General features: G+C 55.3%; 43 protein-coding genes and 2 tRNA genes (2 of these 45 only partly in view). 24 read left to right on the top strand and 21 right to left on the bottom strand.

Annotation, left to right across the window (positions count from 1 at the left end):
• The 3 genes in view from AC1EKS_RS06060 to AC1EKS_RS06050 are tightly spaced (at most 2 nt apart) and all read right to left on the bottom strand, a layout consistent with a single transcriptional unit that may run on beyond the window.
• On the bottom strand, positions 1 to 184 hold the start of the coding sequence (locus AC1EKS_RS06060; RefSeq protein WP_481009206.1) for an ABC transporter permease. 965 nt of this gene lie to the left of the window's left edge; 184 of the gene's 1,149 nt are visible here — the first part of the coding sequence; it begins with the start codon at positions 182 to 184; its stop codon lies beyond the left edge, outside the window.
• Complete coding sequence (locus tag AC1EKS_RS06055) at positions 171 to 1,430, bottom strand: ABC transporter permease (RefSeq protein WP_481009205.1); 1,260 nt, start codon at positions 1,428 to 1,430, stop codon at positions 171 to 173. Before AC1EKS_RS06055 ends, AC1EKS_RS06060 begins: the two co-directional genes overlap by 14 nt.
• 2 nt (positions 1,431 to 1,432) lie before the next feature.
• The gene (locus tag AC1EKS_RS06050; RefSeq protein ID WP_481009204.1) at positions 1,433 to 2,371 is read right to left on the bottom strand and encodes an ABC transporter ATP-binding protein; all 939 of its coding nucleotides are present in this window, start codon (positions 2,369 to 2,371) and stop codon (positions 1,433 to 1,435) included.
• Positions 2,372 to 2,592: 221 nt separating this feature from the next.
• Between AC1EKS_RS06050 and ybaK the strand changes: the two genes are divergently transcribed.
• Both ybaK and AC1EKS_RS06040 read left to right on the top strand, forming a co-directional pair.
• A complete protein-coding gene (gene ybaK, locus AC1EKS_RS06045; protein WP_215522781.1) occupies positions 2,593 to 3,078 on the top strand; it encodes a Cys-tRNA(Pro) deacylase in 486 nt (161 codons plus the stop codon).
• Positions 3,079 to 3,260: 182 nt separating this feature from the next.
• The gene (locus AC1EKS_RS06040) at positions 3,261 to 4,526 is read left to right on the top strand and encodes an Nramp family divalent metal transporter (protein ID WP_481009269.1); all 1,266 of its coding nucleotides are present in this window, start codon (positions 3,261 to 3,263) and stop codon (positions 4,524 to 4,526) included.
• A gap of 159 nt (positions 4,527 to 4,685) precedes the next feature.
• On the opposite strand, the gene glgB is transcribed toward AC1EKS_RS06040, so the two are convergent.
• The 3 genes from glgB to AC1EKS_RS06025 all read right to left on the bottom strand — a co-directional run bounded on the left by glgB (position 4,686) and on the right by AC1EKS_RS06025 (position 10,272).
• A complete protein-coding gene (glgB, locus tag AC1EKS_RS06035) occupies positions 4,686 to 6,869 on the bottom strand; it encodes a 1,4-alpha-glucan branching protein GlgB (protein WP_481009203.1) in 2,184 nt (727 codons plus the stop codon).
• 516 nt (positions 6,870 to 7,385) lie between these two features.
• Positions 7,386 to 8,855 (bottom strand): NAD-dependent succinate-semialdehyde dehydrogenase, encoded by a 1,470-nt coding sequence (locus AC1EKS_RS06030; protein ID WP_481009690.1) that lies wholly within the window; start codon positions 8,853 to 8,855, stop codon positions 7,386 to 7,388.
• A 160-nt stretch (positions 8,856 to 9,015) separates the two neighbouring features.
• Positions 9,016 to 10,272, bottom strand: a complete 1,257-nt coding sequence (locus AC1EKS_RS06025) for a Glu/Leu/Phe/Val family dehydrogenase (protein ID WP_481009689.1) — start codon at positions 10,270 to 10,272, stop codon at positions 9,016 to 9,018.
• Between the two features lie 201 nt (positions 10,273 to 10,473).
• On the opposite strand from AC1EKS_RS06025, the gene AC1EKS_RS06020 reads away from it, so the two are divergent.
• On the top strand, positions 10,474 to 11,985 hold the full coding sequence (locus AC1EKS_RS06020; RefSeq protein WP_481010312.1) for a PucR family transcriptional regulator: 1,512 nt from the start codon (positions 10,474 to 10,476) through the stop codon (positions 11,983 to 11,985).
• 153 nt (positions 11,986 to 12,138) lie between these two features.
• Here the strand turns inward: AC1EKS_RS06020 and AC1EKS_RS06015 are convergent, their stop codons facing one another.
• The 10 genes from AC1EKS_RS06015 to glgX form a co-directional block, all read right to left on the bottom strand.
• Positions 12,139 to 12,888, bottom strand: a complete 750-nt coding sequence (locus tag AC1EKS_RS06015; protein ID WP_481009687.1) for a hypothetical protein — start codon at positions 12,886 to 12,888, stop codon at positions 12,139 to 12,141.
• A gap of 66 nt (positions 12,889 to 12,954) precedes the next feature.
• On the bottom strand, positions 12,955 to 18,138 hold the full coding sequence (locus tag AC1EKS_RS06010) for a SpaA isopeptide-forming pilin-related protein (RefSeq protein ID WP_481009686.1): 5,184 nt from the start codon (positions 18,136 to 18,138) through the stop codon (positions 12,955 to 12,957).
• Between the two features lie 117 nt (positions 18,139 to 18,255).
• Positions 18,256 to 19,590, bottom strand: coding sequence for a phosphotransferase (locus AC1EKS_RS06005; RefSeq protein WP_481009685.1), 1,335 nt, complete (start codon positions 19,588 to 19,590; stop codon positions 18,256 to 18,258).
• Positions 19,580 to 21,487: a maltose alpha-D-glucosyltransferase gene (gene treS, locus AC1EKS_RS06000; RefSeq protein WP_481009684.1), complete on the bottom strand. Its 1,908-nt coding sequence runs from the start codon at positions 21,485 to 21,487 to the stop codon at positions 19,580 to 19,582. Before treS ends, AC1EKS_RS06005 begins: the two co-directional genes overlap by 11 nt.
• A gap of 26 nt (positions 21,488 to 21,513) precedes the next feature.
• Positions 21,514 to 23,862 carry an alpha-1,4-glucan--maltose-1-phosphate maltosyltransferase gene (locus tag AC1EKS_RS05995; RefSeq protein ID WP_481009683.1) on the bottom strand — a complete coding sequence of 783 codons (2,349 nt, stop codon included), beginning with the start codon at positions 23,860 to 23,862 and terminating at the stop codon, positions 21,514 to 21,516.
• Positions 23,863 to 23,997: 135 nt separating this feature from the next.
• Positions 23,998 to 24,663: a SanA/YdcF family protein gene (locus AC1EKS_RS05990; protein WP_481009682.1), complete on the bottom strand. Its 666-nt coding sequence runs from the start codon at positions 24,661 to 24,663 to the stop codon at positions 23,998 to 24,000.
• A 4-nt stretch (positions 24,664 to 24,667) separates the two neighbouring features.
• Positions 24,668 to 25,771, bottom strand: coding sequence for a tryptophan--tRNA ligase (gene trpS, locus AC1EKS_RS05985; protein ID WP_481009681.1), 1,104 nt, complete (start codon positions 25,769 to 25,771; stop codon positions 24,668 to 24,670).
• A 336-nt stretch (positions 25,772 to 26,107) separates the two neighbouring features.
• Positions 26,108 to 27,232: a restriction endonuclease subunit S gene (locus tag AC1EKS_RS05980; RefSeq protein ID WP_481010311.1), complete on the bottom strand. Its 1,125-nt coding sequence runs from the start codon at positions 27,230 to 27,232 to the stop codon at positions 26,108 to 26,110.
• A 394-nt stretch (positions 27,233 to 27,626) separates the two neighbouring features.
• The gene (relB, locus tag AC1EKS_RS05975; RefSeq protein WP_481009679.1) at positions 27,627 to 27,875 is read right to left on the bottom strand and encodes a type II toxin-antitoxin system RelB family antitoxin; all 249 of its coding nucleotides are present in this window, start codon (positions 27,873 to 27,875) and stop codon (positions 27,627 to 27,629) included.
• 249 nt (positions 27,876 to 28,124) lie between these two features.
• A complete protein-coding gene (glgX, locus tag AC1EKS_RS05970) occupies positions 28,125 to 30,377 on the bottom strand; it encodes a glycogen debranching protein GlgX (protein WP_481009678.1) in 2,253 nt (750 codons plus the stop codon).
• A gap of 140 nt (positions 30,378 to 30,517) precedes the next feature.
• Here glgX and AC1EKS_RS05965 point away from each other — a divergent pair, with 140 nt between their 5' ends.
• The 6 genes from AC1EKS_RS05965 to AC1EKS_RS05940 all read left to right on the top strand — a co-directional run bounded on the left by AC1EKS_RS05965 (position 30,518) and on the right by AC1EKS_RS05940 (position 35,370).
• Complete coding sequence (locus AC1EKS_RS05965) at positions 30,518 to 31,306, top strand: electron transfer flavoprotein subunit beta/FixA family protein (RefSeq protein WP_481009677.1); 789 nt, start codon at positions 30,518 to 30,520, stop codon at positions 31,304 to 31,306.
• A gap of 9 nt (positions 31,307 to 31,315) precedes the next feature.
• The gene (locus AC1EKS_RS05960) at positions 31,316 to 32,299 is read left to right on the top strand and encodes an electron transfer flavoprotein subunit alpha/FixB family protein (RefSeq protein WP_481009676.1); all 984 of its coding nucleotides are present in this window, start codon (positions 31,316 to 31,318) and stop codon (positions 32,297 to 32,299) included.
• Positions 32,299 to 33,546, top strand: coding sequence for a cysteine desulfurase family protein (locus tag AC1EKS_RS05955; RefSeq protein WP_481009675.1), 1,248 nt, complete (start codon positions 32,299 to 32,301; stop codon positions 33,544 to 33,546). The genes AC1EKS_RS05960 and AC1EKS_RS05955 overlap by 1 nt, the downstream gene beginning before the upstream one ends.
• Complete coding sequence (mnmA, locus tag AC1EKS_RS05950) at positions 33,547 to 34,653, top strand: tRNA 2-thiouridine(34) synthase MnmA (protein ID WP_481009674.1); 1,107 nt, start codon at positions 33,547 to 33,549, stop codon at positions 34,651 to 34,653.
• A 53-nt stretch (positions 34,654 to 34,706) separates the two neighbouring features.
• Positions 34,707 to 34,791: transfer RNA gene (locus AC1EKS_RS05945), tRNA-Leu, on the top strand.
• Between the two features lie 102 nt (positions 34,792 to 34,893).
• The gene (locus AC1EKS_RS05940; RefSeq protein ID WP_481009673.1) at positions 34,894 to 35,370 is read left to right on the top strand and encodes a peroxiredoxin; all 477 of its coding nucleotides are present in this window, start codon (positions 34,894 to 34,896) and stop codon (positions 35,368 to 35,370) included.
• Here the strand turns inward: AC1EKS_RS05940 and AC1EKS_RS05935 are convergent.
• A tRNA-Lys gene (locus AC1EKS_RS05935) sits at positions 35,371 to 35,447 on the bottom strand.
• 125 nt (positions 35,448 to 35,572) lie between these two features.
• On the opposite strand from AC1EKS_RS05935, the gene dnaE reads away from it, so the two are divergent.
• Positions 35,573 to 39,121 carry a DNA polymerase III subunit alpha gene (gene dnaE / locus AC1EKS_RS05930; RefSeq protein WP_481009405.1) on the top strand — a complete coding sequence of 1,183 codons (3,549 nt, stop codon included), beginning with the start codon at positions 35,573 to 35,575 and terminating at the stop codon, positions 39,119 to 39,121.
• Between the two features lie 302 nt (positions 39,122 to 39,423).
• Here dnaE and AC1EKS_RS05925 read toward each other — a convergent pair whose 3' ends face one another.
• Complete coding sequence (locus AC1EKS_RS05925) at positions 39,424 to 39,669, bottom strand: RNA-binding S4 domain-containing protein (protein WP_481009404.1); 246 nt, start codon at positions 39,667 to 39,669, stop codon at positions 39,424 to 39,426.
• 61 nt (positions 39,670 to 39,730) lie between these two features.
• Here AC1EKS_RS05925 and AC1EKS_RS05920 point away from each other — a divergent pair, with 61 nt between their 5' ends.
• From AC1EKS_RS05920 to AC1EKS_RS05880, 9 genes are all read left to right on the top strand, one after another.
• A complete protein-coding gene (locus tag AC1EKS_RS05920) occupies positions 39,731 to 40,642 on the top strand; it encodes a flagellar biosynthesis protein FlhF (RefSeq protein ID WP_481009403.1) in 912 nt (303 codons plus the stop codon).
• A 78-nt stretch (positions 40,643 to 40,720) separates the two neighbouring features.
• Entirely contained in the window at positions 40,721 to 42,046 is a 1,326-nt protein-coding gene (gene hisD, locus AC1EKS_RS05915) for a histidinol dehydrogenase (protein ID WP_481009402.1), read from the top strand.
• Positions 42,047 to 42,065: 19 nt separating this feature from the next.
• Positions 42,066 to 43,316: a dicarboxylate/amino acid:cation symporter gene (locus AC1EKS_RS05910; RefSeq protein ID WP_481009401.1), complete on the top strand. Its 1,251-nt coding sequence runs from the start codon at positions 42,066 to 42,068 to the stop codon at positions 43,314 to 43,316.
• 132 nt (positions 43,317 to 43,448) lie between these two features.
• On the top strand, positions 43,449 to 44,573 hold the full coding sequence (locus tag AC1EKS_RS05905) for a histidinol-phosphate transaminase (RefSeq protein ID WP_481009400.1): 1,125 nt from the start codon (positions 43,449 to 43,451) through the stop codon (positions 44,571 to 44,573).
• Positions 44,570 to 45,169, top strand: coding sequence for an imidazoleglycerol-phosphate dehydratase HisB (gene hisB, locus AC1EKS_RS05900; protein WP_481009399.1), 600 nt, complete (start codon positions 44,570 to 44,572; stop codon positions 45,167 to 45,169). The genes AC1EKS_RS05905 and hisB overlap by 4 nt, the downstream gene beginning before the upstream one ends.
• Complete coding sequence (locus AC1EKS_RS05895; protein ID WP_481009398.1) at positions 45,166 to 45,933, top strand: hypothetical protein; 768 nt, start codon at positions 45,166 to 45,168, stop codon at positions 45,931 to 45,933. Before hisB ends, AC1EKS_RS05895 begins: the two co-directional genes overlap by 4 nt.
• Positions 45,926 to 46,564: an imidazole glycerol phosphate synthase subunit HisH gene (hisH, locus tag AC1EKS_RS05890; RefSeq protein WP_481009397.1), complete on the top strand. Its 639-nt coding sequence runs from the start codon at positions 45,926 to 45,928 to the stop codon at positions 46,562 to 46,564. The genes AC1EKS_RS05895 and hisH overlap by 8 nt, the downstream gene beginning before the upstream one ends.
• Before the next feature lie 9 nt (positions 46,565 to 46,573).
• Entirely contained in the window at positions 46,574 to 47,299 is a 726-nt protein-coding gene (priA, locus tag AC1EKS_RS05885) for a bifunctional 1-(5-phosphoribosyl)-5-((5-phosphoribosylamino)methylideneamino)imidazole-4-carboxamide isomerase/phosphoribosylanthranilate isomerase PriA (RefSeq protein WP_481009396.1), read from the top strand.
• Positions 47,286 to 48,089 carry an SseB family protein gene (locus tag AC1EKS_RS05880; RefSeq protein WP_481009395.1) on the top strand — a complete coding sequence of 268 codons (804 nt, stop codon included), beginning with the start codon at positions 47,286 to 47,288 and terminating at the stop codon, positions 48,087 to 48,089. The genes priA and AC1EKS_RS05880 overlap by 14 nt, the downstream gene beginning before the upstream one ends.
• A 25-nt stretch (positions 48,090 to 48,114) precedes the next feature.
• Here the strand turns inward: AC1EKS_RS05880 and AC1EKS_RS05875 are convergent, their stop codons facing one another.
• From AC1EKS_RS05875 to AC1EKS_RS05865, 3 genes are read right to left on the bottom strand one after another with little or no spacing between them, the layout of a single operon-like run.
• Complete coding sequence (locus AC1EKS_RS05875; RefSeq protein WP_481009394.1) at positions 48,115 to 49,104, bottom strand: metal ABC transporter permease; 990 nt, start codon at positions 49,102 to 49,104, stop codon at positions 48,115 to 48,117.
• Complete coding sequence (locus tag AC1EKS_RS05870; protein ID WP_481009393.1) at positions 49,101 to 49,838, bottom strand: metal ABC transporter ATP-binding protein; 738 nt, start codon at positions 49,836 to 49,838, stop codon at positions 49,101 to 49,103. Before AC1EKS_RS05870 ends, AC1EKS_RS05875 begins: the two co-directional genes overlap by 4 nt.
• A complete protein-coding gene (locus AC1EKS_RS05865) occupies positions 49,829 to 50,782 on the bottom strand; it encodes a metal ABC transporter substrate-binding protein (protein ID WP_481009392.1) in 954 nt (317 codons plus the stop codon). The genes AC1EKS_RS05870 and AC1EKS_RS05865 overlap by 10 nt, the downstream gene beginning before the upstream one ends.
• A 232-nt stretch (positions 50,783 to 51,014) precedes the next feature.
• On the opposite strand from AC1EKS_RS05865, the gene AC1EKS_RS05860 reads away from it, so the two are divergent.
• The 5 genes in view from AC1EKS_RS05860 to dnaG are tightly spaced (at most 49 nt apart) and all read left to right on the top strand, a layout consistent with a single transcriptional unit that may run on beyond the window.
• On the top strand, positions 51,015 to 52,409 hold the full coding sequence (locus AC1EKS_RS05860) for a glycine--tRNA ligase (protein WP_481009391.1): 1,395 nt from the start codon (positions 51,015 to 51,017) through the stop codon (positions 52,407 to 52,409).
• Between the two features lie 13 nt (positions 52,410 to 52,422).
• A complete protein-coding gene (locus AC1EKS_RS05855; protein ID WP_481009390.1) occupies positions 52,423 to 53,772 on the top strand; it encodes a YibE/F family protein in 1,350 nt (449 codons plus the stop codon).
• Complete coding sequence (gene dusB, locus AC1EKS_RS05850) at positions 53,762 to 54,976, top strand: tRNA dihydrouridine synthase DusB (protein ID WP_481009389.1); 1,215 nt, start codon at positions 53,762 to 53,764, stop codon at positions 54,974 to 54,976. Before AC1EKS_RS05855 ends, dusB begins: the two co-directional genes overlap by 11 nt.
• A 35-nt stretch (positions 54,977 to 55,011) precedes the next feature.
• Positions 55,012 to 56,265 (top strand): deoxyguanosinetriphosphate triphosphohydrolase, encoded by a 1,254-nt coding sequence (locus AC1EKS_RS05845; RefSeq protein ID WP_481009388.1) that lies wholly within the window; start codon positions 55,012 to 55,014, stop codon positions 56,263 to 56,265.
• Positions 56,266 to 56,314: 49 nt separating this feature from the next.
• Positions 56,315 to 57,671: the 5' portion of a DNA primase gene (dnaG, locus tag AC1EKS_RS05840; protein ID WP_481009387.1), read on the top strand. It continues 665 nt past the right edge of the window; 1,357 of the gene's 2,022 nt are visible here — the first part of the coding sequence; it begins with the start codon at positions 56,315 to 56,317; its stop codon lies beyond the right edge, outside the window.

Raw genomic sequence — 57,671 nt, 5'->3', positions numbered from 1 at the left:
TTAGGGCAGTGTCATTGCCGCGGTTGATAACTAAAACTGTAGGTTTTGAAGCGGTGAAATCACCGGAGGAGCTGGGGGTCGTCTGGAAAGCGGTCAGTCCCATGACCACCATGATGGTGGTAAAGAGAATAACAAAAGCAATATTGCGCAGTAATACCTGCAGGAAACCTTTAAAGACTGTCATAGCGCTGCTTCCTTAAGTACAGCAGGGAGGCACCCAGGAGCACTGCCGAAATAATCAGCAGCAAGATGACATCTTGCCAAAATCCCGCGAACCCGGGGTGATAGTAGAGGTTATAGAAACCATCGGTGATTAGTGCGGTGGGATTTAGCTTATTTACCAGGGGAGCTTTTTGGTCTACCACGTAGCGCATGGCTCCGCCCATCATGCCCGCTAGCATCGCCCCCAGCATGGTTACTGCAATCAAGACGCCGACTTTCATGTTTTCGCCGCCGGGCACGAGCGCGGAAATCGCTACCCCAAAGGACAACCCGACCAGGGCTCCGAGGGAAGTTAATAGGAAGGTTAATGCCCAATTGGAGCCAAAATCGATATCGAATAGGAAGTAGCAGACCGCTACTAGCAGGATCAGCCCCACCATTTGCAGTAGGTAACTGGAAATAATTCCGGAGATAATCAGCTTGGCTTTGCTAGTCGGTGCCACCGCTGTCCGTCTGCCGATTACCCCCAAAGGTGGCTGGGCATTGTTCATCACCGTCATGGAGAACAGCCCCCCGTAAAGGGCAGCCATAGCCAGCAGGGAGAAGAACTCTGCCATCAGCAAGTCCATAGATTTGGGGCTGCGGTCACGCAAAGTAAAACCGCTTTTAGCGAGTTTGTCTTGAACCGAGGCCGCCACTTGGGCGGGATCAAAGGCAGGAGGCTGGCCGGGCTGAACATTTTGAAAGCCAGGCGGGGAGTGAGCGCGAACTTTTGCCGCAATCTCGCGCTCGGTGAGATTACTGATCATATCGGCGCGTTGGGTAACCTCGTCTAGGATTGTCTTGAGAATGGTCTGATCCATCCCATTGGTGGTCACCGTCAGATTTGCTTTGGCATCCTTGGTAATGCCGGCCTCCGGGGTGCCGGTTATCTCTACTATCCCCGATACCTCCTCGTCGTTTAGGAGTTTCCTGCCAGCTTCTAAGGTCTTGACCTCGTGAACTTTTAAAACCGGCTTGTCGGTGCCGGCAACCTGGGAACTGCTGCCTTTAGCTAGATCATCGAAGGCGAGTTTAAAAACGCTGCCCTGGTAGGCGGGGGAGTTAACTACCGCTACCGGCACGGTATCGAAGGCTTCTTTGTTCACAATGTCGCCTAGTGCCACCTTGAACAGTAACCCCAACAGAATCGGGAAAGCCAGCGTCCAAAACACTAGGGTGCGGTTGGATAGCAGCAACTTGATGTTGTAGCCGATCAGGTGTCCCATGGCTAATCTCGCAGTTCTTTGCCGGTTAGCTGCAGGAAAACGTCATTTAGGGTGGGACGTTCGGAGTAAATAGACTCATAAGCTAGGCCGGCCTGGCTCAATTGGCCGATGAGGGTGGAAACATGGTTTTGTCCGTGCCGATAAACTAGCTGCACCGTGCGATTTCTGGTGGTCACGGACTGAATCTGGGGACTGGATTCCAGTTTTTCTTTAAGTTCTGGCGGGAGTTCAATCCCTTGTAAGGTAACTTTTTCTTCAATATCAGAGAGCTGTTTTAGCTGGTTAATGGTGCCTTGAGCGATGATTTCACCCTTGTCAAGAATGATTATGCGGTCGCAGATCTGTTCCACTTCCTCCATATAGTGAGTGGTGTAGACCACGGTCGCGCCGCGGTCACGCAAAGTGACGATACCGTCCAAGATGTTATTGCGGCTTTGAGGATCGACTGCCACCGTCGGCTCATCCAGGAAAATCAGATCTGGTTGATGGGCGATACCGCAAGCTAGGTTCAAGCGACGCAACAGGCCTCCGGACAGTTGCTTAGGCCGAAACTTTAGGTAGTCCTGCAAGCCCACCAACTTGACGGCCGCTTTAATTTTTTTCGCGCGTTCGGCTTTGTCGGAAATATAGAGTCCGCAAAAATACTCCAGATTTTGGGCTACGGTTAGCTCATCGAATACGGCTACATCTTGAAAGACCACCCCTAGGCGCCGTTTAATGTCAAAAGCATCGGGACGCATTTCTTCACCGAAGATTTTCACGCTCCCGCTGCCAAAACGCAGCAGGGACAGCATGCAGTTGATAGCGGTTGATTTACCGGAGCCATTGGGGCCGAGCAGCCCCAGGATTTCGCCTTGACGCACCTGGAAAGTTAACTTATTGAGGGCGCGCAACTGCTGGTAATCCTTGGTTAGACCCTCTACTTCGATTACGTCGCTCACGATGGTTCTCTCGTTCTTAAAGTGGCTATCGGTGTAGCAATTTTATCAAGGCTAATCCCTTAGCTACCAGTAAACAGGGGGTGTTAATCAAGAATTAACCAAACTATACAGCAGCTTTTAGAAATACCTCCGAGATAGAGGAAAGAAGAATTTTTCAATCGTAGTTTTACGGGGTCGGTTAAACTGGCAGAAAAAGCGCATGCAGAAGAACAGGTGAGCTTATGGGGAAGAAACACGTGAAAACTAACGCCATGCGCGCCCTCGAAAATGCGGGTATAGAAGCGCAAATGACGCAGGTTTCTTCTAAAGGGGAGTTTTTGGATGCCCTCACGGTAGCGCAGGCGCTGGGAGTGGATCCGAATCTGGTATATAAAACTCTAGTTTTAGAGGGCGGTCCGGGCGAACATTTCGTGGCGGTAGTACCAGCTACGCACGAGTTAGATTTGAAGGCTGTCGCCAGGTGCCTTGGGATAAAGCATGTGGCAATGTTGCCCCTAAAACAGTTAACCCCGCTCACTGGTTACTTGAAAGGGGCCTGTTCGCCTTTGGGAATGAAGAAAGACTTCCCAACTGTAATCGATGAATCCGCTTTTGGGCAAGAAAAAATCTATGTGTCTGCAGGTAAACGCGGGTATCAGATTCTAGTTGCTGCTGAGGATCTAGCGCGGGTTATCGGGGCCCAGCGCGGGGAAATCTCTCGCCCCTGAATTGCGTCCTCCGCACAATTTAAAAGACTTAGTGCGCAGTTTTTATTTTTAAAAAAATCAAGGTAAAGTTTCGGGTGTCCGAAACTTTGATAACGGGCGCCCGAAAATAAGGCGCTAAAGGGGGGAGAAAAGTCTTGATAGATGAAGTAGCTCCCTCGATTGCGAAAGGTAAAACTGCGCAGATGGCAAAACAAGTAACCCCAGATTCTCAGAACGCTCCCGATGGCAAGGCGGCGGCGAAGAAAGGGCTGTTGCCGCTACTAGGCCCGGCTTTCGTAGCGGCAGTTGCCTATGTGGATCCCGGGAATGTGGCCGCTAATATCACCGCCGGCGCCCGCTACGGTTACCTACTGGTGTGGGTATTGGTGCTGGCTAACCTGATGGCAGTGGTTATCCAATATCAAAGCGCCAAATTGGGGTTAGTTACCGGGAAATCTTTGCCAGAAATCTTGGGGGATAGGCTTCCGAAAGCCAAACGTATCGCTTTTTGGATCCAAGCGGAAATCATCGCGGCTGCCACCGATCTAGCCGAGATCGTGGGGGGCGCGATTGCCCTGCAACTACTTTTTGGTCTGCCGCTTTTGACAGGGGGCTTCATCGTCGGTTGTGTATCTTTGGCGCTGCTGATTTTTCAGAATGAACGCCGGCAAAGACAGTTCGAAACCATAGTAATCGGCCTGCTGGTGATTATTACCGTGGGATTCCTGTCGGGCCTGGTGATAAGTCCGCCTGATCCTGCGGGGGTGCTGGGAGGATTGCTGCCGCGCTTTGCGGGTACCGATACCGTCTTGATTGCGGCTTCCATGCTGGGAGCAACGGTTATGCCCCACGCCATTTACCTGCATTCTTCGCTGGTTAACCATCGGTTTCCGGAGCGGGGTTCCCATGATGTTCCCCACCTGTTACGGGTCTCCAAACATGACGTGGTCTATGCGCTAGTAGTTGCGGGCGCAGTAAACATTGCGTTATTGCTGCTGGCGGCCTCGGCGCTATCGGGAAAGAGCGGGACTGACACTATCGAGGGTGCGCACGCTGCCATCCAAAGCGCCCTGGGTAACGGAATCGGAATAATTTTCGCGATTGGTCTGCTAGCCTCCGGTTTAGCCTCTACTTCGGTAGGCGCGTATGCAGGTTCGGAAATCATGGGCGGGCTACTCCATATTCGGGTACCGCTATTTACCCGGCGCCTAGTCACCTTGATTCCAGCATTACTGATCCTGTGGCTTTACCCCAACCCCACCTGGGCGTTAGTTATTTCCCAGGTGGCATTATCCTTCGGGATCCCCTTGGCATTAGTGCCGCTGGCGGCCTATACCCGCAAACGCGAACTGATGGGTCGCTACACCGATGGGCGGGGTATGCGTTGGATAATGGGCGTCATCGCGGGTTTGATTATTGCCTTGAACCTGCTGCTAGTAGTACTTACTTTCATGGGAGTTGACGTCTAGTCGCCTGGATGTCCAACCCGAGAAGGCGGGTGAAAGCTAACTGCGTCCTCGAGATTTAATCACGGTGCGCTAACCCCAGAAATAGGGAAACGCCCTCGAGAACCAAATCGCTCTCGAGGGCGCACCCGGGAAAAACCTAAAGTTTAGGTTTTACCGATGCTAGTCCTGCTTGGGACGCAGCCAGAGGGCGCCCAGAGGAGGCACCCGCAGCTCTACCGAGTAGGGGCGACCATTCCACTCCATTTCTTCTGCGGTTACCTGCCCTAGGTTGGTGACTCCTGAGCCACCATACTTGGCATCATCGGTGTTGAGAATTTCTTCCCATTCACCGCCATCGGGCAGACCCACTCGATATCCTTCGTGGGGGTTACCGGCAAAGTTGCAGATACAAACCATCTTGTGTTCTTCACCGTGGTCATCGCGGTACTTGCGTACATAGGAGATCACGTTGTGTTCGGAATCGTTAGACTCGATCCACTCAAACCCGGTATGGTCATCATCCCAAAGTGCCGGTTCCGTGGTGTAGATATGGTTCATATCGCGTACCGCGGACTGTACTCCCTGGTTACGGGCGTCATCTAGTAAGAACCAATCCAGGGAACGATTCGCATCCCATTCGGCGCCCTGCGCGAACTCGCCGCCCATGAACAGTAGCTGCTTGCCTGGGTGTGACCATTGGTAGGCGTAGAGGCAGCGTACTCCCGCCAACTGTCGCCAGTAGTCACCGGGTTGCTTGGCCAGAATCGATCCTTTGCCGTAGACGACCTCGTCATGAGAGAGGGGCAAAATATAGTGCTCTGAGAACGCATACACCAGGGAGAAGGTAAGTTCACCGTGGTGCCAGGACCGGTTGACGGGATCTTCACGCAGGTAACGCAAAGTGTCGTTCATCCAACCCATATTCCACTTCAAACCAAAGCCCAATCCTCCGGCATCGGTAGGAGCAGTTACCCCTGGCCACGCCGTGGACTCTTCGGCAATCATGCAGATACCGGGGTGCAGGCGGTAACAGGTGGCGTTGGCTTCCTGTAGGAAAGAAATTGCTTCCAGGTTCTCGCGTCCGCCATATTGGTTAGGATGCCACTGGCCTTCCTCGCGCGAGTAATCCAGGTAGAGCATGGAGGCCACCGCGTCGACCCGCAAACCATCAATATGGAACTCTTCCAGCCAGTAGAGGGCGTTGGCCACCAGGAAGTTGCGCACCTCATTGCGGCCAAAGTTGAAGATCAAGGTACCCCAATCGGGTTGTTCTCCGCGGGTGGGATCCGGGTGTTCATAGAGTTTGGTGCCGTCAAAATCGGCCAGTGCAAACTGGTCTTTGGGGAAATGCCCGGGAACCCAGTCGAGGATTACCCCGATTCCTGCCTGGTGTAGCTTGTCTACCAGGTAGCGGAAATCATCCGGGGTTCCGTAGCGGGCAGAAGGCGCATAGTAGCCACTTTGCTGATAGCCCCAGGAACCGTAGAAGGGATGTTCAGAAACCGGCATCATTTCTACGTGGGTAAAGCCCATATCTTTCACATAGGCAACTAGATCCTCGGCCAAATCCCGGTAGTGAGTGTCATAAGACCAAGACCCGATATGCATCTCATAGACCGACATGGGGGAATTGTGAGGATCAGTTTTTGCCCGCTTCTCCATCCATTCGTGATCTTCCCATTCGTGATGTTCGTCGGTAACTACCGAGGCGGTCAACGGGGGGATCTCGCAGGCGCGCGCCATGGGGTCGGCCTTTTGCCGCCAGTTTCCATCTGGCCCTAAAATCTCGAACTTATAGCGGGCCCCGATTTCTACGTTGGGAACAAATAACTCCCAAATCCCGGAAGATCCCAGGGAACGCATCGAGGCAGTTTCGCCTTCCCAATAGTTAAAGTCACCGACCACCCGCACTGCTTGGGCGTTCGGTGCCCACACCGCGAAGGATGCGCCTTTGGTCTGTCCCATTTCGGTCTCGTAGGTGCGCAGATGCGCTCCCAGAACTTCCCAAAGTTTCTCGTGCCGCCCCTCCGCAATTAGGTAAAGGTCGAACTCACCCACGGTGGGGAGATAACGGTAGCCGTCATCAAGCTCTACGGTTTCCTCACCATAGGTGGTGCGCACGCGGTAATCGGGGATTTCGGTGCCATCTAGCACCGCTACCCAAATACCGTCTTGTTCGTGAGTTGCCGGGAATGTACCGGCGGGGGTAACTATCTCGACCGAGTCTGCCAAGTGGGCGACGGTGCGGATAGTTACGGAGTCCTCTCCCACGTGGGTGCCGAGCACGGAATGGGGGTCAAAATACCGCCCATGGGCAACGTTGGCGAGGACATCTGGATCTACGGGTACAGGTTTTAAACTCATGCATCTAGCGTGTCACGAATCGCCCAAAAATTCTTTGGAATGCCGTCCCGATTTCCAAATTTTTCCGCCCCGAGTTCCAACAGCGTGTATGGCTCAAAGCTACGCGCGGGGGATAGTGTCCGCGCACAGGGGCGGATTTTGCCTCGCGCCCCGAAATCCGGAAAATGCTCTGGCATTTTCACGGATTTAGTGCCCGAAGCCTACCCCTCGGCATAAATCCGCCCCTGCACGCTAAGTGCGTGCCTCTCGGGTATCTCGTACCAGCCGTATTACTAGCGCGGGGGAGAAGTTTTATCCGAGTGGGTGCGGTGGGCATAAGAATTCGGAAAACGCCGCTACGTTTTCCGAATTCTTGGGCGGGAGGAAAAACTTCTCCCCCGCGCTTAACTCGGAGTGCTTTTACCGAGCCAGCCCCGAAATCGGGAATCAGATCACCAATTCCCCGCGCGGGAGGAAAAATCTATCCCCCGCGCGTACCGATTATCCGTACACACAGGTGGATATTACCCGGTGGGGTTACCAATCGAGGCTGAAGTATTGCACCTCTTGGAACTCCCTAATCCCTTCGCGGGCACCCTCACGGCCGATAGCGGATTGTTTCACTCCGCCAAAGGGGGCGGCGGGATCGGAAACCAGGCCGCGGTTCACTCCTACCATGCCGGCCTCAATCTTTTCTGCTAGGTGTAGCGCCCAGTTCAGATCGCCGTAAACATAGGAAGCCAGCCCCATTTCGGTGCCGTTTACCATTTCGAGAAGTTCGTCCTCGCAAGAATATTCCTTAATGGGGGCAAGGGGGCCGAAAATCTCGTTTTGCAGTAGGGGAGAGTCGGCGCGCGGTACCTCGATAACTGTGGGCGCTACGAAATACCCGGCCAAATCATCTGGCAGGGGCGCTTTAGCCAGCACTTTTGCCCCTTGCTCTAAGGCTGATTCAAGTAACTGGTTCATCCCCTTCATGGCTTTTTCGTTGACCACCGGGCCGATTTCGGTTTCCGGATCCAGTCCCGCCCCTACTTTCAAAGCCGCTACCCGCTGGCAAAGTTTTTGCGTGAACTCTTCTTTAATATCTTTATGCAGGTAGATGCGGTTAGCGGCGGTGCAGGCTTGACCGCCGTTACGGAACTTAGCGATCATTAGCCCCTCGATAGCAGCGTCTACATCGGCGGTGGCTCCAACTACGAGGGCGGCGTTACCCCCTAGTTCCATGGCGGTGTTTACTACCCGGGGAGCGGCGAGACCCAGTAGCGAGCGCCCAACTGGGGTAGAACCCGTGAAAGACACTAGCCGCACCCGAGGATCGGCTAGCCAGGTCTCAGAAATATCCGCAGAATGGCGGGAGGGCACCAGGTTGACCACTCCTTTAGGTACTCCGGCCTCTTTTAAGATCCGCATTACTGCCAGGGCGGTTAAAGGAGTTTCGGAGGCCGGTTTTAGCACTACCGCATTCCCGGCGGCGAGGGCGGGCGCGATTTTTCGGGTAGCCATAGCGGCGGGGAAATTCCAGGGAGTGATCAGCGCGCATACTCCGACTGGGCGGGCAGTTACCAGGGTGCGTGAGCCTCCTGCGGGCGGGATCGAAAAGTCGCCGTCAGAGCGGACGGCCTCTTCGGAGAACCAACGGAAAAATTCGGCGGCATAGGAGGCTTCAGATAGGGAATCCGCATAGGCTTTACCATTTTCCCAGCTCATCAAGTTGGCGAGTTCCGGGGCAGACGCCACCATCAGTTCCCAGGCACGGCGTAGGATTTCGCCGCGTTCGCGCGGGGAGCGCGCTGCCCACCCCGGTTGGGCGCTGGCCGCAGCATCGAGGGCCGCGCGTGCATCGGCGGCGGTGCCAGAGCTAACTTCGGTAATCGGGGTGGTGGTGGCCGGATCTATCACCGGGAAAGTTTCCCCGCTAGCAGCTGGTCTGCCGGAGTTATTAATCCAAATGGCTTTCGCCGGTTCTAAATTTTCTACGTACTGTTTCAATGCTGGGCTGTCCATAACTGCCTCATTCGGTTTTAAATATTGTTTGTTCTGCGTCTTTGCGCTTAGCCTTGATTCCGATCACCGGTGGTGGCGGAAAAAATCTCCCCCGAGCGGTAGATCCGCTCGGGGGAGAAAAGTGTCACCTCATCGGGCAGATTTTCTGCCTAGGTGTCGATCACGGGTAGAGGCCGCGCCGTTTGTGAGCCTGCAAGACCCGCTCCACCGCCAATACGGTAGCAGCGACGCGCAAGGTCACGCCCTTTTCTTCGGCGTAAGCCTCAACGTCTTTCCAGGCGGCGCTAATCCGCTCTTCCTCTTCCTTTTGTACCCGCTCTAGCGGCCAGAAGAAGTTGTCACGTCCTTGTACCCATTCGTAGTAGGAGACGATCACGCCACCGGAGTTAGCCAAAATATCGGGAACAATCATTACTCCCTTTTCGTTCAAAATCTTGTCGGCGGCAGAATCGGTAGGGCCGTTCGCGCCTTCTACAATGATCTTGGCTTTCACATCGGGAGCGTTGTCCTTGGTGAGTACGCCTTCAATCGCGGCGGGCACCACTACGTCAACGTCGAGTAGCAGCAGCTCGGCGGCATCGAGCGGTTCTGCACCGGGGAAGCCCACGACCTTGCCCTTTTCGTCAACGTATTCGCCCAGAGCCTTAGTGTCGATACCGTCAGCATTGTAAATGGCGCCGAAAATATCGGAGATGGCTACTACTTTGCCGCCCCGACGCTGCGCGATTTCCGCAGCTCCGCGCCCTACTTTACCGAAACCTTGAACCGCCAAGGTGGCCTCTTCAAACTTGATGCCCTTTTTCTTCAGAGCCGCTTCCACCATGATTACTACGCCCAGGGAGGTAGCTTCGGCGCGCCCGAGCGATCCGCCCAGGGAAACCGGTTTACCGGTACAAATACCGGGGACGGTATAGCCTTGGAACTGCGAATAGGTGTCCATGATCCAGGCCATGGTCTGTTCGTTGGTTCCCACATCGGGGGCAGGCACATCCTTTTCCGGGCCGATGATCGGCAGAATCTCGGAAATGTAGCGGCGGGTGACCCGCTCTAGTTCAGCTTGGGAATACTTGCTGGGGTCAATAGTGACCCCGCCTTTAGCACCGCCGTAGGGCAGATTCACCAGGGCGCATTTCCAGGTCATCCACATAGACAGGGCGCGAACCTCATCGATATCTACGTGTTCGTTGTAGCGGATGCCGCCTTTTGCCGGCCCGCGCGTCAAGTTGTGTTGTACCCGGTAGCCGTGCAGCACTTCATGGGTACCGTCATCGCGACGAATCGGAATGGAAACGCTCATTTCGCGCCGCGGCGAGGCGAGCATATCGTAGTCGCCTTCGGAGAACCCCAGGATTTTCTGGGCTTCCCGCAGCTGATTCTTCGCGTCCTCATAGGGATTCGGTTTGTAATCCTCGGACATATATTTTGATCTCCTTTAAGGTTTTCAACTGGGGGGCTGACCTTATCTTCCTGGATAACAGGAAACGCTAGCGGATTTTCTCCGCGGGCTCAGGCGGTCAGCGCCCCACCTACCTCCGTTTTTGGGCGGCGGTAGTTTCAGTCTATCTAGGACGTAAGTCAGGGGTAAATGTGCAAAATGCATTAATTTTGGAATTAGAATGTGCATAATGTACATATGATTACTGTGCAGGCGCTTCTGGGGCGGCCACATTTGCATATCCAATCCCTGTGGTGTCCTAATCCTCTGGCCAAGCTGCGCTGGGTGGCGACCTCGGAACAAATAAATCCCGCTGCTTTTTTAGAGGGAAACGAGCTGTTGCTGACCACTTCCGCGGGGAATCCGGAGGGGGAAACAGGCTGGCTGGAGTATGCTCAGCGCCTAGTGGCCGGAGGGATTACTACCCTGGGGTTCGGCTTGGGATTCAGCCATGACAAGGTACCCCCGTTTTTAGTGCAGGCAGCCCGGGAAAGCGGTCTTAACCTGATTGAGGTGGCCGCCGACCAGTCTTTCGTGGCGCTTTCCCAGGAAGTGGCGCGGATGATCGAGGCCGAAGCCACCTCGGGCAAATATAAACTTACGGCTTTGCAACAGCGGCTGATTCGCGCGTCCGCACAGCCACGAGGAGCAGAAATAATCACCGGAGAGTTGGCGCAGGGGATCGGCGCCCTAGTTATGGTGAGGGATACGGCGGACAGGACGATAGCGAAGGCAGTAGCCCCTTCGGTAACTGCGGATTTAGAGGACTTAGCGGCGGAGTCTTGGGAAGGATTTTCCGCCAATACTGAGCGGCTTTCCTTTGAAACCGAGGAAGGATACTGTCTTTTCACTCCGATCAACGCCCTCGGGGAGGAAACCGCCTGGTTGCAAGCCTGTTGGAGCGTCTTCCCGCAGCCTTGGCAGCAGCAAGCGCTTTCCCAGGCCTCCCTGTTAATCGCTTCGGCCTTGGCTAACTCTCGGTTCGTTGCCTCCTATCAGGGGCGCCTGTTGCAGCGGGCATTTGAGCTCTTACTTTCTGAAGAGCTGGGGGCAGCAAAGATTTTGACCGAAATGGCGTTTCCCCTCTCGCGCGCCTTAAGCGGGAGATATGTGCCGGTAGTAGTGACGGGGGAAGAGGGAGATCTGCGGGCTTTCACTGCCAGGGTAGAGCGGGCAGTGACAAAAACTCTGCCTCCGCCGCTGTGGCGTTTTCACGCTTCCCAGCTGGAGATGGCGATTCCGCTGGCGGCGTTGCCGCTGACTTTGTCCAACTTTTCCCGGAAAGAGTTTTCGGCTTTGCGGGCGGGGGTGGGGCAGGACTATCCGATCTCGCGGTTTAGTGCCGGCTTGCCTGGGGCGCGGCAAGCCTTGCGGCATACCGGAAATACTCAGCAGGTAGCCCGCTGGGAGGAGATTTCTCGTTCGGGACTGCTGCAGGTGATAGGCAGGGAAACTGCGGCTGCTTTTTCTGGGCAGTTTCTGCGACCTCTGCGGGGAGAGGCGGAACTAGTGGAACTGCTGGAACAGTATGTTGCCACTAAAGGTAACCGGCAGCAGATGGCGCAAAACCTGGGACTGCACCGTAATACGGTGGCGAAGCGGCTGGACAAATTGCAAAGCAAACTAGGGATTAACCTGGCAGAAGCCGGAGCCCAAGCCTCCGCCTGGGTAGCCCTCCAAGGACGCGAGCCTTAGCGGTTCGGGCTGGTCTCTTTAAGAAGTATTTTCTTTGTGCGAGGGAAAACGGAGTTAGCTGGCGCAGCGCTTTCGGAGGGTGCCCGCGACGAGCGGGGGCAGGTATCTCCTAAAAAATTACCTACAAAGCAGATATCGGGTTGAGAAACGGTATTAACTGGTGGCGTCCACGGATTTCATTAGATGCTTGGCGACTGCCCGGACGATGGGTCTTATAGTTTGTCGTTTTGCGTCATCAATCCCATTTCTGTCGTAATAGCCACCATCTACGCCAATAATATCTATCAATTCTTCCCCAGCACGAACTTCACCATTAACAGAACAATCATTGCTATTTATCTTGCTGGTAACAGCACTCCAGTCAGAATAGAAAAATAATGCCGTATCGCCATGACTGTCGCCTAGTTGATAAAAATTATCGGGATCGGTCTCTCCTTCCCTTAAAAGATTGCTATACAGCACAGAGGCCTCTGATGGGCATTTTTCAGTCATAATTCTATCTATGGAAACTTGATAGTAAACATCTCCCATTTTCCACTGGTACTCTTCACTATTATCTGTGCCTTCCATAGCTGGCAGTTTATCCGATCCTTTAATGATCAGTTTTGCCTGCTCGGGTAGGGTGATATCCATATCTAATATGTCGCTATGAATGGTTTTAAAAGTTAGGCCGGCATCGCCTATTTCACTATCCAAGCTGTTTTCGCTACTGGTGGTTGTGGTTTCGGAGGCGGAGGGTGCGGGGCTTTTTGCGGCGTTATTTTTATTGCCGCAAGCACTCAGGCTGGCAGCGCAACCGCAGGCTAGAGCAACTGCCGCTAGAGTACTAGCTAATTTTTCTTTTAGCCGGTAGCTTTTCCTGCTCCCAAAACTAGAGCTAGCTAAATTTGATCTCCTAAACATTGCGTCCTCCTTAGGACAGATTTCGATGGGGTTATTGGAGATGCAAGGTTAACCGGGCGGAGAATCCTAGCGGTCTTGGCGCAGTTTACGAGCCGTGAGCACCCCGGCACCGGCGAGTGCCAAGAGCGCGGAGATCAAAGCCAAGCTGGCTCCGTTCGCCCCGGTCACCCGCAAAGAAGAGGGTGCCGGTCCCGCCGCAGAGCTAGACGCAGCAGAAGATCCACCCGTCATATAGGCACCGGAAGGTGCTTCGGTAGCTCCACTGTTTTGGCCAGCTGACGGCTTCGTAGTAGCCCCACCGTTGTTACCCGGGTTGGGTTTAGTGGTGGGCTCAGTTCCGGGGGTACTCGGCTCGTCAGTGGGATCCGGAGCCGCCGGGTTAACGAATGGGGTCGCAGCGTTTTGCGACCATTTGCCGTCCGCTCCCTTATTAAAGGAAAGCGTTTGCGCGGCTGCCAGTTGCAGACCTTTGGTGGTAGTTAGCTGCTCTAACTGATACTGCAAGGTTACGTCGCTAACTTTCACTCGGTAGGCACCGGTAGCAGCATCTAGGTCAGTGGGTACCCCGAAGGTGGTGGTGCCACTGACAAAATCCGTGACCTTAAAGGCGGCCGCGGTATTGGGCTTCCCATCTTTGCCCAGGGGAGTGATCTGGAAAGAAGTCCCGGCTACTGCCTTATTTTGGGAATCAACCACTTTCCAAGTGAGTTCCCCGCCAACTGGATGCGTCGGGTTATCAGTGGGATCAGTGGTCGGCTTAGTTCCGGGGGTAGTCGGATCAGTGGTGGGCTCCTCCGTGGGATCCGTTGTCGGTTCCGTAGTCGGATCAGTGGTCGGCTCCTCCGTAGGATCTGTAGTCGGATCCGTAGTCGGCTCGGTAGCCTGCTTGCTATTGCTAATCACTAGCGCCCCGTCAGTTAGGTCAACCCCGGTATCGTCTATCGAAACCTGGGCTTTCCCATTTTCAAAACTGATGCTGTAGGTTCGGGCATCTTTTTCGTAGCCTGCCGGAGCAGCGGTCTGCTGCAACTTATAGGTCTTAGCCTGATTCAACGTCGCTTGGAAAGAAGCATCTGCCGCATTCTCAGTGACCGGAACGGTTTCGGTGCCATCCTTGAGCGAGAAGTTGCCGCCCGCAAGGGGCTTAGCATCCCCATCTACCAGTTTCCAAGTGAACTGGGCGGTCTTAATCACCGGAATGTTTTCAAACTTGAGGCCGCTGCCTACCACGATTTGGCTGTAGCTGTCGTTACCCTGCTTCTTGAAAGTTACCACCTGGGCGCCAGTCTTAGGAGCAAAATCAGCGCCGAAGCCTGTCTGTTCCACCTGGTACTTACGGGAACCATCCGGGACTATTACCCGGTACTGTCCCTCGCCCTTATTTAGATCAAGACTGACCGCAGTGGTGGCATCAGCTACGGTGAAAGCGTTAGCCTCATCTAAGGTCTGACCATCAGCATTAAAGGGAGTGACCTTAAAGGTAGTTCCCGGTACATACTGGGAGGAATCCGCGGAAGAAACTACTTCCCAACGGATCTCTGCCTTGGTGGGTAGCTTAACGTTCTTAATTACCAGACCGGCAGCGGGCAAATCTTTCCCGTTTATCTGCGGTTTATAAGTGTCACCGTTGGCAACGAAAGTGAGCTTATAGCTGGCCTTATCGGCCTCATATCCACTGGGAGCCGTAGTTTCGGTCAAAGTGTAGGTCTTCTTCGGATCCAGATTCGAGACGCTATATACCCCGGGATCTGCAGCGTCCTGGGAGATGACGGTCAGGGGAGTATCCCCACCATTGAGAGTAAAGGTAGCCCCATTAAGGTTTTTGCCGTCACTGCCAGTCAGTTTCCAAGCAAAAGAGGTCGTTGCTGGAGGTTTAGGTAGCGCTACGTTAGTGAAGGTAACGTCGCTAGTTTCCTTACCGGCTACTACCGCGGCCCAAATGCCGCCAGCCTTATCTTTTTCTACGAAACTAATTTCATAGGAGGTGACGTCACCGAGCTTGTAACCTTCAGGGGCTGCAGTCTGGGTGAGGGTACACGCTCCCTTAGTGGGATCTAAAGAAACGCTATAGGTGCCCGAGGCGCTACCTGCAGCAGGAATCGCTACCTGTTGGGAGCCGCAAACCAGTTTGAAGCTGCCGCCGGGCAGAACGTTCTTACCGGCATCTTGGAGTTTCCAGTTGAAAGTTACCGGCTGGGGAGGCAGCGGGGTTTTGGTATTTTGCACTACGAAAGCATCGCCCGCTACCGCTTTACCGTCAACTATCGCCTGGTATCCCTGCGAGGTCTTTGCAAAAGTAACCGTGTGGGTGGTTTGCTGCGGTAGGTCGTAACCCGAGGGAGCAGCAGTTTGAGTAAGTACGTAGCTCTTTGCCGGGTCCAGATCAGCGGCGGTGAAAGTTCCAGAGGAAGAATCCGGGACGGCAACTGCTGCGCCGTCTTTTTCAGTCAAAGTGAACTGGCCACCACTTAGAGCATTACCCTGGGGATCTTGCAGCTGCCAAGTGAAAGCCGCTTTTTCTGGCTGCGGATCCGGGGGAGTGACAGTGTCTTCGCACTTAGTAACCGCTTTCACTACAGTATCGGCACTCAGCTTTGCCTGAGTGATCTCGGCATCGGTGGTCGCGGTGCCGTTAAGTTCCCAATGGTCCACCGTGCAGGTCTTACCAGAAACCTCAGGTAGGGTTACTGCCGGTAGGGCCCCGATTACCGTATTCGGGGGCAGGTAGCGAGTAGTGGTGTAAGCCTGGGGGAGGGTACCGCCCTCGCCAGCTACCTGGTACTTTAAGGAATAACCCGGCGCCCAAAGCAATCCGTCCTGGGTGTAAATCTGACCGTTAACCGGGAAAATAAAGGCATCTGCCGCGTTCTTATCGCCGTGATAGGCGAACAGGCTGGGGGTTACCCCCGATTGCAAGTAGTAGTTCCCAGTCTTGGGAACCGAGACTGCCAGATTATTGTAAAGAGTGCTGGTGAGTGCAGAAGAAAGTACAGTTTCACCTTCGGCGGTTACCAGCGAGAAGGGCACCGACTGTTTATTCTGGGTGAGTTTATCCACCGCAGTGGTAAGCCCCAGAGTTTGCGGATTACCGGAGCCATCCGCCTTGCCATCGGCAAAACGTAGATTCAGTACTTGCCCCTTGCCAGTGTTGGTATCGAGCGGCATATTCTGCCCCTGAAGCAGACCGTAACCCCCACGGTCGGTGCTGCCATCAGTGCGGGGAGAACCAGCGGGCGAGGTGACATGGATATTAGCGCCCGCGTCCAAGTTAGCGGTAACGGTGCTACCCCCGCCGCTGCTCTTGAAGCCCAGGCCTACGCCGGAGCTGGCTTGCCCGCCGATCAAATCCAGATCAGGGCTGCCCGAAAGAGTGATTTTAGCTGGAACTTTAGTCTGGTATCCAGAGCCGATAGCCGCCCCGAAACCGTAACCCAATTTTTGAGTTTTTAGCGGTACCGGCTGCACGGCGGCCTGTATGGTAGGAGATCCAGAAATAGTGACCTGGAAAGGTTCGGATACGTAAGTGTCGATGAAACCGGCACTGCCGATTACCGCGCCATCCCGGCGTCCAAACACCTTGGCAGTCACGTTGGCTTGACCGCTAATAGTGACCTGCCCGGAACGGTTAGCGGCAGCGCCAATAGCTCCGTTAACCGCGCTGTGCTTTTCAGCGGAATCCGTAGCGGTTTCGGCGTTCACCCGCGCATTTCCAGAAATAACCACCTGGTTTTGTTCTGCCCCGCGGATCGTATCTTCGTTCAAACGGGAGTTACCGGTAAACAACGCATCAGAGGGCAGGCCACCTGCCCCGATAGCGGGAGATTCACTTACTACCCCCAGAGCATTAACCTGGGCACTATCCGAAATAGTGACTTGAGAGGTTCCGGAGGCATAACCCCCGCCAACCGCCGCACCGCGACCATTAGAATAGGCGGTTACCTGCGCTTTTCCGGAGATTTTTACGTCTAGGTTGGCACTGTCAGGGCCAGACCCGATAGCCGCGATATCCCCGGCCTTATCAAGGGTGGAGTCAGCGGTACCCACATTCACTGTGCCGCCACTGATTGCCACTTCACAGCCCGGCGCCAGTGGCCAGCCGAGATTAGCGAAGTTTTCGTTCCAGTTGCCCACCCCGCGGCAACCAATATTCATCGCACTATTGCCAGTATCAGCAGCAGCTGGGCTGACCTGGACGTTGCCGCCAGAGATATTTACCCGCGCATACGGCTGGGTGAAACTATCCTTTACCTGGCCCTCGGAATCCTGCATGGGGGTAGTGAAACTGGCAGCTCCCAGAGCGGTGTGGTTACCGGTGGCATTAATCTGTCCGCCGCTAACGTTAATGTTTACCGCGGCGTTTTTTTGTGCCCAATCGGATCCGGCAGAAGCAGGCATTTTAACCGCGCCGCGACCAGTACCAATGAAAGCCCCGCCATAGGCGCCGCTGCCAACCTTTGACAGGTTGAGGGTGCCGCCCTTGACATTAATAGTGCCCCCGGCGCTCCAAGGAGTTTCATCGTAGTTGTTGAGCCAGCTGGGATTAGTATTCGGGTTGACCTCGTAGAAGGCACCACCCGAGCCAATCAGGGCCGCGCTTTGAGATGAGCCCTGCAGGTTCAAAGTGCCGCCTGCAAGGTTGATGGTGCCGAAAGCTGAGAAATGCTGGGTGCCAATCAGGGCAGCTTGGGAAAGAGGAGAACCCGGGTTAGACAGATTCAAGGTGCCGGAACCATTCTGTCCGATATTTAGGGTGGTATCCGCTTTTACCTGCACTAACGGCAGGGGAACCGGTGATTCTTTGGTGGCGCTTTCCGAGGATGCACCCTGGCGGGTGAAAGTGTTTTCCCCGGTAAAGGCGAGGCGGTTATTTGCGTTATTGTCCGCAGCAGTGACCATCGCCAGTTCCGGGTGAGCGGAGTTGTCAATGTTCAGGTTGTTGAGCGTAAGGGTGTGTCCTGCCTGGACCTGGAAAGATAGCCCGTTAAAAGTCTTGCCTGTCGCGCCAGTTACGGTTACGTTGGCGCCCACCGTATAGGGGTGTCCCGGGGCGGCGGCGGGCAAAGCGGAATCACTGAGATCGATGTCTTCGGTGATAACCGTGCCGAGCTGTTTCCAGGATTTGATGGCCTTACCATTGGCAGCGTTAGCGACACCCACCGCTAAAGCCGGCCCGATCAGGGCAATCATATATCCAATCAGGGAGAGGGCGAGGACGAGCGCCGTGGGGCGCTTCGCTAAGGGATTGCGCATGAATACTCCTGCTGATTTCCTTAATGTCACAAAGATTACAATTCTGTAACAACCCTAGCAGAAATTGGGGTAAAAATGCTAGTGGAATCGCCCGGAAAAAATGGGTATTTATGCAGGTTAATGCGACTGTGGCAGAAGTAGCATTAACGCTTCCAAGGGGATCTTTACCCAGTCGGGACGCTGTTCCGCTTCGTAGCGAACTTCATAGAGGGCTTTTTCCACTTCAAAAGCCCGCAACACTACCAGCGCGGGGGTGGGGAGTTGTTCTTCACCAAAGTATCCAGCCAGGAACGCTAGGCGGGCCTGGTTTAGCCAATCCCCATCGGCGCCGCCTTCTACCCGGGCATAGTCAAAAGAACGTAACATTCCGGCGATATCCCGTTCTACCTGGTCAGGAGCGGTACGTTCTTCCAGCGGGCGCAAAGGCTCGCCCTCGAAATCGATAACATACCAATCTCCGGAGCTATAGAGACACTGCCCCAGATGATAGTCTCCGTGTACTCGCTGGGTCGGGGGCAATCCTCCCAGACCGGTTAGTGCCTGGGCGAGCCGATTAACTTCCTCCTCGATTTGCGGATGCTCCCGCAGCCGGGGATAGGCCGCTTCCGCCTGCTGATACTGGTTGCGCAGGCGGGTGGCCAGCATAGTGCCCGAAGCGGGATCTTCCCCGGACCCAAAAGCCTCTAAAAGATGGCGGTGCATATCCGCGGTGAACTCCCCTAACCGGCGGGCTGGACCAGCGGGGTCTTCGCCGCTGCGTGCTAGGGAGCAAACCAGTTTAAAACCGTCTTGGGCTTCATCCAAACGGATCGCGGCGCTAGCGGTAGTGACCTCTTGGGGCTCGCCGTCTTGATCCCACAGATTCAGTTGGGAGTAGCCGCGGGGCTGGGGGACTCCCTGCCAACCGGTGCGAGCCAGAGCTAACGGTACGGTGACCTCGGGGTTCGATCCGGTAACCAACACTCGGAAAAATTTAATAATCGTGGGGTATTTTCCGCCCAGTAACACCGAAGAATTGGATTGTTCCCCAGTTAAGACTTTGCTCTCTAAACTGGCCGCTAGCAGGTTAGACAGTAAGTCTTCAGCTTCGGGGAGCAGCGGTAGGGTTCCCGCCTGGTGGGTCGACTTAATCCAATATTCAATGTATGCCGGACAGTAGGGACCATCTATCAGGTAGCCGGAGTTTTCGGGCGGAGCGGTGCGTCCGGCCACCCCGGCGCCCGTCCACTGCCTCACCAAGGCCAGAGGGAGGTGATACCAGACTCCCTGCGCCTCTAAAATCAGCAGCCGGAACTGGGGATCATCGAGTTCGCGGTAATCTAAAACCCGCACCTGGGAGCGTTCCAAGTGGGAGGGAAACCAGCGCCGCAGGGTGAGGTAGTCCCAGACGGTGTCGATAATAGCGTCTCTGCCAGGCCATTTAAGCTGGCTATTAGGGGACTCAGCGGTCATCTTTTTTCTCCTTTAACGCCGAGAAATCTAAGGCTGGGTAAGTGTCAGAGGTAGTATTGGCATCTTTATCAGTCTGCGTAGAGGCTACCGGGGAAGCAGAATGGATAATCACCGGCAAAGAAGTAGTGGTAGTCGGGGGCTCTTCTTCCCGGTCATGGAGGTCTTGCGCCTGGTCCGGGGCAAAAAGTTCTAACCAGTAAAAACCATGGCGGTTCATAGTCACGGTGACAGTTTCATCCGTGCCCACCGCAGGGAACCAACCGCCATCGAAAGCTTCCCGCAGGCTCCAACTGGCCATGCCCGGCAGCGATAGCCGCGCCGCCACCGCGCCCTCTCCCAGGTTGTAGACACAAAGCACCGTAGAGTTTTGGTCGCGACGGATAAACGCCAATACCGAATCTTGATCCGTCCCTACCTGCGACAGCGAGCCTTGCCCAAAACAGGTGAGGCGGCGGCGGAGATGAATAGCGCGGCGCAGCCAATGCAGCAAGGAAGTGGGACGCCCCAGAGATTCTTGCACATTAATAGTGCGATTATCCCAGCCGGGAGCATCAATCAAAGGCACCAGGAAAGACTCTAGGGGGGCGGAGGAAAAACCGGCGGTGGTGGACGTGTCCCACTGCATGGGGGTACGCACCCCGAAACGGTCAGGCAGCCAAATATTATCGCCCATCCCGATTTCGTCCCCGTAATAGAGAAAGGGGGATCCGGGCATCGATAGTAAGAGGGCGTGGGCGAGTTCTATTTTGCGGCGCGAGCCTCCCAAAAGTGGCGCCAGGCGGCGGCGGATCCCCACATTTGCCCGCATCCGCGACTCGGGTGCATACCAGGAATACATGTCTTCCCGTTCCTGGTCAGTAACCATTTCTAGGGTGAGTTCGTCGTGGTTGCGCAAGAAAGTTCCCCATTGCGCACCCGCCGGCAGTCCCGGGAGTTCCGCCAGGATTTGCCGCAGTCCCTTCGAGGATCCGGTACGCAAAGCCGCAAACAGTTTCGGCATTAGGGGGAAGTGGAAGCAGATATGGCACTCCGGGTCGGTCTCGCTGCCGAAATAATCAATTACATCAAGAGGAGGCTGATTGGCTTCTGCCACCATTAAAGTTCCCGGGAACTCCGCGTCCACCATTTTGCGCAGTTCACTCACAAACCAGTGGGTTTTCGGAAGGTTTTCGCAGTTAGTACCGTTTTCTTCAAACAGGTAGGGGATGGCGTCGAGGCGGAAGCCATCTACTCCCGTGCGGCACCAGTAACGCACCACGTTCTTTACTGCCTCTTGCACCTGGGGATTCTCAAAATTTAAATCCGGTTGGTGAGAGAAGAAACGATGCCAATAGTACTGCCCACGTACCTCGTCATAGGTCCAGTTCGAGGTTTCGGTGTCTATAAAAATGATCCGCGCGTCCCGATACTCTTGGTCACTGTCGCGCCAAACGTAGAAGTCCCCGTATTCGCCCTCCGGATCTTTGCGGGAAGCCTCGAACCAGGGATGCTGGTCGGAGGTGTGGTTGACTACGATATCGACCAGGATTCGAATTCCGCGTTCGTGGGCGGCCTCCACCAGGGTGGTGAAGTCCTCCATGGTGCCGAAAGCCGGATTCACATCGGTATAGGCACTGATATCGTAGCCACCATCGCGCATTGGAGACGGGTAAAAAGGTGGTAGCCACAGGCAGTCCACTCCTAGCCAAGCCAGGTAATCCAGACGGGAAATGAGTCCCTGGAAATCCCCGACCCCGTCCCCGTTAGAATCGGAAAACGCCTGGATTAGCACCTCGTAGAAAACGGCGCTGCGATACCAGGAGGGAGACTCCGCGGGGGAAGTAACCGCCTGGGAAGTGGGAGGTGGGAGCAACAAGTTACCCCGGTTTTCGGGTTCCTCGGTTTTTACCTCGCTCAACAAAGACTCCTCTGGGGCGTTTTAGTTTATGCGGATTCTACGGACATAATATGGGCCGGTCGCTCATAGGGGTTGAGCTCGAAATAGTTAGCCGGCCCCCAATCGTAGACTTTTCCATCTAGTTCGTCTCGTACTTTAAAGAAGGACGAGGAAGAACCACTGATCTTGAGCGCCGATAGATCCAAGTGAATCGCCCCGATCGCGGTTTCGTGGGGATCCAGGTTGACCACCACGATTACGGTGTCAGCCACCCCGGTGGGAGATTCCCAAGCATCCAGGTGACGGGAGAAGCAAACTACTCCCGGATGGGTGGTTTCATGAATCTTCAGGTTCCGCAAACGCTGCAAGGCGGGGTGGCGGCGGCGAATCTCGTTCAAAGTAGTCAGCAAGCCCATCATTTCTTGCGCGGTTTTCCCAGAGTAATCGCGCGGCTTGTACTCGTACTTCTCGTTATCGATCTGCTCTTCAAAACCGGGGCGTTGCACATTTTCTACCAGCTCGTAGCCGTTATAGATCCCCCAGTTAGGGGAGCCAGTAGCGGCTAAAACTGCCCGCATTTTGAAAGCTCGTTTCCCGCCATCGACCATGATTTGGGTAAGAATATCGTGGGTAGTAGGCCAGAAAGAAGGTCGCATATAGGGGCTGGATTCCCAAGCAACCTCTTGGAAGTATTCTTCAATCTCTTTGCGGGTATTGCGCCAGGTGAAATAGGTGTAGGACTGGTGGAATCCCACCTGCGCCAAGGTGCGCATCATCGCGGGGCGGGTAAACGCCTCGGATAAGAAAAGCACCTCGGGATGTTTGTGATGGAACTCCGCTAAAATCTCTTGCCAGAACTGCACCGGCTTGGTGTGGGGATTATCCACCCGGAAAATAGTTACTCCGTGGTCGATCCACTTTTGAATCACGTCCCGCACCGCGTTATAAAGACCGCGGTAGTCCTGATCGAAAATCAGAGGATAAATATCTTGATATTTCTTGGGAGGATTCTCCGCATAGGCAATCGTCCCGTCGGGGCGATGCTTAAACCATTCAGGATGCTCCTTCACCCAAGGGTGATCCGGGGAGCACTGCAGCGCCAAATCCAGCGCTACCTCCAACCCCAGTCCCTTGGCCTTCTTTACAAAGTAATCAAAATCATCGAAATCGCCCAGATCAGGGTGAATAGCGTCATGGCCGCCAGCGGGGCTGCCAATACCGTAAGGTGAGCCCGGATCGTCCGGGGTGGCTTCCAAAGTGTTATTGCGCCCTTTTCGGAAAGTAGTTCCAATCGGATGAATCGGAGTTAAGTAGGCAACGTCAAAGCCCATACCAGCAATGCGGGGCAGGTCAGAGGCGGCAGTGCGCAGGGTTCCAGAATGCCAATGGCCTTCTTGGTCTTGATAGGCGCCGATAGAGCGGGGGAAAATCTCGTACCAGGATCCGTAGAGTGCCCGCTCCCGGTCAACCCGCAAAGGATAGGTGCGGGAAGATTCCAGCAGATCCCGCAGGGGATGAGCCCGGAAAATTCCCCGAATCGAGGAATGTAGACCCACCGAAAGGCGCTCTTGAGGTGGACGAGTCTGATCGCGCATCGCTTTAGCAGCATCCAAGAGGCGAGCGATGCTCTTTTCATCCGGTGCCTGCTGGGTGGGATTATTTATGGCTTCCCCGCGAGCGGCGCGCTCAAAAAGCCGGGCTCCCAACTCGAACTCCATCTCCACGTCCTGGTCAGCCTGCACCTTGATAGAGGCTTCTTTAGCCCAGGTCTGATAAGGATCGCAGAAAGTGTCGACTCTAAAGCTCCAATCCCCAACCGAAGTCGGCTTTATCCAGGCTTCCAGGCGATCAAGTCCCGGGGCGACATCGTACATCCGCGACCGCATAGTTTCTTTTCCTTGCGGATCCAGCAATACCGCTTCTGCCCCTAAAGCATCGTGCCCTTCGCGGAACACGCTAGCGCGCACCGGGAACGACTCATTTTCGACCGCCTTCGCTGGCCAGAGTCCGTCCTCGAAAACCGGTTCCACTTCGGTGACTGGAATGCGCGCTAGGCGAGCCTCGGGGGAAACCAGATTTAAAGGCTTAGCCGCAGCTGTCTTGCGGGCAGAAACGGATTTACTGGCAGAAGTTGTTTTCTTAGCTGCCGTAGTTTTTGGAGCAGCGGTCGCCGCGCGGCTAACCCGCTTTCTAGGGGTGCTAGTGGTGCTAGCTTTTTTAGTCCGGCTAGCAGCAGCCGTCGTGGTCTTTTTAGCAGGAGAGCTCTTACTAGCAGTGGCAGTAGCTTTTCGCGAAGCCGCGGCAGAACCGGTGGCGGAACTAGAAGCGGTATCCTTCTGACCAGCTGAGCTAGTAGTAGAGCGAGTTTTGCGGGAACGAGGCGTATCGCTGGCCATGGTGTCTCCTTAATAGATGGACTGATTCCCTTCCAGCCTAACAAGCGGTGTGGCACCGCGCGTCGATTCCAGTCCCAGCAAGCAGTAAAAGTTAGACACAATAAGAAGCAGTTACCGGCAAACGCAGAAAATGCTTTAACCGTCAGTAGCCGAGGCCGGGCCATCTAAGGAAATTTTGGGTCCCAGGTAGGTCGGTTTTTGCCCACTAACTACCCAAGCAACATCCTTGGTGCGCGCCAGATATTCGCGGAGGTTGCGAGCGGTTTGCCCCGAATACGCATTTCCAGCGGCACCCACACCCCAAACCTCGATACCTCGGCTTTGACAATCGTAGAGGGCGCGGGGCAAATGATAAGGCTGAGTTACTACAATCGCGCGCTGCACCGAAAAAATCGCTTCCGCGCGGTAGGCCGAATCATAGGTAGAAAAACCGGCATGATCAGCATAGATCACCCGGGCGCTAACCCCATGGGTTAGTAGCCACTGCCGCATCGCCTTGATCTCGTCGTACTGTATCTGCCCATGATCGCCAGTAATCAAGATTTTCTTCGCCGCCCCCGCCTGATACAGATTCAAAGCGGTTTGCAGGCGATGGGTAAGCATCGGCGAGGGCGAACCATTCGGGTTTACCCCCGCCCCCAAAACCATGATTACCTGAGCGTTCTTATCTTTAGCTTCAGATAAAGAAATAACCTGGTCTTTTGTTCGCTGCCACACATAAATGTTGGTTCCCACCACGACAATTACGGCGATAACCACCAGGGTAATCAGTAGCCGAATCAGGCCTCCCAAAGCACGCATGAGTCTAGTAAACCATGTTCATCGCCTGGCGCACCTCCGCCAGGGTCTGGTCGGCAACCTCGTTAGCGCGCTGGTTGCCGCGCGCTAATACCTGCCACAAATAGTCCGGGTCCGCCAACAGTTCGGCGCGCCGCGCCCTAATCGGAGATAAAACCGCATCCAAAGCCTCCGTGAGCACCTGCTTTAGTTTTCCAGCCCCCTGATCCCCGATCTCCTCGGCAATAACGCGCGGATCCTGCCCGCTAGCCAGGCCCGCCAGCCGCAAAAGATTCGAAACCTCCGGACGGTTCTCCGGATCATAAGTAATCTGGCGCTCGGCATCAGTCTTGGCACGTTTAATCAGCTTCGCAGTTTCATCGCTGCTCATCCCCAACTCGACCGCGTTCCCCCGCGACTTCGACATTTTTTCGCCATCCAGCCCCAAAATCAGGGCGCCATCACCCGAAAGCAGCCCCTCCGGGCGAGGAAACACCCGGTGCTTCAGCGAAGACTTCCGCCGGTAAACCCGCTCGAAACGATCCGAAATCACCCGCGCCTGCTCCAAGTGGGGGAGCTGATCCTTACCCACCGGCACCAGGTTCGCTTTACAGAACAAAATATCCGCTGCCTGATGTACCGGGTAAGTCAGTAACAACCCCGACATAGGCCGCTCTGAAGCCACCAGCTCCGCCTTCACCGTCGGATTGCGGTGTAGCTCCGCTTCGGTTACCAGGGAAAGGAAAGGCAGCATTAGTTGATTTTCTGCCGGCACCGAGGAATGCGTGAAAATCGTGGTCTGCTCCGGATCCAGGCCGCAAGCAATATAATCAGCCAGCATACCCAGGACGCGCTCGCGGATCGGTCCAGTACCCTCGCGGTCAGTGATTACCTGGTAGTCAGCAATCAGAATCCAGGTTTCCACCCCGCGCTTTTGGATCTCTACCCGATTCTTAATCGTCCCAAAATAATGTCCCAAGTGGAGGGTACCGGTGGGGCGATCACCGGAGAGTACCCGGAACTTGGAAGGATCCTTATCGATCGCTGCCTCAATCTCTTTAGATTTCAGCTCCGCACGCTTCAAAGAAGCTGCATCGGTTGAATTTTCTAGTCTCTCGCCGCTATCGCTCATGGTTCCCAGTCTACGGTGCCGGTGATATTCCCGGAAAACCGGGTGCAATCCTGCAGCTTTTCTTGTTGTTAGGTGCGTAGGGGCGAGATTTTTCCTCCTGCCCAAGAATTCGGAAAACGTGGCCACGTTTTCCGAATTCTTATGCCCACCGCGCCCACTCGGATAAAATCTCGCCCCTACGCTTCCCCGATACATAGAAGCTGCTTCGAGTGGTTGCACGCGGGTTTTCGGGAATGAAGTTAAATAACAGAGTGTGTCGGCTGTTAGTTGTGTGGGCAGTTGATTTTCTGTTGCCTTGAATTCGGGGCGATAATTCCCTGCTCTACTTTTGCGCGGTTACTTTGCGGGGGTGAAGGTTAGGAGTCGGTCGCGGTAATACTCGTACTGTTTACGCCGAGCCGCAATCTCTGCCGGTAAACCAGAAGAAAGATCGTTCACTAAAGCATCGAACTTATCCAGAATCGCCACAATGCGTTCCTGCTCAGCCAAAGACGGCACGGGAATGTCATGCTTCTTAATCCTTGTCATATTCAAAAACTGCTGTGTTCCCTGCGCCTTATCTTTCAAAACCTCATAATCATTGCAGAGCACATGAAATAAAAATTTTGGCTTAATCTGTTTCAAATCAGCTTCTAGGGCACAACAGTTCTGATTTGTAGTTGCCTCAACAGTGGTTATTCCGCTTTTCGCGACAGTCGCCCCGGCCATTGCTATTAGAACCGTTCCGGCTGGAATTAGCTTTGCTGAGCAATTGTCTAACCCAGATTCAGTTAAGGAGCCTTCCACTTCTCCAATTGTTTTGAAATTTAAATCTGTCGACCGAATCCACGGAATATTTCCACCGAAATAACCAGGAACACTACGTTTCGGAGTACCCCCAGAAGAAACCTTTGTACAAACATCGTTCAGCGGTAGGAGCTTGACATTGTCTTTCCCTAAACGGCTGGTGAGATTCTCCAAGCTGAGAAGCGAGGCGCGGTAGTATTCGTACTGCTTGCGGCGAGCTTCTAGCTCCGCTCCTAGCTCCGCTTCTAGCTTGGTGAAAGAATCTAGAATCCGTACGATCTCATCTTGTACTTCCAGCGGCGGCACCGGAATCTTTAACTTGGCTATATCTTTTGGATAGACGTGGGGAACTCCGCTTCCCTTTTTTAGGGAATGCAAAAAATCCTGTTTATTCTTTAACCAGTGGTAGAGAAACCGGCTCTTTAGCTGAGGGTTAGTGGTGATGCTAAAGGCATCTGAAACAAAAATTGGCGAATCCCAATACTGAACAAAGCCAGCGTAAGCGCCCGAACCTGCAACCGTTAGCAGCTCGCCAGTTCGGTTGGATTCGTTATGCCAATAATCGGGGCCTCTACCACCTGCTATCACCGGAATATCTCCAGGAATAGCAGTTTTCTTAGATATGTACTTTCCCCGCTCTAGTGTCGCAACATCGGATATTAACTTCTGTTCCACGTCGTTGGGGCAGTGGTGGGAGATTAGGTCTTCTATGTGGCTCATGCGGGTACCTCGGTGTTTGGGGTGCTGCTGGCGCGTTTGGGGCTTGGTGTTTGCGCTGTTGCAGCTTGCAAGGTGAACCTCCCGATAATCGCAGCCTCGTCCTCCATCGTACAAAGTTAGTAACCATCTAGCGATAAACTTGCCGCCACTGATCTACTTCACTGACAGACATTTACAGGTTTGCGCGGGGGAGAGATTTTATCCGAGTGGGCGCGGTGGGCATAAGAATTTGGAAAACGTCGCGACGTTTTCCGAATTCTTGGGCGGGAGGAAAAATCTCGCCCCCGCGGTATACACATCGGTGGAGATTTCTCTATGTTTAACGGATTATTCCATTTTGATGAACAAGTTATTTTCGCAAGTAGAGATGATTTTCTAACTGGTCAATCGATACAGTTTCTAACCGTCCTGCTCGGTAGTCCTCAACTTTTTTGAGGAGCCCATACTGGTATTCGAGTTTCGGTATCGATTCCTCGACTGCTTTCGTGAAGAAGTAGGCGCGGCTGTGTCCCGTATTCTTAGACAGATTGTCGTATCGCTTCACTAAATCCACCGGTAACCGAACCACTATTGGCACAGAGTCAACTACTTTGACCATGTTAATTCTCCCTGGTTCGGCACTTGTAAACCTTTTAAACAATGTACTACGAAAATACATTTAGTAGCGCGGGGAAAAGTTTTATCCGAGTGAGCGCGGGGGAGAGATTTTATCCGAGTGGGCGCGGTGGGCATAAGAATTTGGAAAACGTCGCTACGTTTTCCAAATTCTTGGGCGGGAGGAAAAATCTCTCTCCCGCGCACACGGCAAATTCCGTGCGATTTACATTTCTACAGCTAGAACTGTGGATTAATCCCCACTGGAATCGGCCAGGAAAAGTTTGATAGACAAAGGCTCCAGGAGAATGTCGTCACCGGCGAGATTCAGCGGGGGTGCTTCCTCTTCCTCTACATCGGTAACTGCAGAATCCCAGATCTCGTGGTAGGCGGTTCCTCGACCCGGAGCTAGCCGCACGTGTTTCGGAGACAGCGTCCCGTTGAACACCGCCAGTAGATCCTTATCCATGTAGGGACGCCCCGAGCGCAGCATTTGGAAAACTCGGCTGGCCGGATCATGCCACGCCCGATCACCTATTAATAGCCCCACCTGGTTATACCAGGAAACATCGGGGAGGGTATCTCCCGGATACCGATGACCGGTCAAGTAGTTTGCTGGCCGGAAAACCGGGTGTTCGCGTCGCAAAGTAATCAACTTGCGCACCGCGACATACATGTCTTTTTGCCAATCCACTAGTTCCCAGTTCACCCAGGTAGTTTCATTGTCTTGACAGTAAGCGTTATTGTTGCCGCCTTGAGTGCGCCCAAACTCGTCACCCGCCAAAATCATGGGGGTGCCGGAAGAAATAAACATGGTAGTGAACATGTTAAGTACCGAACGTACCCGGGCAGCCAGTAGTTCTGCCAGGGGAGAATCCCCATTTATGCCCGATTCCATATCGTGACTGAGCTGGAAAGCACGCCCTTCACTACCATGATTCCAAGACAGGTTATGGGGGGAGCCGTCCCGGTTGTTCTCTAGGTTTTCCTCGTTATGTTTATGGTCGTAGCTGACCAAATCCCCCAGAGTAAAACCGTCGTGAGCGGTTACAAAGTTAATCGAACAGCGAGGAGGACGCACCGCCGGCACGTCTCCCACCCCATACATATCCTGGGAACCAGAAAGCCGGGAAGCCAGTTCAAAGGGGGGAGCCCCCCGTGATTCCCCGCGTGACTGGGCACGCCCATCGGCCACCCAAAAGCCGCGCACCGCATCCCGGTAACGGTCATTCCAGGTAGAGAAAGGTAGCGGGAAATCGCTGGTGCGCCAACCATCCGGTCCCATATCCCAAGGCTCCGCGATCATCTTGGTGTGCCGCAAAACCGGGTCGTCCAGGCAGGCTTGGAAGAAAGGATGGAAACGAGTGAAATGTTCCTCGCCCCGCCCACAGGTAACCCCCAGGTCAAAGCGGAAACCGTCAACTCCGACATCGCCAGCCCAATACCGCAAAGAATCCAGAATCATTTGGATTACTCTGGGGTGACCAGTGTCTAAAGTATTGCCGCAACCGGAATAATCGATACTGGCTCCCTGGGGATCCAGACGATAATACATGGCGTTATCGAGGGCGCGCCAAGATAGCGCCTGCCCGTCGCCTCCGCCCTCACAAGTATGGTTATAAACCACATCTAGTAGCAGTTCGATCCCATTTTGGTGCAGGATCGAAACCATGCCGCGGAACTCATCTAGGACTGCCATCGGCCCCAGGTTGCGGGCATTCCTGGTGGCATAGGAAGGTTCGGGAGCGAAATAAGACAGGGTGGAGTACCCCCAATAGTTACTTAAGCCTCGCTCATTCAGGAAAGCTTCTGAAAGTTTCGCGTGTACTGGCAGTAGTTCTACGGCGGTGACACCCAAGTCTTTCAGGTAAGCGATAGTGGCCGGGTGTGCCAGTCCCGCGTAGGTTCCGCGTAGTTCTTCCGGTACTCCCGGTAACTGTTTAGTGAGCCCTTTGACGTGCGCTTCGTAAATAACGGTGTTTTCCCAGGGGGTAGCGGGCCCGGGAACCACATCAAACTCTTTTCCAGTCACTACTCCGCGTACGGTATAGGGCGCTGAGTTGGTCGGATCTAGCTGGAAAGGATGCTCCGGGTAAAGCTGGTCATCGGTTTTATGGGCGTAAGTTTGACTGGAAAGCTGCACGTTTCCGCTAATGGCGCGAGCATAGGGGTCGAGGGCGAGTTTGTAGGGGTTGAAAACGTGGCCGCGTTCCGGATTCCACGGTCCCCAGGCGCGAAAACCATAGTAGGTGCCGGCGAGAACCCCGGCAACATGCCCATGCCAGATACCGTCTACTGGGCCTAGCAGCCGGTAGCGAGTTTCGGGAGCGGTAGGTTCAGCGGAAGTGAAAAAACAGATCTCTACCGCAGAGGCATTCGGGGCGACTACCGCGATATCCACCCCATTGCCTTGCAGATAAACCCCCAGGCGATTAGGGTCGGCGGCGCCGCCATGCACAAAGGGGCTGGACGGCCTAAAATAGTCGTCTAATGTTTTTCTTGACACGTCTGTCATCTTATCTGGTGCTACCAAATAGAGCCATTCGTTTAGCTAGACGGGGTTGGTTGAACATTTAATTTCCTCCCTTAGCTAAGGGGTAGGGCTTCTCACTTTTTCACCATCAAACCTTATGGCAAGGTAGAACCATGAGGATTGTCGTAACTGTAAAGCATGTACCCAACCCGCAGTCTGAGCGGCGGATCGAAAACGGTCACCTGGTGCGCGGGGAAGAAGATACCCTGAATGACCTGGATGAGAACGCCATCGAAGCGGCGCTCAGCGCGAAAGCGGCGGTACCGGAAGCCGAAATTATTGCCCTCACGATGGGGCCAGAGGGGGCGAAGAAAGCCCTGCTGCGCGCCCTCCAGATGGGAGCAGATCAGGCTTATCACCTGTGTGATCCGGCCTTGGCTGGCTCGGATGTGACCGTGACTGCCCGGGTGCTGGCGCGAGCTATCGAAAAGATTGGGGACGTTGATTTGGTGGTTTGCGGAAGTTCCTCTCTGGACGGGATGACTTCCATGCTGCCGGGAGCCCTGGCCGCCACTTTGAATCTGCCGGTGATTAGCGATGCCTCTGAAGTTAGTTTCAGCGGCGAGGCCGTGGCAGCCACCTGTTATCAAGAAGGAACCGCCTTGAGCTTGCGTGCGAAATATCCCCTGGTGGTTTCGGTAAATGATGAGGCCAATCGGCCGCACTATCCCGGGTTTAAAGAAATGTTGGCGGCGAAGAAGAAACCGATAGAGCAGTGGGATCTGGCGCAGCTAGAGCTGAGTGCCGAAGAAGTAGGGGCCGCTGATTCCGGAACCGAAGTGCTAGATGCTCAGTTTTATCAGCAAACCAAGAACCAGGGAACCATCGTCACCGATTCCGCGAACGCCGGCGAAGCGCTAGCGAAGTACCTGGTCGAATCGGGATTTGCGCAGGAAAAGTAGGAGTAAATCGTGAGTGAAAAAATAGAAAAAGACGTCCTAGTTTTTGCCCACCCGGATGCGGCTCGTCCCCAGCATCTATCGGTGGCAGCGGCGCGCCTGATTACCTTGGCGCGGGAAATCACCAGCGGTAGAGTGGTGGCGCTCGCGCCCTCCTCTATCACCCCTCAACACTTTTCCCAGGTCGGGGTAGAGGCAGTACGCTTTTTTGACCCGGCAGAAACCGGAACTTGGCAGGTAGGGGCGGTTCTAGCTGACCTGGTGGTTTCCGCGGCGAAAAGCGGCGACTTCGGGGCAGTGTTGCTGCCCTCGACCTCTTGGGGGCGTGATGGCGCCGCCCAAAGCGCGATTATCCTGGGCTCTGGAGCCAGTGTCGACGTGACCAGCCTAAAGGTGGCTGACGGAAAACTGATTGCCGGTAAATCGGTGCTCGATGGTACTTGGGAAACCAGTTACTATATTCGCCGCGGCATCCCGGTAGTAGCCATGCGCACCACTTCGCTTTCGGCGGTACCGGTTGCGGAAGCCGGCGAAGTAGAAACTGAAAACCTGCAGGTAGAGTTGCGCGAATCTACTAAACGAATCCAGGTGGTCTCTCAGGAAGATACGGGATCTTCACATGCGGGACTAACTGAAGCACCCGTAGTGGTTTGCGCGGGTCGCGGCGTTAACGGCGATTTTGGGCCTGCCGAAGAACTGGCCGAGGTATTGGGCGGATCCGTAGGGGCTACCCGCGTGGCCTGTGAACAGGGCTGGATTGACCGCGCTGCCCAAATCGGACAATCCGGGATCTCTATTGCCCCGAATCTCTATATCGGGCTGGGCCTTTCCGGGGATCAACACCACGTTTGCGGGATTCGCGGCGCCAAGAAAATCGTGGCGATCTGTGATGATCCCGAGGCACGCATTTTTGAAATGGCAGACTTCGGGGTAGTTGGGGACCTATTCACGGTAGTTCCGGACGCCCTGTCCCGAATCAAGCCGCTGGACGCATAGTGGACCTGGCCTACCTCGATAACGCTGCCTCCGAGCCGCTACGCCCCGAGGCGCTAACGGCTATGAATGAGGCCGCCGCTACCCTTGCCGGAATCGGAGCCAATCCTTCTTCGGCACACGCGGCGGGGCGCAAAGCAGCGGCGCTGCTAGAAACCGCGCGCGCGAGGGTAGCGAAGGCACTGGGGGCAGAACCGGCGGAAGTTATTTTCACCGGAGGGGGTACCGATTCTTGTGCCCTCGCCTTGCGCGGCCTGGCGCGGGCAGCGCGCCGCCAGGATTCTCGCCGCACCCAAATAGTGGTTAGCCAGGTAGAACATGATGCGGTCAGGCTTAATGCCACTGACTTGGAGGATGCGGGATTCCAGGTGCAAGTCCTGCCAGTCGATGCCGGTGGGGTAGTTGATCTTGAAGCCGTAGCCACCCTTGACACCTCCCAAATCGCGGCAGTATCAGTGATGAGCGTATGCAACGAGAACGGGGTCCTGCAGCCAGTTGCTGAGCTTTGCCGCCGGCTGCGGGAAAAAGAAGCAGCAGATACGCGGGAGGCTCCGGGCGCTAAGACTGCAGCTGGGAAAGGTGCCGGGAGCAGCTTCGATAGCCAGTTTGCTATCCACACTGACGCGATAGCCGCTGCCGGACGCCAAGAAATAAATTTCGCAGAATCCCCGGTAGATGCGATTTCGCTGGCCTGTCACAAAGTGGGCGGACCGGCAGCCCTCGGGGTGCTGCTGGCGCGCAGAGAGGTAAAAATCGCTAGTGACCGGCGCGGAGGCGGCCAAGAACGGGCCCTGCGAGGGGGCACCCAAGATGTGATCGCCGCCGTAGGGGCAGCGGCAGCCTTTGAAGCAGCCCAGCAAGAACTAGCAGAAACTACCCGGCGTCACCAGAATTTACGGGAAAAACTGCTGCAAGGCGCGCTAAAGATTCCGGGAGTAAAACTCGCCAGCAACGCCCTCGCAGTACCCGGGATTGTCCAGTTTGCGCTGGAAGGCGCAGAGGCCGAAGGGCTACTGTTTGCCCTGGATCAAGCGGGAATCTGTGCTTCCGCCGGATCCGCTTGCCACACCGGGGTAGCCCGTCCCTCCCCAGTCCTCTTGGCGCAAGGCTATAGCGAGCAGGACGCCCTCGGATCTTTACGGATCTCTTTCGGCTGGTCCACGCGGGAACAGGACGTAGACCGGCTATTACAGGCACTACCGTCAGCGCTGGATGCCTCCCGGAAACTAGCAGAGCGAGAGAGGAAATAAATGAAAGTATTAGCTGCCCTCTCCGGAGGCGTTGATTCCGCAGTCGCCGCCGCCCTCGCCAAAGAGGCCGGACACGAGGTAACCGCGGTACATATGGCCCTGTCCGCGAATCAGACCCAAAATCGTTGCGGTTCGCGAGGCTGCTGCACCGTAGAAGATGCTTCCGATGCCCGCCTCGCCGCCTCCATGTTGGAGATCCCCTTTTATGTATGGGACATGGCGGAAACTTTCGAAGAAACCGTAGTCGAAGATTTTCTGAATGAATACCGGCGCGGACGCACCCCCAACCCCTGCGTGCGCTGCAACGAATTCGTGAAATTCCGCGAACTCGCTACCCGCGCCGACGCCCTCGGCTTCGATGCCGTATGTACCGGGCATTACGCGCGCGTATTGAGGGGACCTGACGGAGTGGAACTGCGCCGCGCCAAATGCATGGAAAAAGACCAATCCTACGTATTGGCGGTAATGGGGCGTCAGGCCCTAGAGAAAGTAATTTTCCCGCTAGGGGAGTATGAATCGAAAAGCCAGGTACGCGCGGAAGCTGAGCGGCGCGGCCTGCCCATGTCAGCCAAACCGGATTCTTACGATATTTGTTTCATCGCTGACGGGGATACTCGCGGATTTTTGCGTTCCCACCTGGGCAGTAAGGCCGGAAAAATCGTGGATACGGAGGGCGCGGAAGTCGGCACCCATTCCGGTGCCTATCAATTCACTATCGGGCAGCGCAAAGGCCTAAACCTGGGCCGGCCCGCCGCTGATGGGCGTCCCCGCTACGTACTCGGTACCGATATGAAAACCAACACCGTAGTAGTCGGTGCCAGCGAGTTGCTGAGCGTAGACGGAATCACCGCCACCGACGCGGTATTACTGACTGAGCCGGGCGATCCAGCATTAGCCGGGCAGGCAGAAGTAACTTTGCAGTATCGGGCGCACGGGCAACAAGTTCCGGCGAAAGTTTTCTTAGAGGCAGACGGTACTTTACGCGCCCAGCTTTTACGTCCCACCCGCGCGGTCGCCTCCGGACAGTCCCTAGTAGTTTATTTAGGGGATCGCGCCATCTGTGAGGCAACTATCGAACGCGCATTTAAGCAGGAAAATAGGCAGTAGCTAAATCCTGGACTGGAAAGGGTGCCTCGCCTTAGGTTAATATATTCAAGCCAGCGCGAGTGGCGGAATTGGTAGACGCGCTAGATTTAGGTTCTAGTGTCTTACGACGTGCGGGTTCAAGTCCCGCCTCGCGTACCAGATGTAGCGGCTCTGACCAGCCTAAATAAGTGGTAGAGTTAAAATCATTACAGCGCTTGGGCGCTGCTATCTCTACGTTTAGCTATATATGAGGGAGTTTCGATGTCAGAGTTAACCGCAGGTCAAAAGGCTCCAGATTTCACTTTGCCTACCGATGAAGGCAAAGAAGTCAGTTTGCAAGGACTCTTGGAACAATCCGAAAAAGGGGCAGTTATTTATTTTTACCCCAAGGCTTCCACCCCGGGATGCACTACCGAAGCCTGCGATTTCCGCGACTCTATAAACTCGCTAAAGTCCGCCGGATACGCAGTCGTGGGGATCAGCCCCGATAAAATGCCTGCCCTGGAAAAGTTCCGGGACAAGCAAGAACTTAACTTTCCGCTAGCCTCCGATCCGGAACGGGAAGTGATGAGCGCCTGGGGTGCCTATGGAGAAAAGAACTCCTATGGACGCCTAGTAAAAGGGGTAATCCGCACGACCGTAGTAGTGGGCAAAGACGGGAAAGTAGTGCTGGCGAAATATCGGGTACGCGCCAAAGGACATGTTGCTCGTCTGCGCAAAGAACTGGGAATCGATTAGTGGTACGCCACCGGGGACTCGAACCCCGAACCCTCTGATTAAGAGTCAGATGCTCTAGCCAGTTGAGCTAGTGGCGCATCGTTGCTAAGGCAACGAAATAAACTCTAACCCGACCCGCACGTCCAGGCGAAACCAATGCCCGCATTGGGAGCAGTTTCACACGTGGAAGAAACAAAGTTAGAGCCAGGCTAGACTGGTGGGCATGGCGCCAGCGAAAGATTTTGTTCATCTTCATGTTCACACCGACTATTCCATGTTGGATGGGGCGGCTCGGATTGGAAAACTGGTAGAGCGGGCGAAAGAGATTGGTCAGCCGGCAGTAGCTATCACCGATCACGGCTACCTTTTTGGCGCCTACGAGTTTTATAAAGCTGCCCATGAAGCGGGAATCAAGCCCATAATCGGTCTGGAAGCCTATATCACCCCCGGTACTTCCCGTTTTGACCAGACTCGGCAGCGCTGGGGAGAAGAGCATCAAAAAGGCGATGATGTTTCGGCGCGCGGTGCCTACACCCATATGACTTTGCTTTCGCGCACCACCGAAGGGATGCATAACCTGTTTCGCTTAGGGTCGCTGGCCTCTATTGATGGGCAGATGCAAAAATGGCCGCGCGCGGACCGAGATCTGTTGGAACGCTATTCCACCGGGTTAATCGGCACCAGCGGTTGCCCCTCGGGAGAAATCCAGACCCGCCTGCGCCTGGGGCAATGGGAAGAAGCCAAGAAAGCCGCCGGGGAACTGCAGGATATTTTCGGGAAAGAAAATTTCTTTGTCGAACTCATGGATCACGGCCTGCAAATCGAGCGGCGAGTGCGCAACGATTTGCTGAAACTGGCGAAAGTTATTGACGCTCCTTTGCTGGCCACCAACGACTCGCACTACGTCCTCAAAAGCGATCAACCCACCCAAGACGCGTTGCTATGTATCAACTCGGGTTCGCGTCTCAACGATGCGGACCGGTTCCGTTTCGAAGGCTCCGGGTACTACCTGAAAACCGCAGAAGAAATGCGGGAACTATTCTCCGATTTTCCCGAGGCCTGCGATAACACTTTAAAAATTGCGGAAATGTGCGAGGTGCATTTTCAAACCACCGCTGAGGGTGCCGACTATATGCCCCAGTTCGAGGTGCCGGCCGGGGAAGACACCACCAGTTGGTTTGTGAAAGAAGTCCAACGGGGCTTACATAAACGCTACCCGCAAGGCATACCCGAAAAATCGCAGAAACAGGCCGACTACGAATGTGGGATCATCACCCAAATGGGGTTCCCCGGCTACTTCCTGGTGGTCGCCGACTATATTAACTGGGCAAAAAAACAAGGCATCCGGGTGGGGCCGGGGCGCGGATCGGGAGCTGGGTCCATCGTGGCCTACGCGATGGGGATCACCGAGCTTGACCCCCTCGAACACGGGCTCATGTTCGAGCGTTTCCTCAACCCCGAGCGGGTATCTATGCCCGATATTGACGTAGACTTCGATGAGCGTCGCCGCGGGGAAGTCATCGATTACGTAACCGAAAAATACGGGAAAGACCGGGTCGCGCAGGTAGTTACTTACGGCAAGATCAAAGCCAAACAGGCCTTAAAAGACTCCTGTCGGATCATGGACAAGCCCTATGCCCTGGGCGATCAGCTCACCAAGAAAATGCCGCCGGCGATTATGGGCAAAGATATTCCCCTATCTGGGATTTACGACCCCAAACATCCGCGCTACGGAGAAGCCAGCGAATTTCGCCAATACGTTTCCGATAATGAGGGCGAAGTAAAGCCAGTAATTAAAATGGCACAGGGCCTGGAGGGGATCACCCGCCAATGGGGAGTTCACGCTTGCGCCGTGATCATGTCCAGCCATGATCTAACCGATATTGTCCCCATGATGAAACGCCTGGCCGACGGGGCGATTATCACCCAATTTGACTATCCCACCTGCGAAACCTTGGGACTGTTGAAAATGGACTTCCTGGGGCTGCGCAACCTGACGGTCATCTCGGATGCCCTCGACAATATTGTGGCTAACGGGAAGGAACCCCTAGATTTAGAGCAAGTTCCCCTCGATGATCAACCCACCTACGACCTGTTGTCACGCGCGGAAACCCTGGGGGTATTCCAGCTAGATTCACCGGGGATGCGGTCGCTGATGCGGCTGATGAAGCCCACCGAGTTCGCGGATATTTCTGCGGTCGGCGCCCTCTATCGCCCCGGGCCTATGGGGGCAAACTCGCACACTAACTATGCTTTGCGGAAAAATGGGCGTCAAGAAATTGAGCCCATTCACCCCGCGCTTTCTGAAGCTCTCGCCGATATTTTGGGTGAAACCTACGGCCTGATCGTATATCAAGAGCAGGTAATGGCGATCGCGCAAAAGGTAGCCGGGTACTCCCTGGGGCAGGCAGATATTTTGCGGCGCGCCATGGGGAAGAAAAAGAAAAAGGAGATGGATAAACAATATTCGCGCTTCCACGACGGGATGATTGAGCGCGGATATCCCGAAGATGCGGTCAGTAAACTGTGGGAAATCTTGGTGCCGTTCTCGTCCTACGCCTTCAATAAATCGCACTCCGCTGCCTATGGATTAGTTTCCTATTGGACCGCCTATCTGAAAGCTAACTATCCCACCGAATTTATGGCGGCGCTGCTAACTTCCACTAAAGATAACAAAGATAAACTCGGTCTTTACCTGCGAGAATGTCGCCGCATGGATATTTCGGTGCTGCCTCCGGATGTGAATGCCTCCGACTCTGATTTCACCGCAGTTGGCGAATCTATTCGCTTTGGCCTGTCCGCCGTGCGCAACGTCGGTATTAACGTGGTAGCCGGAATCGTGAAAACCCGTAAAGAAAAAGGTGCTTACACTTCCTTCCCGGATTTCCTGGATAAAGTCCCGATCGAGGTGTGCAATAAACGGGTAGTAGAATCCCTGATCAAAGCCGGTGCCTTCGATTCGCTAGGGCATGACCGCCGTCCGCTAGAGGCCATCCATATTGAAGCTGTCGATTCGGTTATCGATGTGAAACGAAACGCCGCTAGAGGACAAGAAGATCTTTTCGGGATGATGGACGGCGACGCAAATGTTACTTTCACCGTGCAAATCTCGGATTTACCCGAATGGGATAAACCGCAAAAACTCAAATTTGAGCGGGATATGTTAGGACTTTATGTCTCCGATCATCCCTTGCGAGGTATGGAAGCGATCCTCGCCCACAATTCGGATACCGAGATCGTGGATCTTTCTACCGAAGGTGGGGTGAGGGACGGACAGCAAATCCAGATTTGCGGCCTGATCACCACGGTGCAGAGTAAAACTACTAAACGAGATGGCAACTTGTGGGCGATTGTAACCATCGAGGATATTTCTGGTTCCACCGATGTTTTATTCTTCCCGCAGACTTACCAGAAATATTCGCAAGACCTGGTGACAGACGAAATCATCAGCGTTAGTGGCCGGGTGCGGATTCGCGATGATGAGGCCTCGCTATATGCCCAAGAAATGACAGTGCCCGATATTAGCCGGGTAGCAAGCGGGCCGTTAAATATCTACATCTCTGCCAATCGTCTTACCGAGGAGGTAGCGGAGCAGCTGCGGGCAATCCTGGCTTCTAGCCCGGGGCAAAGTGAGGTTAGGATGCATCTGCGCAGCTCCAAGGGTACTACTATCGTGCAGCTTGGCGATGATTTGCGGGTAAATCGCGGCTCGAGTTTGGCGGCGCAGCTAAAAACCCTACTCGGCCTCCACTGCCTAGAAAAGCGCAAATAACTTCCTTACTCTCATGCGCGGAGCCTAGGTTTTTCCTCCCGTGCGAGTCAATCGGTAACGTTCGGTGCGGGTCGGGCCGTAAAAGCGCTCGGGGGACCCCAGTGATTCTCGCTTCGCTCGACTCAAGCCCCCTCTCGCATCTTTTACGGCTCGACCCTGTGCGCGGGGGAGAAGTTTTATCCGAGTCGGCTAGGCGGGCGCAAAATTTGGAAAACGTCGCCACGTTTTCCAAATTTTTGGGCAGGAGGAAAAACTTCTTCCCCGCGCTGAGCCCTACCGAGGCGGAGTTTTTAGCGGGGGAATTAACGGGTAACTTGGGCTCCGGTGGTGGTGCCGCTGGGGAGGTTGATTTGCACGATATCGCCGGGGGAGAGGGCGCTACCGCGGCGGGTTTCTACCTCGCCGTTAACCGTAACGTCACCGGATTGGATGAACACCCGCGCCTCGGCGCCGTCCTCTACCAGGTTCGCTAGCTTTAAAAACTGGCCCAACTTTATGGTTCCGCGCACCGGAATAGCCGGTAAAGATGCGCTGTTATTGTCTGCCACGCAGTAAATGATACTAAACTGTTAGCAGTATGACTTTATTGGCGCATGTTGGAGGAGCTAGATGAGCAACCCCGAACCGCACGGATTCCCGCAAGGTGACCCAGAAGGTGGGGCAAACTGGCCTTTTGCCTCGAAACCAGAGTATGCAGAACCCGGGAGAGAACCAGCCGTGTCCGAGCCGCGTCCGGCTTTTCCTGCTCCTGCGGCTCCTCCGGCGCAAAAAGTTCCCCAATACAGCCAACAACTCCCGCACGCGGAGGGAAATCCGCTACCTGAGGGAGCACAGTATGCGCCGGCATCAGCCGGTCCCGCATTTGCTCGCCCGGAGATGGTAGACCCACAGCCGGTAAGCAGCGGGGATGCTGTGCCTGCGGCGCAACCTGGTGCCACTGCCCCTGCCGAGCCGCTAGCAGCTTCCCCGATCTCAGATCCCGTTCCCGCAGCGCCGGAAGCCTCCGCGTCTAACAGCGAGAATTTTTCTGCCGCACCACCAAACGTGGCCGAAGCACCCACCGAAACTGCCGTGGCTAGCACAAAAACGAAGAGTGGTGCCGCAGAGTCGGTGGCGGAGATCCACAAATCTTTGTATCAACAAGCATTAACCCCCTGGTGGTTGGATGCCTTGATGGCCTTGTCTTTGGCCGGAGTAATGGTTTTCAACGGCTTTGGAATGTCGATGGGGCTGCGGATCGGTTCCCTGATTGTGATGGTGATTGCCCTGGTGCTAATCACCTGGTATCAGGGGGATGCGCAAGAAAAATCCAATACTTTCCTCACTGGAACCCTGCTGGGAGTAGTCTGTGGATTCCTCGCGGGACTGATTGTGGTGGCTGCCTCGCTCTATCTGGTGGCGCCGATGCCTGCCTGGTATCCCTGGATACTGTGGCTGATCAGCGGGGTATTACTCTACTTGACCTATCGGGGATTCCGAGATTGGGTAATGCGCAGTTTACAAAAGAAATCTCAAAAGTAATTTCACTAGATAAGTCAAAATGTTTTATTTACTGGACTAATTGGCGATTGATCTACACAAAACAACTAACATATCCCCATGCTCTCAATTACTGATTTTCGCGCCACCATGCCCACGGGGATGGAATTGCGCCAGGCGCTTCCGCGCGCGCAAATGAACGTAGAGGAGGCGGCAGAAAAAATTCGCCCCCTGATGCGTGAGGTTAAAGACCGCGGTGCCGTCGCCCTCCGGGAGTTTTCGGAAAAGTTTGATGGGGTGCGGCCAGAGCATTTACGAGTTCCAGAGCAGGAACTTACTCGGGCACTCGAGCAACTTGATCCGGCGGTGCGCGAAGCGATGGAAATCTCTATCGAACATAACCGCGCCGGTCACCGCGCACAGTTACCCACTGAGCGGGTAACCGACATTATGCCGGGCGGAATCGTAAAACAGCGTTGGATTCCCGTAGAGCGGGTAGGGCTCTACGTTCCCGGCGGCTTGGCCGTTTATCCCTCCTCGGTCATCATGAACGTGGTCACCGCCCAGGAAGCCGGGGTAGGCGAAATTGCAGTTGCCTCTCCGCCGCAAGCCCGCTTTGGAGGTGGGGTGCATCCCACGATTTTGGCCGCCTGCCAGCTGCTCGGGGTAAAGGAAGTTTATGCCGTAGGCGGAGCCCAAGCGATTGCCATGTTCGCCTATGGGGCTAGCGGGGAAGAGGGCGTAGACCCCGATCCGCTTTGCCAGCCAGTTGATGTGATCACCGGTCCGGGCAACATTTATGTGGCGGCCGCCAAACGCCTGGTGCGCGCGGTTTGCGGAATTGATGCCGAGGCCGGTCCCACCGAGATCGGGATTATTGCTGATAGCAGCGCCAATCCGGTCCTGGTGGCTGCAGATATGATTTCCCAGGCCGAACACGACCCCAACGCCGCTTCGGTACTCTTTACCGACTCGGAGGAACTTGCCCACGCGGTAGAAGCAGCAATCGTTCCCGCCGCGCAGGCCACTAAACATTCCCAGCGGGTGTGTCAGGCACTAAGTGGCCCTCAGTCCGGGATCGTGCTAGTAGCCGATCTGGCTAGCGCAATTGAAGCAGTCAATGCCTATGCGCCCGAACATCTGGAGATTCATACCGAAGAAGCGGGGGAAGTTGCGGAAAAAATTCGTAACGCCGGCGCCATTTTTGTTGGTCCCTATACCCCGGTTCCGTTAGGGGACTACCTGGCGGGCTCTAATCACGTCCTCCCCACCGGGGGTACGGGGCGTTATGAGGGCGGCCTTTCAGTAATGGCGTATCTCAAACCGGTGCAGCAGGTAGAGTACCAGCGCGAGGCCCTCGCAAAAATGGCGCGTCCGTTAACCGCATTTGCGGACGCCGAAGATCTTCCGGCGCACGAACAAGCCGTGAACTGCCGATTTAAATAAATGACAGATAGGAATAACGATGGCAGAAAATAATATTAGGATCCCCAGCGTCTTTAGGCAGCTGCTGTTTTGGGTGTTGGTCGCGATTGTCGCCGGTGCATTAATCGGTATGATTCCGGGACTTCCTAAAGGATTCATTACCCCCTTCGCTACCTTCAACGATATTTTCGGAAAATTCTTGAGCTTTTGCATTCCCCTGATTATTTTGGGGCTGGTAGGGCCGGCGCTAGCAGATCTAGGGCGGGGAGCCGGCAAATGGTTATTGGCCACAGTCGCAATCGCTTACGGATCTACTCTTTTTGCCGGGTTCGGCACCTACGGGATTGCATCGGTGGTTTTCCCGCGGATCCTGACCGAATCGGCTCCCGAACTAAAAGAGCCCAAGAACGCGGTGGCCTCCCTGCTGGGCGATAATCTGAACATCACCCCGGTACTGGATGTGACTGGCGCTTTGATTTTGGCTTTTATCCTGGGTATTTGCATGGCGGCGCTGAATACTCCCACTTTGCATCGCGCCTACTCGGAGTTCCGGGACATCACCATGTTGATGATTAAGCGGGCAATCGTTCCGCTGCTGCCGCTATTCATTTTCGGCACCTTCCTCAATATGTCCTACTCTGGGCAGATCGCACTGGTCATCAAAGTGATGATCAAAGTCATCCTGGTGTCGGTAATCCTGACTGTGGTGCTGCTGCTGATTCAATACACAGTGGCAGGGGCAATTGCGAAAGTTAACCCCTTTGTGGCACTCGGGAGGATGGCGAAAGCCTACTTTACCGCGCTGGGTACTGCTTCTTCGGCGGCCACGATTCCGGTGACCTATCAGTGTGCTCGCAACAACGGGGTTTCGGCTGAGATTGCTGGCTTTACGATTCCGCTGTGCGCCACTATTCACCTGGGTGGCTCCACGGTTAAAATCACCGCGTTTGCCCTGGCAGTCATGCAGATGACCGGGCAGTCCATTACCTTCGGGAAAATGGCGATGGCGATTATTATTTTGGGGATCACCATGGTGGCGGCACCGGGCGTTCCCGGCGGCGCGATCGCAGCTGCTCAAGGCGTATTGATGGGCTTCCTCGGGTTCTCCCCGGAGCTTTACTCCCTGATGGTGGCTCTGTATGTGGCGATTGACTCTATCGGTACTGCCACGAACGTAACCGGTGACGGCGCCATCGCCCTGGTGGTAAACAAGCTGGCGGGCGGCTCACTGGGTAGCGAAAAAGGTCATGCCATGGCTACCGCCGAAACTATGGTTTCGGCCTCTGACTAAGCAATCGAGTGTTTGCCCTCGCCGTTTTGGCCCGGTTTCGTCCTTAGAAAAACCGAAACCCGCTAAGCGGCGAGGGCAAAACATTATCTGGGTAATGCCTTTAGAATGGGAGCGAGAAAGGAACCAACACTTATGGAACAGTCCCCCTTGCTGCCGCTGCGAGAAGAACTCGCGCAGGTTACCCCCTATGGGGCGCCGCAATTGGAGGTGGCTGCCCGGCTAAACGTGAATGAAAATCCTTATTCGCCCAGCCCGGAGATGATCGCCGATATTACCCGTGCGGTTAGCGAGGCGGCGGCAGGGTTAAACCGCTACCCGGATCGGGATTTTACCGCCCTGCGGGAGGCTTTAGCTGGTTATGTGCGCCGCGAATCTGGCCTAGACTTTCCGGTCGAGCAAATCTGGGCTGCTAACGGTTCCAATGAGGTGATGGCGCAGCTACTGGGCGCCTACGGAGGACCGGGACGTACAGTTTTGGGGGCCGAGTATTCCTACTCGATGTATCCGGAGTATGTGCGGGGAGCGCACTCGCGGTATGTTACGGTTCCCCGGCAAAGTGACTGGAATCTTGATGTAGAGGCGCTGCTACAGGGATTGCAGGCAGTGCGACCTAGCGTATTGCTGCTGGCGAACCCGAATAACCCGACGGGCACCGCCAGTAGCCAAGCCGAGCTCATCCAAATTTTGCAGCAAGCCCGAGAAACGGGGCCGGTGATAAATGGTAGACCCACCGCTACGGTGGTGGTAGTTGACGAGGCCTACGGGGAGTTCCGTGACCCGGGCCAGCCCAGCGCCCTCGCCCTCTTAGAAAAATTCCCGCACCTGGTGGTTTCCCGTACCATGTCGAAATCTTTCGGGATGGCGGGGCTGCGTCTGGGATATCTGGTGGCTTCTACCGCGGTGATCGCAGATATTATGCGGGTTCGTTTGCCCTATCACCTCTCTGCCCTTACCCAGGCGGCCGCGATTGCGGCTTTAGGGCACGCCGAAGAGCAATTGCTCCAGTTGGCGGAGCTACGCGAGCGCCGCGATGCCTTGGCAGCTTGGCTGGAATCGAAAGGTTACACGGTGCCGAGAACCCAAGCTAACTTTGTACTCTTTGGGCCGTTTAAAGATCGGCACCAGGTTTTCAGCGATCTTTTAGAACGCGGAGTCCTTATCCGAGAAGTTGGACCGGAGGGATTCTTGCGGGTAAGTATCGGCACCAGCCAAGAGGATCAAGCATTTCGTCAAGCATTCGAGGAGGTAACCAAATGAGTCGTAGCGGGAAAGTAACCCGAAAAACCGCGGAATCAGAAATCACGGTCGAGCTCAATCTAGATGGCACCGGTAAGAGCGAGATTAGCACCGGGGTTCCGTTCTATGACCACATGCTCACCGCGCTATCGAAACATTCCTTGATCGATATGAATATTGCCGCCCGCGGTGATATTGATGTTGACGTGCATCATACGGTCGAGGACACCGCGATTTGCCTGGGAACAGCTTTGCGTCAAGCCCTGGGGGATAAGGCAGGGATTCGCCGCTTCGCCGATGCTACCGTTCCCCTTGATGAAGCTTTGGCTCGGGCGGTAGTCGATGTGGCCGGACGCCCCTACTGCGTACACAGCGGTGAACCTGCCGGCCAGGAATATCACCTGATCGGCGGCCACTTTACCGGGTCCATGACCCGCCATGTGTGGGAATCCTTTGCCTATAATGCCGGCATCTGTCTGCACGTCGAGGTCCTTTCCGGGCGCGACCCTCACCATATTGTAGAGGCACAGTTCAAAGCAGTAGCCAGGGCTTTGCGGGGGGCAGTAGAGCCTGATCCTCGGGTTAGCGGGATTCCTTCCACTAAGGGCGCTCTGTGAACGGCTTAAATTTTCCGGAAGAGGACGATCCTCGCGATGAAGATCCCCGTGAACAGGACCCGGCGGGCAATAAAGACCCCGAAGCTAAACCGGAAGACTACTTCGACCAAGTAATCGCGCAGTCAGGGATTAGCGGCGAGGACGTAGACGGTTTCGGCCAAGAAGTTGACCAGGATTTACAGGCCTGGCAGCATTTAGAGGCGCTGCCTCCCGAAGCCGGAGATGTGGCCTTGGTGCTGACCAACCTGCTAGAGGCGGTGCCCCTGGCCACCATGATGGCGGCTCACGAAATCGATGCCCGGATCGTGGAAACCGAGTCCGGGTGCGTGGTGTGGAAACGCCTTACCCCTACCCCCGATGATGAATTAGAGGCGCTATTGGGGGAAGAGAGGCCGGTATCTGCCGAGGCCGAGGAGTTGGCGCTCGCAGTTTCTAAAATCACCCCCTATGGGGCGGTGCTGTTTGTATCTACTTTGCGTTCGGATTCTGATGACGATCCCGGGGTGCAAGGACAGATCACGGCGCGCGTCTACTATGATGGCCATTTTGATCGCACTATTCCCGCAGGTCCTTTGGTTTCCTGCGCCGATGAACGCATCGAGGATCTGCTTCTGGGACGGACTTCCCCAGAGGACTACCCGCAGATCCATCCGCCACGGCTGCGGGATTTGCCGGGACTTTTATTACAACAACTGCGGGGACTGCAAGAAGATATTAACCGTAGGGACGATCCAGAAAACCGGGAGGAAAAGGGCGGTGACTAAACAGGTAGCAGTATTTGACTATGGCTCCGGAAACGTGCGTTCGGCGGTTAACGCCCTGCGCCGCCTCGGGGTCGATGCTAATCTGACCAGTGATTTTTCTACCTGCCTGGACGCTGACGGCCTGGTGGTGCCGGGAGTAGGGGCTTTTGCCGCGGTGATGAAGGATCTGCACGCTCGGCGCGGTGACACGATTATCGACCGGCGGTTGGCCGGTGGCAGGCCGGTGCTCGGAATCTGTGTCGGGATGCAAGTCATGTTTGAACGCGGCCTTGAACACGGGGAAGACACCGCCGGGATGGGCGAATGGCCGGGAACGGTGGAGAAGTTGCGCGCCCCGATTCTGCCCCATATGGGATGGTCAAAAATCCAGGTAGGGCAGGGGTCGCAGCTATTTTCCGGGATTGAGGACGAGCGTTTCTACTTCGTGCACTCTTACGGGGTAACCGCCGATCCGGCGGAGCATTACCGGCAAGCTTCTCGGATGAAACCCCCCATTTTTTCGTGGGGAACTCATGGTGAACGTTTTATCGCCGCGGTTGAAAACGGGCCGCTAGCAGCCACCCAGTTTCATCCCGAAAAGTCCGGCAACGCCGGGATGGAACTACTTCGCAACTGGACGCAAACTTTCTAAGGGAGAAAAATGTTAGAACTTTTACCGGCTGTAGATGTTGTCGCTGGCCAAGCGGTACGCCTGCATCAGGGCCAAGCGGGCAGTGAAAAAGTTTACGGAGTTCCCCTTCAGGCGGCGCGTACTTTCGAGGCTGCCGGAGCTCGCTGGCTACACCTGGTGGATTTAGATGCTGCTTTTGGACGGGGAAACAACACCCAGGTAGTGCAGGAAATCGTCGAACAGGTCGGTTTGCAGGTAGAAGTATCGGGCGGGATCCGCGACGACGAATCTTTGGAGCGGGTACTTTCGGCGGGAGCGCGCCGGGTAAACCTGGGAACTGCGGCGATTGAAAAACCGGAGTGGACCTGCCAGGTGATCTCCAAATATGGTGATCAGATCGCGGTGGGTCTGGACGTGCGCGGACATACCCTGTCCACTCACGGTTGGACTAAGGATGCCGGTGATCTTTTTGAAATGATTGCCCGCCTAGATGAAGCCGGCTGCGCGCGCTACGTAGTTACCGATGTGATGCGCGATGGGACTTTGACCGGCCCGAATACCCAGCTACTTAAGGAAGTATGTGCAGCCACCTCAGCTAAGGTAGTGGCCAGTGGGGGAGTGAGTACCCTGGAAGATTTGCGCACCCTGCGGGAGCTCACCAATATCGGGGTTGAAGGCGCAATAGTAGGAGAAGCGCTTTACTCCGGGCAGTTCACTATCGAGCAGGCGCTAGCAGTCGCGAGTGAGAGAGCCTAGTTTGGCATTATCGGGGCGCGAAAGCGCGGAGCTTCCGGGCGCGAAATCCTTGTCCTCCCACCAAGAAAACGCGATTTTACGCGCCCTGGGACGTAACGTTAATCCCGCTGATCGCGGCGATTTAGAGCCAGAAATGGCGACGGCTTTTGAGCACCGGGACCTGCGAGATCGCCTGCTGGCAATCGCGGGAGCTTTGCGAAAAGGGCGCGTCCTCTTACCGGTGCTGCCCCATGAAGTCTCCCCTGAAGGGGCTTGCCCTAGCGGGCAGCTTCCCCAAATTACCCTGAAAGGCGTAACCCACGCGCGGGCAGTCCCGGTTTTTTCTTCTTTGGCGGCCCTAAATGGGGCCGTAAAAGCGGGTTTGGCCACCGCGCTTTCACCCGCGGGTAGCGGGGACCAGGTACCGCGTCCGCTACCAGTTAGCGCCCGCGCCCTCGCGATTGCGGCTCTAGATGCTCCCGGCAGGATGCTGCTAGACGGCACCTATCTTTTGCCTCGCCCGCTGCTTAATGCCTTGGCCTGCGCCGATACCTGGGTTCCCAGCTGGGATAATCCAGAGTTGTTAGGGGCGATTTCCCGGCTAATCACTAAGACGCTTACCACAGCGGAGTGGGAAATTATTCCTCAAGTGGCAGGTCCAGATCGGCTACTGGTAGCGGTAGATCCGACCACTCCCGGTCTTGCCCCGGCCTTAGGGGAACTACAAACCGGCATTAATGCCCTGAAAAATTTGGAGGCCGCCGCCGACCTCCTGGAGGTAACTCCGGTGCCGATTGCGGAAAATAACTAGCCTGGTTGGGGCTTAGCCGGCAGCTTTAGTGATGCCCACAATTGCTAGGCTCTTGGGGGCTGCGCAGGTGGCGGCGGTACACCAGCGGACGCAGCGCTGCTGCCAGCGCGTATAGGATAATTAGTCCCATCACGATCGCGGAGCCGGAGGCGGCGGCCGTGAAATAGGAAAACACCAAACCGGCGATACACATGATTACTCCCAGCAGCATCGCCCATCCCATAGTGGCACCAAAGGAGCGGGCATAAATCTGGGTGATGGCTACCGGCACGATCATCAGCGCCGACACTAAGAGCACCCCCACTACTCGCATCGCGGTGGATACTGTCAAGGCGCTAACTACCGCTAAACAAATCGTCAATAGCCGCACCGGAATCCCGGAAGCTAACGCGAATTCCTCGTCATTGCAGATAGAAAAGAGTTCTCGGCGCAGCCCCAGGCCGAACACTAGGATTAGCGCTGAAAGCGCGATCGTCAAATACACATCCGACCAGGAAACGGCAGCGATTGAACCAAAGAGGTAGGAGTTTAACTGGTTGGTAGTGCCGCCTGCCAGGGAAATCACCAGTACCCCGGAAGCGATCCCTCCATAAAACAGCAAGGCCATCGCCACGTCTCCACTGGCCCCGCCTTTGGCACGCACCAATTCAATAATGACCGCCCCTACGATTGAGGCGATCACTGCCCCGGGGATCGCAAAAGCATCCCCTCCGGCTACTTCCGTTAGATTACCGACTACCCAGCCGAGTGCCACTCCAGTCAAGGCCACATGCCCGATCCCGTCTCCCAACAAAGACAGACGGCGTTGCACCAGGTAGGTGCCGATAATTGGTGCACTCAGCCCCACTAGGACCGCTACGATTAGGGAACGCAAGAAGAAAGGAGAGGCCAATAAGCTGCCCCAGTCGGCTTCGAAACTGGGCCAGGGGGCGCCGGTAGCGGGGAAGCGGGCGCCATTAAAATGTCCGCTGGCTGCGGCGGCACCATAAAAGCTACTGCTCGCGGAGATCATCATTTTGCGGCCGCCTCCTTCTCGGGAAGTGAGAGCCTGTTTGCATGTAGGTTGTCGCTAGCTATCTGCCCGGACACCAAGGTAATAGTCCGGTCGATCAGCGGAGCTAAGAATCCATGCTCATGCAACACAATCAACATAGTTTTGCCGGCGGTTTTTGCTTGGGCAATCGTATCGGCCAGACTTTGCGCGCTTTGGCGGTCAATCCCGGCCAACGGTTCATCCATAATTAAGAACTCTGGCTCGCGCACCAGGGCGCGAGCAATCAAAACCCGCTGCTGCTGGCCGCCAGACAGGAACTGAAACTTTTTATGCTCGGCTCCGGCTAAGCCCACTTTTTCCAGGGATTTTAGGGCGCGTTCCCGGTCCGATCGTTTCGCTCCCAGGCGTCCGCGGCGCAGTAGCCCCGAGCGCACCACCTCTAGAGCAGTAGCGGGAACGGTACCGAGCGCACTTTTTCGTTGGGGAACGTATCCTACTCTTGCCAGGGCTTGCGGATAATGTTTCTCACCCGATCGGGCACCAAAAATCTCTAAGCTGCCGGAGCTGACTGGGTTTAGCCCCACTGCGGCCCGCACCAAAGTGGATTTTCCGGAGCCGTTTTCCCCGCACAGTGCCACCGTGGTGCCCGGGGCAATCTGCAAGTTAATATTTTTGAGGATCAAATTGCCCTGTAGGGCGACGGATAAATCCGCCGCCCTAAAAGGTAGAGATCCTTTAGTCTCGGTTACTGACATTTCATCGCTTTACTAAGTTTTCCCAGATTGTCCTGCATTACTTGCAGGTAATCCCGGTTCTTATCTACTTGAATTTCCAAGGGGTCAAGTACCTGGGATTTGATTCCTAGCTGCTCGGCTAAAGTTTTGGTGTCTTTATCGCCGAGGGCGCTCTCTGAAAACAATACGTTGACTTGTCTAGCCTTCGCAATATTGGCGACTTCCTGTAGCCGGGTCAGCGAGGTCTCCGCTTCTGGGTCAACTCCCTTTACTCCCACCTGCTCGAATCCGTAGCGATCTGCCAGATATCCGTAGGCTTCGTGGGCAGTGACCGCGGTGGGTGTGGCGCATTTACTCAGGCCAGCGCGGTATTCCTTATCCAAGGTAGCCAGCTTGTCTTGCAGCACTTTCCCATTTTTCTTAAAAGTATCAGCGTGTTTCGGGTCGGCCTTGCTGAGGGTGGCCACTACCTGCGGTACCACTTGGGAGAGGCGCTGGGGATCTAACCAAAAGTGAGGGTCAAAAGCGCCGTGATGATGTTCGTGCCCGGCTTCGCCCTCGTGCTTGCCCTCATGCTCTTCTTCGTGCTCGGCGGCCTCCTCGGCAGTAAGCTTCTTGAGCTGGGCGGCCTTGGCTACATCCAAAGTGTTCTTAGGGGCGGCTTCTTTCACCGCGTCATCGACGGCGGCTTGAAATCCGGAGAGATAGATCAGGGCGTCGGCGCGCGACATAGTGGTGAGGTCTTTTGCGGACAGCTCCACCTCGTGAGCTTCTCCCGAAGGAGTCAGGTTAGTTACCTGCACTAGGTCCCCGCCCACTTGGCTAGTTACGTACGCCAGGGGATAGAAGGAGGCAACGGCATCTACTTTTCCGCTCTGTTCACCCTTGGCGCCGGTAGAACAACCCGTTAGTGCTAAAGCGCCGATTGCAGCGGCGCAGATTATTTTTCGTATTCCTGTTTGCATAGCAAAAAATATAAACGATAACCGTTCTCAAAAGCAAAGCGATGGGCGTACAATAAGTAACGAGAAAAACTCCAGGTGAACCCGGAAAAACTGGTTTTTCCTAGGCCCCTGCCTCTTTTTTAGAGTTGTAAGTCACGCTCCGGCCTTCCGGTTCTGGGAAAGTACAGACAACCCGGTAGAATCTGGGGTGGTAGCGCCTTCGCGCAGCAAGTTGAGCTTAAGGAGAAATACAGTGGCTGAAACGCCCTCGAATTTGGAAAGTGTCATCAATCTGGCAAAGCGACGCGGCTTTGTGTACCCCTGCGGTGAAATCTATGGTGGAACCCGCTCTGCCTGGGACTACGGTCCTTTAGGGGTAGAGTTAAAAGAAAATATTAAACGGCAGTGGTGGAACCGGATAGTGCGTTCGCGCGCCGATGTGGTGGGACTGGATTCCTCGGTTATTTTGCCAACCAAAGTTTGGGAAGCCTCCGGTCACCTCAAAGCTTTCACTGATCCGTTGATTGAATGCACCGCCTGCCATACTCGCCACCGCCAGGATGACCTGCAGGAAGCCTATGCGGAAAAGCACCAGCTACCCTCCGCCGATGAGGTATCCATGGAGGACGTACCGTGCCCGGCTTGTGGGAAACGGGGACAGTGGACCGAGCCGCGCGCCTTCTCGGGATTGCTCAAAACTTTCCTGGGACCGGTCGACGACGAAAAAGGTCTGCACTTCCTGCGCCCGGAAACCGCGCAAGGTATTTTCATTAACTTCGCGAACGTAATGTCCTCTGCCCGGATGAAACCACCTTTTGGGATCGGGCAGATTGGCAAATCCTTCCGCAACGAAATCACTCCTGGGAACTTCATTTTCCGTACCCGCGAGTTCGAGCAGATGGAACTAGAGTTCTTCGTAGAACCGGGTACTGATGAAGAGTGGCATCAGTACTGGATCGATGAACGTCTCGATTGGTACCAAGACTTGGGGATCGCTAAAGACAATCTGCGCTTATATGAGCATCCGCAAGAAAAACTGTCTCACTACTCCAAGCGCACCGTCGATATCGAATATGCCTTCGGATTCCAGGGATCGAAGTGGGGCGAGCTAGAGGGGATCGCCAACCGTACTGACTACGACCTGGGTGTTCACCAGGAGGCTTCCGGTAAGAACCTGGACTACTTCGACCAGACAAAGGGGGAGCGCTGGATACCCTACGTGGTAGAGCCCTCAGCGGGACTTACTCGTTCGCTAATGGCCTTCATGGTGGAGGCCTATTGTGAGGACGAAGCCCCCAATGCCAAGGGGGGAGTGGATAAGCGTACGGTGCTGCGTCTAGATCCGCGTCTGGCTCCGGTGAAAGTAGCAGTTTTGCCCCTTTCCCGTAAGGATGAACTAACCGGACCGGCCCAAGAGATTGCCCAAGAGCTGCGAGCCAACTGGAATATCGAGTATGACCAGGCCGGTCAAGTAGGCAGGAGATACCGCCGCCAAGACGAAATCGGCACCCCCTTCTGCGTTACCTACGACTTCCAGTCCGGGGACGACCAGTGCGTGACCGTACGTGACCGCGACTCCATGGAGCAAGAACGGGTCAAAATTGCGGAGCTAACTAACTATTTAGCAACGCGGCTGGTGGGCTGCTAAAGGCAGGACGCGTTTGCATCAGCACCTCCGTCGCTCCAGTAATTCTCGCCCGGATCCACAGGCTCTGCGCCGTGCGCGCCGCATCCTAACTGCGCTGATAGTACCAGTTTTACTGGCGATTATTGTCGGTATCGTTACCCTATACAGTCCGAAACCCTTGGGGGATTCTCAGCAGGAGTGGGCGCAGCAGGGAACTAACCGTTTGAGCGGCCAGGTGAGCGGGTTAGACGGGAAAAAATGTCTGATTCCGGGACTGAAAATGCCCAAGGGAGCAGCTGACTCCACTAATGGCATGCCGGAAACGCAGCCACTGGTATGCGTGAAAGTCCTGGAAGGGCAGTGGAAAGACCAGATCGTACCGGTTAGGGTCCCCGAAGAATCCAAGTCGGCGATTCGAGTGGGGACTGCGGTGTGGATGCTTTATGACCCTGAAGCTATGGCCACCGGTACGCCCTTCCTCTTTACCGATATTAAAAGAGGCAACGCCCTGGCCATTATGGCGGTTTTGTATGTGATAGTTGTGGTGGCGGTAGCCGGCAGGCGCGGCTTCTTGGCGCTGCTGGGGCTACTGGCCTCCACCCTGGTGATTGTATTCTTTATTCTACCGGCGCTTATGGCTGGGCAACCTCCCATGCTGGTGACCTTGGCGGGGGTAGGGGCGATTATGTTCCTCTCGGTGTATCTGGCGCACGGGATTACTATCCGCACCACTACCGCTTTGCTGGGGACCCTTTTAGGGCTGGTAGTGACAGTTTTACTGGCATATGTAGGTACCCGGGCGGCGGGACTTACCGGAGCTAGCGGTGAGGACGCGCTGATCTTAGGTAGCCAGCTGCCGGCTCTGGCGCTGCCTTCCCTGTTTATGTGCGGAATCGTAGTGGCCGGCTTAGGCGCTTTAAATGACGTAACCATTACCCAGGCATCAGCGGTTTGGGAACTCGATGAGGCCAACCCGCAAATGCCGCGGCGAAAACTATTTTCCCGGGCAATGCGGATTGGACGTGATCATATTGCCTCTACCGTCTATACGTTGGCCTTCGCCTATGTTGGTACTGCGCTGCCTACTTTGATTTTGGCGATGCTCTCGAAGCGTCCTTTCCTGGAACTGCTTACGGTTTCCCAAATTGCCGAGGAAATCGTGCGCACCTTGGTGGCCTCAATCGGCTTGGTGTTGGCGATTCCCGCGACCACCGTGGTGGGGACTTTCTTAGTGAAATTCGTGCGGGCTTCCTCGGAGCCAGTCTCGGGAGTGCATTCGTCTTCCGCGAAAGATTCAGGAGTAAATGAGCAGGTAGAGCCCGAAATGTTAGGTGAAGGCATAAAAACGGTAGTGCGTAAAGGAGGCGGTCGGCATGCCCGCTAAGCTCGGGGAAATTATGGTTGCTACTCCTATCGCTTTGGCGCCGATGGCGGGAGTCACTAATGCACCGTTTCGCCGGATTTGCCGGGAACAGGCGGTGCAAGCGTTAAAAGATCTAGGGATTACCGCTACTGATGGCCCGGCCAGCGGGCTTTATGTTTGTGAAATGATTACTGCCCGCGCCCTGGTGGAAGGTAATTCCCATACTCTGGATTTGATCAAACCAGACCCGGAGGAGACTTTCCGTTCCGTGCAGCTGCACGGGGTAGACCCGGAAACTATGTATCAAGGTGCTCGGATGTTGGTGCGCCAGGGTTTGGCTGATCACCTGGATATTAACTTTGGCTGTCCGGTTCCGAAAGTGACTCGCAAGGGCGCCGGGGCCGCTCTACCTTGGAAAATAGAGCGCTTTGGGCAGATAGTGGCGGCAGTGGTAGCCGGGGCTGCGGCAGGGGAGAAAGATTCTCCCCGCGAAAAGTCAGTGCCGGTAACCGCGAAGATTCGTATCGGTATCGATGCCGATCATGAAACCTATCGGGATGCGGGCCTGCTGGCACAAAAGGTAGGGGCGAGTGCGGTGGTGCTACACGGCCGCAGCGCCAATCAATACTATTCCGGCAGCGCCAACTGGGAGGCTATTGCCCAGTTAAGACAGGATTTAGAGATCCCGGTCTGGGGGAACGGCGATATTTTTTCTGCCGAGGACGCCCTGGCAATGCTAGAGCAAACCGGTTGCGCGGGAGTGGAAATCGGGCGCGGCTGCCAGGGAAGACCCTGGCTGTTCTATGACTTGGCGAGCGCGCTTAACGGCTCGGATAACCGGGCCCGCCCCAACTTGGGGCAGGTATGCCGGATGGCGCTGCGGCACGCCCAGATGCTGAGCTCCTGGATGGGAAACCCGGAACGCGCCCTGCGGGATATGCGCAAACACCTGGGGTGGTATTTTCGGGGATTTGCGGTTGGGGGAGACTTTCGCCGCGCCCTCACCAGTGCTAATAGTTTGCAAGAGTTAGAGCAACTGTTTTCTACCCTAGATCCTGATTTGCCCTTCCCTCCAGCAGCGGAAGGTAAACGCGGCCGACGGGGTAACCCCCGCAAAACCCACCTGCCAGAAGGATGGCTAGCAACCAGAGAGGTAGATGCGGCCGCTGCCCGGATTCTGGAGGCTGCAAAGCTGGATACTTCCCTAGATGAGGGCGGCTATTAGGGGCAAAGCCCTAGGCGCAGGCTAGAGTGGAATATATGGAAAGTGCGCCCTATTCACCTCGCGATCGCGAACGCTTCAAAGCAGAGCCTACGAAATCTTCGCATCGAACCGAGTTTGCTAGAGACCGCGCCCGGATTATGTATTCTTCAGCGCTGCGGCGTCTGGGCGCAAAAACTCAGGTGCTGGGGCCGGCCACCGATTCTTTTATCCGCACCCGGCTTACTCATTCCATAGAGGTTTCCCAGGTAGGCCGGTCAATAGCGCAAGAGATGGGGTGCGACCCCGATATCGTGGATGCCGCTTGCCAAGCCCACGACCTGGGACATCCGCCTTTTGGACACAATGGGGAGCGGGCCCTCGACGAAGTTGCCAAGGATATTGGTGGTTTTGAGGGAAATGCGCAAACTTTCCGCCTGCTTACCCGCCTGGAACCCAAAGTTCTCAGTGAAAAAGGAAGTCCTTTGGGGTTAAATCTGACGCGCGCCACCCTGGACGCAGTTTGTAAATATCCTTGGCTCAAAGGGGAGGGCGCCAATAGCGAGTATTCGCGCCGCAAATACAATTGCTACCGCGAAGACGCCGAAGTTTTTAACTGGATGCGAACCTTTTCCCCTCCCCGGCAGCGCTGCCTCGAAGCGCAAATCATGGATATTTCCGATGATATTGCCTATTCAGTGCACGATGTCGAAGATGCCATCCAAACCCGGGGGATAGATCCCGCTACCTTGGGGGAGAGCAAATCTTTAGAACTGGTGTTTAAGACCGCGACTGAATGGTACGGAGCCGTGCAGGGCGATGAATTAGAAAATGCCTGGAAACGGATTCGGGGTCTGCCGGAGTGGCTGGCTAGTTTCGATGGTTCCTATCGCGATATGGCGCGGCTGAAAAATATGACTTCCCAACTGATCGGACGCTTTTGCTCGGCAGTCTCTACTGCGACTTTGCAGGCGGCAGGAACCGGTCCCTTGCATCGTTACGATGCAGATCTGGTTATTCCGGATACCACCCTCGCCGAAATCAAGCTTTTAAAGGGAATCGCTGCCGCCTATATGATGGCGCCGCGAGAAACCGAGCCTATTTATTTAGCGCAGCGCACCACTATCTATGAACTAGCCGATGCGCTCTGGGAGCGCCCGGAAGAGCTGGAAGAACCCCATCTTAGCGCTTGGCGTCAGGCCAGTGACGATGAAGGCAGATTGCGAGCCCTAGTTGATCAAATTGCTTCGCTGACCGACACTAGCGCTAACCAGTGGCACGGGCGCATCTGCGGTATGTTCCGTTCCCTGTAAGATTCGGAACCTGTACTCCGGGGAGCTCGCCCTCGCTTATGATTAAGACATGGCGGGGTTAATTCGACGTGAGGATATCGATCAGGTGCGCGAGCGTGCCCGGATCGATGAAATCGTGGGCGAGCAGGTGGCGTTGCGCCCGGCCGGAGTCGGTTCCCTGAAAGGACTTTGTCCCTTCCATGACGAACGGACCCCCTCGTTTCATGTGCGTCCTGCTCAAGGCTACTATCACTGCTTTGGATGCGGAGAGGGTGGGGACGTAATCAAGTTTGTTGAAAACATTCACCACCTCTCTTTTACGGAAGCGGTGCAATACCTGGCCGATAAAACCGGTGTTACCTTGCATTATGAAGAAGGTGGAGGGGGAGATAGGAAAGATCCTAACCGGGTTTCCCGCTCGCGAATCACCGAAGCTAACCGCAACGCCGCGCAATTCTTCCGCTCCCAATTGGGGAGCAAAGAAGGCGAGGTGGCACGCAACTTTCTTCTCGCTCGCGGATTCGACGCTGATGCTATTGCTAAGTTTTCCCTGGGATACGCGCCTAACTCGTGGGACGCGCTTCTTTCTTATCTGCGCAAACGCGGATTTACCGAACCGGAGCTGGCGGCGTCGGGACTGTTTTCTAAAGGGCAACGCGGGCCCTATGACCGCTTTCGGGGGCGGGTGATTTGGCCAATAGCAAACCTGACGGGAGAAGTGGTGGGCTTTGGGGCGCGCCGACTTTCAGACGAAGATAAAGGACCAAAATACTTAAATACTCCCGAAACTGCGGTCTATAAGAAATCCGAAGTGCTCTACGGGATCGAGATGGCCAAGAAAGCCATCAGCAAGCAACGCCGAATTGTGGTAGTTGAAGGCTATACCGACGTAATGGCCGCTCATCTTTCCGGGGTGGAATGCGCGGTCGCTACCTGCGGCACTGCCTTTAGCGCTGGTCACGTACGGATTGTGCGCCGCCTGTTGGGTGATAGCGCCGATCCGGCCGCCGGAGTGATGCTCTCGTCCGGGAAAGCCCGGGGCGGGGAAGTGATTTTTACTTTCGATGGCGATGCGGCCGGACAAAAGGCAGCCCTGCACGCCTTCGCAGAAGACCAGGCCTTTGCCTCCCAAACCTTCGTGGCTATCGAGCCGTCGGGCAAGGATCCCTGTGACCTCTGGCAGGCCAAAGGTGCTAGTGCAGTGCGAGCACTGGTGGATTCGCGCCGTCCCCTATTTGAGTTTGTGTTACGCACTATCCTAAAAGCTCACAACCTGGATACTTCCGAAGGGCGGGTGGCTGGTTTACGAGCCGCCGCCCCCATAGTGGGACGGATTCGGGATCTGGCGCTGCGTTCGGAATATACCCGGCGCCTGGCCGGTTGGGTGGGGATGCCTGAAGACGAGGTGCGCCAAATAGTGCGAAACG

The sequence above is a fragment of the Varibaculum sp. C0165D1 genome (assembly GCF_056590355.1).
The sequence above is the reverse complement of the archived record's forward strand: the minus strand, read 5'-3'. Positions and strand labels throughout refer to the sequence as shown.

What these genes read in the sequence shown, in the direction of transcription:
- AC1EKS_RS06005 (WP_481009685.1), bottom strand. Translation starts at nt 19,590, where the DNA reads ATGACCGCTGAGTCCCCTAATAGCCAGCTTAAATGGCCTGGCAGAGAC.
- AC1EKS_RS05910 (WP_481009401.1), top strand. Translation starts at nt 42,066, where the DNA reads ATGGCAGAAAATAATATTAGGATCCCCAGCGTCTTTAGGCAGCTGCTG.
- AC1EKS_RS06030 (WP_481009690.1), bottom strand. Translation starts at nt 8,855, where the DNA reads ATGGACAGCCCAGCATTGAAACAGTACGTAGAAAATTTAGAACCGGCG.
- AC1EKS_RS05940 (WP_481009673.1), top strand. Translation starts at nt 34,894, where the DNA reads ATGTCAGAGTTAACCGCAGGTCAAAAGGCTCCAGATTTCACTTTGCCT.
- AC1EKS_RS06015 (WP_481009687.1), bottom strand. Translation starts at nt 12,888, where the DNA reads ATGTTTAGGAGATCAAATTTAGCTAGCTCTAGTTTTGGGAGCAGGAAA.
- AC1EKS_RS05920 (WP_481009403.1), top strand. Translation starts at nt 39,731, where the DNA reads ATGAGCAACCCCGAACCGCACGGATTCCCGCAAGGTGACCCAGAAGGT.
- AC1EKS_RS05870 (WP_481009393.1), bottom strand. Translation starts at nt 49,838, where the DNA reads ATGTCAGTAACCGAGACTAAAGGATCTCTACCTTTTAGGGCGGCGGAT.
- AC1EKS_RS05875 (WP_481009394.1), bottom strand. Translation starts at nt 49,104, where the DNA reads ATGATGATCTCCGCGAGCAGTAGCTTTTATGGTGCCGCCGCAGCCAGC.
- glgB (WP_481009203.1), bottom strand. Translation starts at nt 6,869, where the DNA reads ATGAGTTTAAAACCTGTACCCGTAGATCCAGATGTCCTCGCCAACGTT.
- hisB (WP_481009399.1), top strand. Translation starts at nt 44,570, where the DNA reads ATGAGTCGTAGCGGGAAAGTAACCCGAAAAACCGCGGAATCAGAAATC.
- relB (WP_481009679.1), bottom strand. Translation starts at nt 27,875, where the DNA reads ATGGTCAAAGTAGTTGACTCTGTGCCAATAGTGGTTCGGTTACCGGTG.
- dusB (WP_481009389.1), top strand. Translation starts at nt 53,762, where the DNA reads ATGCCCGCTAAGCTCGGGGAAATTATGGTTGCTACTCCTATCGCTTTG.
- dnaE (WP_481009405.1), top strand. Translation starts at nt 35,573, where the DNA reads ATGGCGCCAGCGAAAGATTTTGTTCATCTTCATGTTCACACCGACTAT.
- trpS (WP_481009681.1), bottom strand. Translation starts at nt 25,771, where the DNA reads ATGAGCGATAGCGGCGAGAGACTAGAAAATTCAACCGATGCAGCTTCT.
- AC1EKS_RS05905 (WP_481009400.1), top strand. Translation starts at nt 43,449, where the DNA reads ATGGAACAGTCCCCCTTGCTGCCGCTGCGAGAAGAACTCGCGCAGGTT.
- ybaK (WP_215522781.1), top strand. Translation starts at nt 2,593, where the DNA reads ATGGGGAAGAAACACGTGAAAACTAACGCCATGCGCGCCCTCGAAAAT.
- AC1EKS_RS06055 (WP_481009205.1), bottom strand. Translation starts at nt 1,430, where the DNA reads ATGGGACACCTGATCGGCTACAACATCAAGTTGCTGCTATCCAACCGC.
- AC1EKS_RS05965 (WP_481009677.1), top strand. Translation starts at nt 30,518, where the DNA reads ATGAGGATTGTCGTAACTGTAAAGCATGTACCCAACCCGCAGTCTGAG.
- AC1EKS_RS05845 (WP_481009388.1), top strand. Translation starts at nt 55,012, where the DNA reads ATGGAAAGTGCGCCCTATTCACCTCGCGATCGCGAACGCTTCAAAGCA.
- mnmA (WP_481009674.1), top strand. Translation starts at nt 33,547, where the DNA reads ATGAAAGTATTAGCTGCCCTCTCCGGAGGCGTTGATTCCGCAGTCGCC.
- AC1EKS_RS05995 (WP_481009683.1), bottom strand. Translation starts at nt 23,862, where the DNA reads ATGGCCAGCGATACGCCTCGTTCCCGCAAAACTCGCTCTACTACTAGC.
- AC1EKS_RS06025 (WP_481009689.1), bottom strand. Translation starts at nt 10,272, where the DNA reads ATGTCCGAGGATTACAAACCGAATCCCTATGAGGACGCGAAGAATCAG.
- AC1EKS_RS06010 (WP_481009686.1), bottom strand. Translation starts at nt 18,138, where the DNA reads ATGCGCAATCCCTTAGCGAAGCGCCCCACGGCGCTCGTCCTCGCCCTC.
- AC1EKS_RS05990 (WP_481009682.1), bottom strand. Translation starts at nt 24,663, where the DNA reads ATGCGTGCTTTGGGAGGCCTGATTCGGCTACTGATTACCCTGGTGGTT.
- priA (WP_481009396.1), top strand. Translation starts at nt 46,574, where the DNA reads ATGTTAGAACTTTTACCGGCTGTAGATGTTGTCGCTGGCCAAGCGGTA.
- AC1EKS_RS05865 (WP_481009392.1), bottom strand. Translation starts at nt 50,782, where the DNA reads ATGCAAACAGGAATACGAAAAATAATCTGCGCCGCTGCAATCGGCGCT.
- hisD (WP_481009402.1), top strand. Translation starts at nt 40,721, where the DNA reads ATGCTCTCAATTACTGATTTTCGCGCCACCATGCCCACGGGGATGGAA.
- AC1EKS_RS06040 (WP_481009269.1), top strand. Translation starts at nt 3,261, where the DNA reads ATGGCAAAACAAGTAACCCCAGATTCTCAGAACGCTCCCGATGGCAAG.